We start from the raw sequence: 55,202 nt of genomic DNA on the forward strand, positions 1-55,202 counted from the left end.
TAGCTCCAATTGGCAGAGCAGCGGATTCCAAATCCGCGTGTTGGGAGTTCGAATCTCTCCACCCCTGCCATATTTAAGGCTCTAGTCGAAAGACTAGAGCCTTTTTCATATCTGGGTATTTTGCGTAATCAATAGTCGTCTAATTCCTACCATTCCCGAATTCTAATAGTCTTCAGTCCCCTTTCAATTAACAGTCCCTAAAGCTTTATCGTCATAGCTATACCCTTACTGATACAACTTTCAGTGATCGCTACTTTGTAGTTGATTGCGAAGGTATATAGGAGTGACTGCGCGTAACAATAGGTTGGTACTGTGACTATCTAGACAATCAATTGGTACCTCATCTGCGTGCGTTATAGAAAGTCACGACCAAGGTTAGAAAGATTTATCAGAGTTACTATTATCTAGATAAAGAAAAGCCGACCCTGAGGTCGGCTCTAAAGGCTTGTTTTATTTACTATGCACTTTTCACTAAAGTGAGAGCTTTTCTAGATACTTCATGCGCTGCTTTCGTTAGGTTTTGTTTTTCTAGAGCATCAGATAAATAACCATAGTCAGAGACATTTGAACGAATCTCTAGGGCTTTTTCTAAATGGTATTGCGCTTCTGACCACTTACTTTCGCGTAGGAAAAACTGGGCGAGAGCACTATGAGCCTCTGCATTGCTCTCATCCTTTTTAAGGGATGACTGGAGCATTACAATTACTGGGTGATTATCGGGCAAGTTGATTTCTGGGAGTAGAGCGTAGAGTTCAGGCGTTCCCAGTTTCTTAATGTTTTCTTTAATAACGGTATAAGCTTCAGAATCCGCTTTTCTCGCAATGAGCTGTTTGGCAAAGCAGCTAATTAAATGCGCATCTTGTTTATGTTTTTTCGGTAGCTTATCCCAATGTTTGATAACCCCTTCGCTACCTTGTTGCTGGGCTATTTCTGATAACAAACCACACTGCGCTTTTTGTGTCAGGCTAGCAAACTCTTCGCTGTCTATTTGTTTGCTTTTATGCAGTTTTGGCAAAAGATCAAGCAGAGGCTGCCAGAGTTTGAGCTGCACGTATGTGGTCTTTAGTAGGTTGAGTACAATACTGTTCGATGGGTAAGAGGACTTTAGTGAAGACAATGTATCAAATGCTGCCTCGAAATTATTTTCCCTCACTTGCTGTTTTGCTCGGGTGAGCTCTACTGCCAACGTTGAGTTGTCTAGTTTACTTGCTAGCTCTAAGTAATGATCTCGCTTCTCGCTATTACCTTGCCCTTGAGCAGCCTCGGAAGCCACTAGGTAGCATAGTAGGGGCATGTCATGATGATTCGCCCAACGAGTCACCTTTTTCTCAGCGAGTTTCCAATCACCTTCCAAAAGTTTGATGATGCCTTCATTGGTATAACGACGTGAACGTTTTAATTTACGAACACTGAACCAGTTCCAGGTTGTTGAGCTAGCTCTTAGCGCTTTCTTAATTAGAAACTCTAGACCAAATAGCGCCGCTAGTAGTGCCACAACGAAGATCACCAGCGTCGTGACACTCATTTCAATGGTTTTATTTGCTATTGATATGAGAACGTAGCCTTGTTGGCCTGCGAATTGGGTGCCTGCAAACAGTCCGGCACCAAGGACAACAAATAGAAATATCCAACGAAACATTATTTGCCCTCCATTGATGTCATGGTGGTGACTTCTCTACGTAGACGCTCACGAATCACGTCTGATAGTACCGTTTGAGTGCCAAGCTTCACTGGGTATTCGACAGAAACGTTTTGCTTACTTAGCTCTTTAAGGGCTTGGTTGAATTCTGTAACAGCATTATCGTCTTGATTAAAGAAGGTGCTAGACCATTCATTAGCCACGGTAAGGGCGGTTGAGTAGATTTCCCCTTGTTCTACGTAGACGGCTTTGATCGCGGTTTCCAATTTAGCCTTGATGTTTTCTTTTAGGTAAAAATGTTGCTGAGGCGATAAAAGCGGGATGACGTTGCCATCACGGGTTCTAAAAGTAATAAAGCTTTCCGAAAAGTCTTTCAAAGAAGTCATTAAATTGGTTTGCCAATCGTAGATATCTTGAGACACCGTCTCTTTCACTTGTTCAGGAGCATCTGGAAGGATTGCATTCGCTAGCGGCAATTGATCCACTTGCTGTTGTAAGCTCGTTAAACGTAACACTAACCCGTCTCGATCAACGATTGGAATGGTACGAAGCTTAGTTATATCGTTTGCCATTGCCTGCCTTAAAGGAACAAGGCTAGGATCATTCAACGCTGCAATTCGTTGATCGGCACTCTCCATTAACTTGGTTGCGCTTACAGCGTCATGCTCCAAAAATAGTTTTCGACCCGCCAGCTTAACTAGGTAATCCGCTTCGGCTAGCAACCAGTCATTTGGGCGACGTCCTTTTACATCGGCGACTGCCAATTGTAGGCTCTCGATACTTTTTTGCTGTTGAGATAAGACGACTTGCGTTTTTTCTACCGCCAAATTTGCTTTGTTGACTGTGTCTTGCTTAACGGCTTGCATCTCTTGGCTAAGAGTCGATTGTGATTGTTGTAACTGGTTCTGAAGGGCATCAATTTGCGCTTGTTGCTGCGCATTCTTTTGCTGCATTTGAAAAGCTAAACCACCACTGAAGATAATAGAGATGGCAATGGCAATAGCACCAAGCTTAACGCCACGCTTACCTTGCTTTTCTTCAAGCTTTTCAGCGGGAGGTTGTTGCGTTGTAGATTGCTCTTGTTTGGATTCAGTTGAGTCAGCAGGCTTTGCAGAATCGGCACTTGGCGAAATTTCAGAACTTTCTATATTTTTCTCAGGTTCATTATGCTCGTTATTGTTTTTACTTGTCATGCTTATGTCCTGTGTTAGCGATTATGGCCGGAGAGAAGCCAGTAAATCTTGGTTGTTGGCACTTACGGTGTTTTCTACAAAAGAAAACCCGAGTTGTTGTGCGCGGGCAGCAATACGTTGGCTCGGTACAAATAGTTGTTGTTGTTGTAGCCAAGGTAAAAATTCAATCGGGGTCGAAGATGTAAGGAATTCGAGTTGTCCCTGACTAGTGATGACAATTTGATTAATGCCACTTTCTTTCCAATGAAGAAAGGTGAGGCGATCTTGGATCGGAATAAACTCTCTTCGGTAGGTTTCGCAGTAAACGACATTAGCACCTAGAGAGACTAATGAGTCTCTGATTAATTCGCGTCCTCCGTTACCACGAAGGATGGTGATAGTTTTACCTGAAATACCTTTGAGTTCATCTAATTGAAGAAGATGCTCACTGTCACTAGTTTCGGGGTAGTTTACGATTTGTTGTGTCGCTTTGCTTAATTTGTGCGCGGTTTTTTGACCAACGCCAAGGTATAGCGGATCTTTAGGCCAGTTAGCTTGGCATTGATTAAGAATATTTTGTGCAGAGGATACCGCGTGCTGACTAACCGCGATAATGATGTCACTGCGCTGTAGCTGATCTTGGAGGTGAGGGGTGTGTTTATTGTCGACGATGCGTATTAACGGATGGTGGAGTGATTTTACTCCAGCATCCGAAAGTTGTTGGCATAGTGCTAGCCCTTGTTTACCGGGCCGGGTAACCAACACTGCCATCGTTAATCGTGGTCAGCGTATAGTTTGGTGAGGATTTCTCTCGCGCCATCATCTAGAAGTTGGTTTGCGAGAGTTACACCCAGTGCTTCTGCCTCTTCACGCGGGCCAGAGATCTCGCCGCGAATCATTTTAGAGCCATCCGGTTCACCAACTAATGCACGCAGCCAAATGTTGTCACCGTCTAGCAGTGAGTAACTACCGATAGGTACCTGGCAACCGCCTTCTAGCGTTAGGTTCATTGCACGTTCGCACAGAACGCGGTCAGCTGTATCTTTATCGTTTAGAGGCTCAAGAAGCTTAATTAGACGTTTATCATCAAGACGACACTCGATACCTACTGCGCCTTGACCTACAGCTGGTAAAGACTGCTCTGGCTCGATAAAGCTACGGATACGCTCATCTAGTTTTAGGCGCTTAAGGCCGGCTGCTGCTAAGACGATAGCATCGTATTGGCCGTCATCCAGTTTACCTAGACGAGTTCCCACGTTGCCGCGCAGTTCTTTGATGATTAGATCAGGGCGGTATTCCAGTAGCTGACACTGACGACGCAGGCTACATGTACCCACGACAGCACCTTGTGGCAGTTCATCAATGTTGTTGTATGTGTTTGATACGAATGCGTCACGAGGATCTTCACGTTCACAAATCGTCACTAGACCTAAGCCCTCAGGGAAGTCGACCGGTACATCTTTCATTGAGTGCACCGCTAAGTCAGCACGACCTTCAAGCATCGCTACTTCAAGTTCTTTCACGAATAAGCCTTTACCGCCGACTTTGGCTAATGGAGTATCTAGAATGATGTCTCCTTTAGTTACCATGGTAACCAATTCGACTTCTAGACCTGGGTGAGCGGCTTGTAGAGCGTCTCTGACAAAGTAAGCTTGCCAAAGGGCTAGTGGGCTTTTTCGTGTAGCAATGCGAATAGGTGCTGAGTGTGTCATGTCTGTTCCGAAACTAATTCTTTAATGGTCTAATCCTACCATTGTGTGTCGGAAATTCTTACTGTTTGATCATGTGTTAGTTTGTTCGATGAAGGAATTGCATAAGTTCACCAAAATAGTGTGATTGGTATCTCATTTGAAAGATGGGCTATTATTAGAATTGAGAAATAAGGGAGACACTAGGTTAGCGTACTCATTAATATTTACTGACTATAACTTCTATTGAGTTGAGGCGCATTTTCTTTACCCATAAGATTAAAAGTGTTAAATTGATCACGTTTTGGTGCTTCTTTCGAATAGTAACTAAACAAAAAGTGCATTTACTCTCAAACCAAGGATATACCCTTGCAGGCTTACACTCAGACTTTAATTCAGCGATTGGATAATCTAAATCAGCAGCGTGTTGAACGTGCGCTTGCTCTGATGGATTTACAAAGTCAGCGTGTATTCCACCTTATTCCAACACTATTGCATTTCAACCACCCCGCTATTCCTGGTTTTTACGACCAATCAGTTCCTTTTGGAATTCACAGCTTTTCATTGAATGAATTCCAAAAGCAATTTGTGGACGATACTCAGCTCACTTTAGGCCAACCCTTAGAAACCACTAGCGACCCAGCTATCTTAGGCTTGTATACGATGGGCAGCACCTCTTCTATTGGTCAAAGTACATCGAGTGACTTAGACATATGGGTATGTGTTGCGCCAAGTATGAGTCGAGTTGAAAGGGAAAGTCTGACGAACAAATGTTTGTTGATCACCGATTGGGCACAAACCCAAGGTGTTGAGGCTAATTTCTTCTTAATGGATGAAGAACGTTTTCGTTCAAATCATTCTGAAGAAATGACCGGGGATAATTGTGGTTCCTCGCAGCACTTGTTACTGCTTGATGAGTTTTACCGCAGTGCAGTTCGACTCGCCGGACAAAGGTTACTATGGCAAATCATTCCACCGGAAATGGAGGAATGTTATGACGAATACGTTCATGACTTATGCCGTAAAAATTACATTGATTGCTCGCAGTGGATAGATTTCGGTAAGTTAAATCGAATTCCCGCTGAAGAGTATTTTGGTTCAAACCTTTGGCAGCTCTATAAGAGTATTGATTCTCCATATAAGTCGGTTCTCAAAGCGATTTTGTTGGAAGCATATTCTTGGGAATACCCGAATACTCAACTTTTAAGTATTGATACTAAACGCCGATTCTTTGCCGATGAACCTGACCTTTACGGTATGGATGCGTACTATCTTATGCTTGAGAAAGTCACGCGTTATTTGGAGCGAATTAAAGATACCACTCGCTTGGATCTCGTTCGTCGCTGTTTCTACTTAAAAACACATGAAAAGTTGTCTCGAGAGCCGGGCATCGGTTCGGTGGCTTGGCGTCGCGAAGCATTGACTGAGATGGTCCAATCTTGGGATTGGAGCGAGGCGACTATCGCTGAGTTGGATAATCGACGTAACTGGAAAGTTGAGCTGGTGAAAGTCGTTCATCACGCTTTACTGGATGCGTTGATGTTGAGTTATCGTAACTTGATTCAATTCGCGCGTCGTAATGACATTACTTCTGCGATCAGTCCGCAAGATATCAGCATCTTAGCGCGTAAACTGTACGCTGCTTTTGAAGTGTTGCCAGGTAAAGTGACTTTACTGAACCCACAGATATCGCCTGATCTCCACGAACCAGACCTGAGCTTTATTGAAGTGCGTAAAGGACGTGCTAATCAAGCGGGATGGTACTTGTATAAACAACCTTTGATTGCACACCGAATCCTGGGTCAGCCAGCTTTGGAGCACCATGAGTATCTAAGTAAATTGGTTGCTTGGTCTTTCTTTAATGGTTTGATCACTGAATCGACGCGTCTGCACTCCGTTGTGCGCGACGCTCAGATTGATATCGATAAGTTTTACCAAATGGTGAGTGACTTACGTAATACCTTTTCGCTTCGTAAGCGCCGCCCAAGCATGCAAGCGCTTGCTAGCCCATGTGAAATCAGTCAGCTTGCGATGTTCATTAATTTTGAAAATGACCCGACATCAGATCTTAGTAGCCGAGCATTGAAAGTCGATTTGAAGAATATTGATATCTTCAGCTTTGGAGAAGAAGGAAAGAGCTTAGTCGGCAGTGTTGATTTGGTGTATCGAAACTCTTGGCATGAAGTGCGTACGTTGCATTTCCAAGGGGATACCGCAATGTTGGATGCACTCAAAACGGTGCTTGGGAAAATGCACCAAGATGCGGTTCCGCCTGAGTCTGTTGATGTTTTCTGTTACAGCAAAAACCTACGTGGCGTTATGCGTAACATGGTGTATCAATTGCTTGCTGAGTGTATCGATTTACGATTAAAACCGATTGAACAAGAAAAACGCCGTCGTTTCAAAGCGATTCGATTAGCCAATCAAATGTTTGGTTTGTTCTTTGAACGCCGTGGCGTGTCGGTTCAGAAGTTAGAAAACTCGGTCGATTTCTATCGAAGCATCTCGACGAATAAACTCAAAGGTTCGCCTTTATTGATGCTGGATAAAGAGCAGGAGTATCAACTACCTGACGTGGTTGATGGTTTTGCGAGTGAAGGTCTGATCCAATTCTTCTTTGAAGATACTGATAAGGGTTTCAATATTTATGTGTTGGATGAGTCGAATCAGGTAGAGGTTTACCATCAATACAGTGGTGAGAAAGATGAGATGATCGCGAGTGTAAATACTTTTTACACTTCAGTGAAAGATGATAAAGAAGTCGCATCTCAGCTGATTAACTTTAACTTACCGCAGTATTATCAGATTGTTCTCCCAGAAGAGGGTGACTCTTACGTGATTCCTTATCGCAACGATAGTGTGCCATGTTCTAAGGCATCGAAAGTCGTGAATATATAATTCGATAAGAAAAAGGAGTGATGTAATCACTCCTTTTTTATTTCTGACGCGATATCTGTCTATTTGAATTAAACCCAGTCTATCGCTTCACCAGCGTGCTTCACACACTCTTCTTTAACCATTTCAAACAGCTCTGTTCCTGTCTTTGAACACGTCCATTTGTCTTCAATCAGTTTAAAGTGGAAACCACCTGACTTTGAGGCTAACCAGATCTCATGCATAGGTTCTTGGCGGTTAATGATGATTTGGCTACGGTCTTCAAATTCCAGTGTCATGACGTTTCCCGTCACTTCATAATCAATATCTGCTTCAGAGTCATCGATCGCTTCTTCGATGTTTTGCATCTGTATATCGACCAGTTCGTGAAATTCAGTATCGTTCATCCTTTCTATCCTATTGCTTTTCCTGAGTGTGGTGCGATTATAGGGGGCATTGAGTTAATAATCACGATATGCAAAATGAAAAAATTAATCACTGCTCTATTTATGCTGTCTGTTATCGGTCTTTCTGGATGTGGTCAAACGGGTGCTCTGTACCTTCCAGATGAATCGCAGCAAAATGAACAATCGCAATAATCGAATAGAAACGTAGTAGCAATTGTAATTTATAAGGGATAAGAATTTTGGATTACTTCAACTATCAGGATGATGGCCAGCTTTGGGCTGAGGACGTCGCACTATCACAACTTGCAGAGCAATATGGTACGCCTTTATACGTATATTCACGTGCCACTTTAGAACGCCACTGGAATGCTTTTGACTCATCTGTGGGTGAGCATCCACATTTAGTTTGCTATGCAGTGAAAGCTAACTCAAATCTAGGGGTGCTGAATACGCTAGCGCGCTTGGGCTCGGGTTTTGACATCGTTTCTGGTGGTGAACTAGAACGAGTGATTGCAGCCGGTGGTGAGCCATCGAAAGTGGTGTTTTCAGGTGTTGGGAAAACAGAAGCTGAAATGAAACGTGCGCTTGAGCTTAAGATTAAGTGCTTTAACGTGGAATCAGAGCCAGAGCTAGAGCGTTTAAATAAAGTTGCTGGTGAGTTAGGTGTCAAAGCGCCAATCTCGCTGCGTATTAACCCTGATGTTGATGCTAAAACTCACCCTTATATTTCGACAGGTCTGCGTGACAATAAATTCGGTATTGCTTTTGACCGAGCGCCAGCGGTGTACAAGTTTGCTCAGAGCTTATCAAACCTAGATGTTCAAGGTATTGATTGCCACATTGGTTCTCAGCTAACCGATATTGAGCCTTTCATCGATGCTACTGATCGTCTATTGGCACTGATTGATCAGCTAAAAGCGGATGGTGTGAATATCTCTCACCTTGATGTGGGCGGCGGTTTAGGCGTGGTATATCGTGATGAATTACCGCCTCAGCCTTCAGATTATGCGAAAGCGTTACTTGCTCGTTTAGAAAATCACTCTGATCTAGAGCTGATTTTCGAACCAGGAAGAGCGATTGCTGCAAACGCTGGTGTACTATTAACAAAAGTTGAGTTCCTAAAACCAACCGAACATAAAAACTTTGCCATCATTGATGCTGCAATGAACGATTTAATGCGTCCGGCTCTTTACCAAGCATGGCAAGACATCGTTCCGGTGTCTCCTCGCCAAGGCGAAGCGGTTACGTACGATTTGGTTGGCCCAATCTGCGAAACTGGTGATTTCTTAGGTAAAGATCGCGACCTTGTATTAGAGCAAGGGGATTTGTTAGCGGTTCGCTCTGCAGGTGCATATGGCTTTGCAATGTCATCGAACTACAACTCGCGTTCTCGTGCTGCTGAAGTGATGGTCGATGGTGACAAGACTCATTTAGTTCGCCAACGCGAAGAGCTAAAGAGCTTGTGGGAACTAGAAAATATTCTTCCGGAGTAATTTGAAGCATTATGCATTTCCACTTTTCTAAAATGCATGGTTTGGGTAATGATTTCATGGTTGTGGATTGCATTACTCAAAACATATTTTTTTCTCCTGATTTGATCCGTCGCTTGGCGGATCGCCATACAGGAATCGGCTTTGACCAATTATTAGTGGTCGAAGCCCCTTATGATCCAGAAACCGATTTTCATTATCGTATTTTTAATGCTGATGGCAGTGAAGTAGAACAGTGTGGCAATGGCGCACGTTGCTTTGCACGCTTTGTTCGCATGAAAGGTTTGACCAATAAATACAGCATCAATGTCAGTACCAAAAAAGGCAAAATGGTGCTGAAAATTGAAGATAACGATCAAATCACGGTTAACATGGGTGTGCCGGAATTTGAGCCGAATAAGATCCCTTTCAAAGCGAAACAGACAGAAAAAACCTACATACTAAGAACCGATGAGCACACTTTGTTTTGTGGAGCGGTGAGTATGGGTAATCCTCATGTGGTCACAGTGGTCGACGATGTTGATACGGCTGATGTAGATACTCTTGGCCCGCTATTAGAATCTCATGAACGCTTTCCTGAACGCGTTAATGCCGGCTTTATGCAGGTGGTGAGTCGTGATGAGGTTCGCTTACGCGTTTACGAACGTGGCGCTGGTGAAACTCAGGCTTGTGGAAGCGGTGCGTGTGGTGCGGTGGCTGTGGGTATCGTTCAAGGGGTATTAGCGGATAATGTGAAAGTGAGTTTACCTGGTGGTGATTTACAGATCAGTTGGCAAGGCCCTGGTAAACCGTTGTTTATGACAGGTCCCGCTACCCATGTGTTTGATGGGCAACTGTCGTGTTAATTTTAATGAATAGTGTTAAGGAAGTACTGTGTCTTACGTAGAAGCAGATGCTCTGACGGCAGAGGTCGTTGCCGAATATTTACGTGATAACCCAGACTTTTTTCAAAATCGAACAGAGCTTGTGGATCGCCTTTCTATCAATAACGTTGAGCAAGGCGCTGTGTCGTTAGTTGAGGTTCAATTAAAGCGACAGCGACAACGTATTGAAGAATTAGAAGAAGAAATCACGAGCTTGATGTCTTTAGCTGCCAATAACGATAAGACTTTTTACGAGTTTATGGAGCTGCAAGACCAAGTCCTGAAATGCACGGACTTTTTACAAGTCGTAAAATCGGTAGAGGCGAAAGCGAAAGATTTAGGCTTACGCGCTTACATCAAAGTGCATTCACAATCGGAAGGGTGTTATTCGTTAAGCAAAGAAAGTCTACAGCGTTTTTCGACTAATCATCTGAACGGGAAAGATGCCTACCTAGGGCGGTTGCGTAAGGTTGATCGAGAGAGCTTATTCGGTGAAGGTACTAGCCCTGAGCTTGGTTCTTACGTGGTTATGCCTTTAGTGAAGCAATCCACCTTGGGGCTATTGGCCTTTTCAAGTGATGATGGCGGACACTTCCAGCCTTATATGGATACTTTGTTTTTACGTCATCTTGCATTAGTAGTGGCGCATCTCGCTGGTACGTTACCTTGGCAGGCTTCTAATGAATCCAACTCCCAATACTCCACTTCCTACTAGCCTTCAAAAGCCTCTCGACCGTTTCTATGAATACCTTAGAAGCGAAAAGGGGCTTAGTCTTCATACTCAACGTAATTACCGCCAACAGTTAGAAACGATGGCCAGCTACCTTGTGACCTTAGGTCTAAAAGACTGGAGGCAAGTGGATGCGGCATGGGTTCGCCAGTTAGCGAGTAAAGGGATGCGTGATGGCATGAAAGCCAGTAGCATCGCGACGCGTTTGTCCTCTTTACGGAGTTTCTTTGATTTTCTAGTGCTGCGTGGCGTGATGCAAGCTAACCCTGCGAAAGGGGTATCGGCACCACGGAAGCAACGACCACTGCCTAAAAACCTAGATGTGGATGAAGTCGGGCAGTTGTTAGAAGTGAATGAAGGTGACCCGCTTGCGATCCGTGACCGTGCAATGATGGAAGTTATGTACGGTGCTGGGCTACGCTTGGCGGAAATGGTCGGGATCAATGTCAAAGACTTGAATACTAGCCAAGGCGAGATTCGAGTCATTGGTAAGGGCGATAAAGAACGAAAAGCGCCATACTCTGGGCTAGCGGAAGAGTGGGTCAATAAGTGGCTTAAAGTTCGCAGCAGCATTGCCAATGATGGAGAGCTTGCGCTTTTTGTTTCGAAATTGGGTACTCGTATTTCTCATCGTAGCGTTCAAAAACGCATGGAAGAGTGGGGTAAGAAACAGGCGGTGGCGAGCCATATTAGCCCCCATAAGCTTCGACATTCTTTTGCTACTCATATGCTGGAGTCCAGCCAGAACTTACGTGCGGTACAGGAATTGATGGGGCATGAGAACATTTCGACAACGCAGATCTATACTCACCTCGATTTCCAACATTTGGCCCAAGCTTACGATAAGGCTCACCCGCGAGCTCGCAAAAAAAACGAGGAAGAATAAGCCCTATGCATTTCTACCGTAGCCTGCAACCGATTAAAGCGATGACCTTCGATTTGGATGACACACTTTATGATAACTGGCCTGTTATCGCTCGTGTCGAAAAAGAAATGGCGCTCTGGCTTCATCAAACTCACCCAGTGTCCGCGACTATAGGGCTGGATGAGTGGCAGAACATAAAGCGCTTGGTGGCACAGCAGCAGCCACAGTTAAAGCATGATGTCACGCTTTGGCGTCATACTCAGATTAAACAAGGTTTGATCAGGCTTGGTTATGCTGAAGATAAAGCTCATCAGGCGGCCTCTGATGGGATTGAGCACGCGCTTTGGTTGCGTAATCAAGTGGATGTGCCAGAGCTCTCCCATCAAGTGTTATCTAAGCTCAGCCAAACAATCCCACTCATTGCGATCACTAATGGTAATGTTGACCCTAATAAAATTGGCTTGGGGCAGTATTTTCAAGCCATTTTAAAAGCGGGGCCTGATGGCAGAGCGAAGCCGTATTCAGACATGTTTGTGAAAGCTCAGCAGTGCTTAAAACTACCGGCTCATCACATTCTACATGTGGGTGATCATTTGGTGACAGATGTTTATGGTGCGAAGACCAACGGCTTTCAGGCATGTTGGTTTAATGATGGGGAACATAACCTTTATCAGCACCCGAAAACACGAGTACTGCCTGATGTTGAAATTAATCAGATAACCGAGTTGTTAACTTTAGTGTAACTCCTCGCAATTCCATAGGTGTCTTGGTACAGTAAAAACAAAACGTTAGACTATAAATCTGTTCGAGTTCACCGCCAAAAATATCTATATAAATAACGAGTGTGGGCTCAGCGTCAGGCAATTGGCAAATAGGGCTTAGCATGCAAACTTATACTTATGTGGCTCACACTGAGGAGTTATTTGAATCTTTACTTATTGAGCGCGACTGGAGTGCCGATAAGTGCTATTTGGTGCAACTCTTTTCTACTCAGCCTGCGGAAATCGCGTTAGGCTTTGCGCGGATTCTTCTTGCTAACTTCCCTAATGTCACGGTGATCGGGCAGAGCGCAACTCACTTGATCTGCGATAATCATCTTGAAACGTCAGGCACGATGGCCATCGTGAGTGAGTTTAATGACAGTCATCTCTCCTCCGCTGTTCAACCTTTTACTCATCAACCTGAATTTGATAGTCACAACTTGGTCGACGGGCTGCGATTAACTCAAGACAGCAAAGCGGTCATTAGCTTCTGCGCCCAGGTTGATGGCCGAGATTACCCCATTTACTCGGCATTTAATGAATTAGCTCATGCTGTTCCCGTCGCTGGTGGACTATGCCAGGAAAACAAATTTGGTAACTGGGTGCTTTATAATGATCAAGTACACCAACAAGCATGTGTTGCTGTGGCGATACATAGCCCAAGCTTAAAGGTGTGGACGGGGGCTTATTCGGAGTGGAATCCGATAGGCATGAAACATAAGATCACGAGAGCACAAGGAAAGCGGCTTTATACGTTAAATGGTGTACCGGCCTACGATGTCTTTAAACATTACCTTGCGGATGGGCAAGACCTTCCATTTCAGCAGTTAAAAAACTTTCCACTGTATCGAGAACTCGGCTTTACCAAAGCTGTGATTAGCGCGTTAAACATTTTATCTGATGGCAGTATCGAGTTTGATCAAGAGTGGAAAAAGGGGCAAGAAGCACAGTTCTGTTACAACCACCCTTCTTTGACCGTAGAAAAGGTTCGTCATGGCGCGGAGTTATTGACGATGCACCAGCCGGAATCGGTCATGATTTATAACTGTGCCTCCAGGTTAGATTTCTTGGATGGGCTCACCGAGCTGAAACCTTTCGAAGGTATTGCTAATACAGCCGGAGCGTATTGCATGGGAGAGCTTTCTCTGCAGGGGAATACGCAAGAGATTTTGCACCATAGCCTCACTTATTTAGCTTTGCGTGAATCCCATGATCTTCCTGAATTTAACCGCTTTCAGTTGAACAGTGAGCTAACGGTTTCGCCTTTACTGAATTTGGTTCGTAACGCGATTGTTGACCTTGATACGATGAATTCGGAGATGGAGCAGAAGCTGCATCAGCAAGCCAAAAAGCTAACAGACAGCTACCGTTATGATACTCGTACCGGGTTACCCAACAGAATAGCACTCAAGGAGCGACTTAATAAAATCACTGCTCGTGAGCATCTTTTGACATTAAAGCTGACCAACTTTAATCATGTAAATGAAAAATATGGCTACCAAGTCGGCGATCAATTGCTTCTCGATTTATCTACGCATTTCCGCAGTCGATTAGAGATGCGTTTGGGAGTGCACAATTCGATTGGTTTGTTTAGCATTGGTGTGGGTGAATGGGCGATCATTTTTAAAGCAAGTAATGATAGCGAGTTTATCAAACAGCAGTTTGTCCGTTTCACTGACGCTATTGAACACATTAACTTTGAACCTTATGGCTTGTCCGATGTGGACTATTTATCTGTCTCTTTATGTGGTGGCTTAGCCAGTCGATGTGATTTTATGGATGACAATGGTGACGAGCTGTTACTCAAGGCCATTGAAGCTCGACGTTATGGCGTGAGGAACAACACTCACATCACGAATGCAAAAGATATCCAAGTTACAGAAGAAGATCGTAAAGAGCAGCTAGGTTGGCTCTCTTGCGTGAGCCGCGCGATTTTAGATCAAAACATTGTTACTTACAGCCAGCCGATTGTAGCTGCCCATACCCATGAACAGGTTGCGGAAGAATGTTTAGTTCGTATTGTTGAAGCGGATGGCGCGATTATTCCTCCAGGGCAGTTTTTACCAATTATTGAAGATACGCACTTATACACTCGTTTGAGCCGTCATATGATCAAAAATACCTTAGGGTATATGGCCGACAAGCAAGGTGCGTTTTCGATAAACTTGTCTCCTCAAGACCTCATGAGCGACAAAACGTTGGAAATACTAGAATCTTCGATTGCTTTGCTGAATGATCCGAGCCGGTTAGGGCTAGAGGTGCTGGAGTCCGAGCAAATTAAAGATTACGGACGCATGATAGAAGTGTGCAACCACTTTCGCTCATTAGGTGCCCGTATCATCGTCGATGATTTTGGTTCAGGTTATTCCAACATCGATGAAATCATTAAGCTCGAACCACAAATCATCAAACTCGATGGCAGCTTGATTCGAAACGTGGATAAAGACTTAAAGCAACGCAAGATTGCATCGCAACTGATCCGTTTATGCGGCGTGTTCAATGCCAAAACGGTCGCTGAGTTCGTTCATAACCAGCAGGTGTGCGAGATTGTAGAGGATATGGGTGTCGATTACCTACAAGGGTATTATTTAGGGGAACCTAAACGCTTATATTGGTAGTTTGATTTTATAGAGTCCAGATGCATAGCAGTGTACGAATACTAGAAAAGAGGCGTTTACCAAGCTCACATTATTCACAGGCTGAGTGAGCAAATGCGTGCAAAGTGTGCAGATTGCGAGCAGTATATCACTTCATTAGCCTTCAGCGATTAATGTCACGATGCAGTCAACGTCCATATTGGTTCAGGATCCCTCTTTATTGGCACACGAGTTAAGCCGAGTTGCGTTTCATCGCCAAGAACGCTTGCTTGTACAGCTTTTCTCCTCGTATTCAAAAGAGCAAGTATCAGACATCAGTCGAGCGATCTGCGCTCGTTTCCCTAACGCGGTATTGATTGGTAGCAGTGCCAATCATTTCATTCGCCGGGGCGAAGTTGAACAGGGCGGCCTTTTCCTCGTGATCACACAGTTCGACTCCGTAGGGTTAACAAGTGCCGTCGTTCAGTACAGTGATGAACTCACCCAAGATAGCGTCAATCTATTCACTCAACTGGATTGCACGCTCTCTACTCAAGCGATCATTTGCTTTGCTGACAGATTAACCCTTAGCCACAAAGCACTCTTTTCCGCATTTAATCAAAGTGAGCTCGATATCCCTATCGCGGGAGGAGCGTCGACCATTACCGATAATGGCCGCTGGGTCATGCTCAATGGTCAATGTTATGAGAATGCTTATGTCGCTGTGGCGCTCAATAGTGATGAATTGTCGGTATGGACGCGCTATTACACGGAGTGGAACCCTATTGGTAAGATGTTTCGTGTGACGAGTGCGGATGGCAATATCATCCATAGTTTAGACAACACACCAATCCGAAAAATATACAATCGCTACTTAGCTGACGGTAATGAGGTTCCTTTAGAACAGCTTCATAATTTTCCGTTGATGGAAGGTGAGCCCCAACAGCAAAAAATTTATCTACCTATCAAGGTGCACAACCAAGACTCGATAGAGTTCGATGGCGAAGTCGTGGTCGGTGATCAAGTGAGGTTTTGCTATGACCACCCTTCATTAACCCTGGAACAGCTTCGTTTGGGGATTCAGCAAATTGCTCCCTTGTCCCCGGATCAATTCTTTGTTTACAACTGTACGTCTCGGATCGATTTTATTGAAGGGAACCAAGAAGTATCGGTGATACAGGAGCTTGCCGATTGCTACGGTACTTACTGTATGGGAGAGCTCTTCCAAGATGAAGGGGAACAAAAAATTCTCCATCATAGCCTGACTTGCTTAGTGATGCGTGAGGGGGAGCCTCGTTCTGAAAGCATCCAACTGCCTACCCATAGCTCAAATGCCATTTCTCCCTTGTTTTCGTTGATTCGCAATGCGTTAGTCGATGTCGATGAAACGAATAAGAGCATGGCAAACAAGATTCAACGGCAAGCGAGTGACTTAACAGAGAGCTATCGAATAGACCGAAGAACGCTGCTGTCGAATCGCAGTGTGCTGCGTGAAAAACTGGTTAAGATGAATGCGGCGAGTCACCTGCTGAGTTTAAAGGTGACGAACTTTAGTCAAATCAATGAAAAGTACGGCTATCCGGTGGGCGATCAGCTGCTTAGGGATTTAAGTGACTATTTTAAATCGATTTTGCGGCGACAATTCATCGATGGCTGTCAGTTGTACAGTATTGGCGTCGGCGAGTGGGCGATAGTGTTTGAAAGCTCCGCCAGTGATGACTATATTCAACAGCGATTTTCACAGTTTGCGGATCAAATAGAGCATGTGAATTTTGAACCATTTGGCCTGCCAGATATTGAGTACCTTTCGGTGTCTGTATGTGGTGGGTTAGTCAGTCGCTGTGATTTCCCTGATGAGTCAATTGATGATTTACTTTTGAAGTCTATCGAAGCACGCCGTGCTGCGGTGAATCATAATAAACACTTGATGAATGCCCGCTCCTTGAAGCAGTTAGAACAAAATCGCCAAGAGCAATTAGGCTGGTTGTCTTGTGTGAGTCGAGCGGTGTTGCATCAAAATGTTATCGCGTTTGCTCAGCCGATTGTTGCTGCGGGGACGCACCAAACCGAAAGTTTAGAGTGTTTGGTCAGAATTGAAGAAGATGGAATTGTGATCCCGCCTGGTAAGTTCTTGCCTATTATTGAAGGGACCCATCTTTATACGCGTCTAAGTCGTCAGATGATTTCTCGTACCTTTGAACATATGAGTCAAACGACGGATTCGTTTTCCATTAACTTGTCCCCTCAAGATTTGATTAATGAAAAAACGTTATTGCACCTAGAAGATTCAATCAGAAAGATAAGCCACCCTCAGCGCATTGGGCTAGAGGTGTTGGAAACCGAACAAATTAAAGACTACGGCCGGATGATCGAAGTGTGTAATCACTTTCGTGATCTAGGGGTTAGCATTATTGTTGATGACTTTGGTTCGGGTTACTCAAATATTGATGAGATTATTAAGCTTGAACCGCAAGTGATTAAGCTTGATGGCAGTTTGATTCGCAATATCGATCATGATGTGAAGCAGCGGAAAATCGCTCAGCAGCTGGTGAGTTTATGCCAAATACTGAATGCCAAAACCGTGGCTGAGTTTGTCCATAACCGAGATATTTGTCATATCGCAGAAGACATGGGGGTCGACTACCTTCAAGGCTTCTATTTTGGACAACCACAACGTTTATTCTAACTGGTTGAAATTGATAGGTTTCACGTGAAACCAAATAAAACGACGGTATCTACCGTCGTTTTTTGTTTAGCGTTTAAGGGCGTGTCCACTTTTATCGGCTTTGAATACCGCCATATAGTGTTCAAAGTATTGTGTGAGTGCGTTTGCTTGAGCTGCTTGCCCTGTTCCTTCCAATATTTTGCTTGCGACCTCGCACGTGCACAAGTGACCGTCTTCTTGATTTCGTCTGAGTTGATATTCAGAGCGTTGTTCCACCTCTAAATGAATGCAAGGGAGCGTTTTCAGCCATTCACTCTTATTCATCATCTTTTTTGCTTCTTGCCAGGTGCCATCCAAGATGATGCACAGTGCCGGGGGAGATTCGTGACTCTCGCTAAAAGAGACTTCCGTCAGTGGAATGCTGTGTTCACTCGGATAAACCAGAAAGGGTTGAACCTGCTTATCGCGAATCTGATTGAGTAACGTTTGAGGTGGTGCTTTACGTTGCCACTCGATGATTTCGCAGTGTTCTAACGTCTGCATCATCAGCTTTCCAGTATTGGTTTCCCGAGTCAGTTCATTACTATGGGTCAGCAAAACGAAATGGACTGAGTTACTGATACTCGGTATATGCTCACATATACATTGATGAGCAAAACCACAATGAACGCAGCCTTCCATCTACAGTTTCGCTCCATTCGTTTGTGGTGATACTTGATTGCGGAACAATGTTAGACCGCCATTGGCTATCGGGTAAACCACGTTGCCTACTTTTTCTTTTTCTGCGATGAGTTGATCACCATCTCTTGTAAATATGCGTTCAGAGACAAGATATTGCTGTTGGTGGCGAGTCATCACCACTTGGATTTGATGGTTGTTGAGTTGCTGCCAGAAGCCTTGCTCTACGGTTGGCAGATCTTCGCCAGTATAACGATAAGTGGTGGTTGCACTGTGGTCGGGGTTGAGTTTCAGCTCGATGGAAAAGCCCACGTTTTTGGTTGAGCTTGCAAAATAAAGCCCAGACCATTCTGTGGTTGGATCTTGATTAGCGAGTGTCGCGCATCCAGCGTATTGGTCCGCACCCAACTCGAGTGTACTTGTCCAGCCATAGATGGAATCACTCATGTTGTCGCTGCAAGTTCTTTGCTCAAGCGTTAGTTGACCATCATTAAATTGATAATGGCGGCGAGTGTTCGTCACGTGGCTTTTTTCAATATTGATCTGTTGTTTGTCTTGTCCCAGACGAGCGAACTCCAGTTGGTCTTTCTTGAAGTTGATCGACCAAGAAGGTTCGGTGCCAAACGCACGAGTTGAACGTACAGCTTGACTGCAGCGTTCTGGGTTTTCAGCAGTGAGCATGTTCACTTGCTTGACTATAAATCGAGCTGCGTAATCAGCGTTGTAACCGGTTTGACTTGGCGCTGCTAAATATCCGATAAACTCACCATACATCGGCTGATAAGGCTGTCTTGCTAGCTGAAGCGCTTGTTGGGTTTGTTCTGGGGACATATCTAACCAGAATTGTTGTTGGCTGCCACAAGGCGTAAATGTGCGAGTCTCATGACCTACCACTGCTTGTCCTCGAACAATAAACGTTTGAGGCCGGATACTCTGAGGTACATCTAAACTTGCAGTTGGCGCTTGAGTGACTTTTTCCTGTGTGGTGGCCGTGCTACAGCCTTGTACGGCGAGAATAGCCAACCAGGTGACTGGGTTTTTGAGAGCCTTCATGCTATATGTTCCTCGGAGACAACGGTAAATTGGAATTATTATGGCATATTGGTTATTCAAAACTGAACCCGACACTTTCTCAATTAACACTCTACGGACACAAAAATCGTCGTGTTGGGAGGGTGTGCGTAACTACCAAGCAAGAAATATGATGAGAGATCAGGTCAAAGAAGGTGATTTAGTCATGATTTACCATTCATCTTGCAAAAAGGTTGGCGTGGCTGGTATTGCTAAAGTGATACGAGAGGCGTATCCCGACCACTTTCAATTCGATCCAGAAAGTGATTACTTTGACCCGAAATCCGATCCTGAGAATCCTCGTTGGATAATGGTGGATGTAGAATTTGTTCGAAAAACAGATCGAATTATTCCGCTAGCGACAATGAAAGCGATGTCTGAGCTAGAAAACATGCCATTGGTGAAACGTGGCAATCGGCTGTCGATTATGCCGGTATCTGAGCAAGAGTGGGATGCAATTCTGACTAAAGAAAAATTGTAGCCTCAGCTCAGGCGCGTATGGCTGCCTGAGCTGATCAACTAAGTTAAAGCAGGTGCTTCTGCAGGTAATGAGCGACAGCATCATCTGCATTGCTGCCGATGACTTCATTATTTGGCAGGGCTTTCATGACTTTCTCGTGAGAGGTTCCCATGACCAGTCCTTTGCCTGCCATTTCTAACATTTCAACATCATTCATGCCATCGCCGAAAGCGATAGAATTATCTAGTGTTAAGCCATTCGCTTCAGCTACTGCTTTTAATGCCTCACCTTTAGAGACTTCTGCAGCCATGACCTCTAAGCACCAAGGCGTAGAGAAGGCGACATTCAGCGTCTCTCCAAACTGCTTATTTAATTTGGTTTCAAATTGCACTAAGTGCTCATGATCCATGTCTGGGTGAGTGAAAAAGATTTTCGCAATGCCATCGGTAGGGGCTTGCTCAGCTTTAAATCGCTGGTAAGTGAATCCGGATTCTGTATGGAAATCCTTGAGAGCCTTATCTTCACGATCAAGCAGCCATGCATCGTTTTGGTATAAGTGAATGAAAATCTCAGGGTCTTCTCTGAGCACATCAATGACAGGTTGAACCAAATCCGCAGGGACATTTTTTGAATACATCAGCTGATCATTTTGGTCGTGAACGCGCGCCCCGTTCGATGTGATCATGTAAGCAGGAATGCCCGTCAGTTCACGGATACCTGATACGTCTACATGGTGGCGGCCAGTCGCAAAGATAAACGTATAATCTTGCTGGTGGAGTTCTTTCAGCATTTGCTTCGTGTAATCACTGAGCTGGTGGTTAGGTGCCAGTAGCGTGCCGTCTAGATCCGAAGCGACGATTTTGATGTTGTCTTTGTTTAGTGCTGATTTGGTCATGTAGCCCTCATTGTTTACTGCTTACGGTCCTTAATTGGACCTCTGAATTGTATTCGAATTTGGCGGTCGAAAAGAGGGTAAAGCTGCTTTAGTTCTTTTCCTCTTTAATCAAAAATTGGCAAATTGCATCCAAGCTTTGGTTTCGATATTGGTCCTGTTCAAACAGCAACTCATGTTTTGCTCCGTTAATGGTTTTGAACTCACAACTAGGGTTGGTTTTTGATAGTTTCTTGATAAAGCGAATTTGAGCTTGGTTACTGACGATTCGGTCTTGGCTTGCTTGTAACAATAACAACGGAATCTTGATTTGTCTGGTCATTAAAATACATTGTTTTGCCGCCATTAAGCCCTGCCAGACCCATTGAGTGCTTGCCCCGCCGACTTTCAGTTTCGGATTCTCTTCATACAAGTTTCGAAACCACTCATAGCGAATGTGGCTTTGGCTCAATGGGTTGTCTTCAAAAGGTTTCGCATAGTATGCCTGCTGGCCGGGTGCGTATGTCGGCTTAGGGTAAATTGCGGTCAGAACTTGGCTAAGAATGGGTGCCACAAGCTGTAAATACCACTCGACATTAACCCCATACATTGGTGCGCTCAATGCGACTTTCTTAAAAGGGTGCTCAGGGTGAGTTTGCAGGTAACGAGTGGCAATGGTGCCACCCATTGAGTGGGCTAACAGATAGCAAGGTTCAGCTTCGCCTAACTTAAAGAAGTTGACCATTTGTGCCATGTCAGAAACGTAATCATTAAACTCGCCGATGTGCCCGATATCTGAATCGTTGACCAGTCTATCCGAGAGTCCTTGCCCCTGATGATCATAGGAGTAAACGTTAAAGCCCTGTTGGTATAAATCAAAAAATAGCTCTTGGTATTTCCAACAAGACTCAATCCGGCCATTAATCACTAGAATGGACTTTTTGTGGCTAGGATGGGTGAGTTTGCACCAAAATAATCGCTTTTTCTGAGACGTTTTAAAGTAGCCTTCCTCTCTTTGTTGCCACTGCTGAGCGATCACTGATTTAATCGCTTGCTCGAAGCTTGGCTCTTGAGTATAAGTGAGATTCGTGTCGCTAGTTTTCGCCATTTGGGGATTACCTAAAAGTAAAGCTGGTTTAGAACTTAAACCCTATTAATGATCGTTAGATTAAAGAACTCATAAGGAAATGCAATGGATACTCATGTTTGGCTAGCATACGTCGTGACTGCAATAGTATTTAGTTTAGCGCCCGGTTCAGGCACTGTGAACTCAATCAGTAATGGCTTAAGTTATGGCACTCGTAAGTCGCTTGCATCTATTGCGGGCTTGCAGCTTGGCTTAATGATCCACATTGCGCTAGTAGGAGCTGGTATTGGCGCGTTGGTTGCTCAGTCAGCTTTGGCGTTTAGCATTATCAAGTGGGTTGGGGTGGTCTACCTAGTATGGCTAGGCGTTCAAAAATGGCGTGACCGTTATAGTATGGTCGCTCAGCAAAACTCGACCAACATGTCTAGCTGGACGTTAATGCGCAAAGCCGTGCTTATTAATTTGACTAACCCTAAGTCAATTGTGTTTTTAGTGGCGCTGTTCCCTCAATTTTTGAACCCGAGTGAGCCTCAAATGCCACAACTTTTGGTTCTAGGGATTACCACAGTAATCATTGATGGTATCGTTATGTTAGGCTACACCTCATTGGCCGCGCAAATGGGAAGGTTTATTCGTTCTGATCGCGTCATGGGAAGAATCAATAAAGTTTTTGGTGGTATGTTCATGGGGTGTGGTGCTCTGTTGGCGGCAGCTAAAGCTTAAACACTTTTAGCACTTTGAATTGAGTTACACGCGATGACTACAACTTACGTTGCTCGGCAACCTATCTTTAATCGGAAGAAGCATACCTTAGGTTATGAATTACTTTTCCGTGATGGAGAGAGCAACGCTTACCCTGCACACATTGATTCGAATCGCGCGACCTATCGTCTTATCGTGGAGAACTTTCTATCGGTGGGGACTAACCCTTCGATCCCATCTTCGCGTTGCTTTATCAATTTCCCTTACCAAAGCTTGCTCCGAAAGCTGCCTTTGAGCTTGCCTAAAGACAAAGTCGTTGTCGAAGTGCTGGAAACTTGCAAACCAACCGATGAGTTGCTTGAAGCAATACGAGAGCTTTATCAACAAGGTTATATGATCGCATTGGATGATTTCACACTCACTGAAGAGTGGAAACGTTTTTTGCAGTATGTCCACATTGTGAAGCTCGATATTATGCAGATGGGCTTAGAGCCAGCCTGTGAATTAGTGAAAGCGCATCAGGGAAAGAAATACCAGTTCTTGGCGGAGAGAGTTGAAACCGAAGCTGAGTTTGAACAAGCGAAAGAAGCCGGGTTTAAATTCTTCCAAGGGTATTTCTTTAGCAAACCCGAAATTGTTAAGACGAAATACATCAGCCCTGAGCAAGTGATCGCGATGGAGCTCTTCCAAGAGGTTTGCCAACCCGAAGTAAACTTCAAGCGAGTGGAAGAAATAGTTGCGAAAGACGTGGCACTTTCATACAAGCTATTGCGTTTTGTAAACAGTAAATCGCCACGCTTGGAAGTGACGATCTCTTCATTTAGGCAAGCGTTGGTTTACCTTGGTCAAGATAAGCTGAAAATGTTTGTGTCATTGGCGGTGGCATCGTATGTGTCTGATAAGAAGCCACAAGAGCTGTATAATTTATCTTTGCAACGCGCGCAGTTTTGTCAATTGATGTCGCGCTACCATCCGTTTAAGGATTATTCTGAGCAAGCGTTTATGATCGGGCTTTTTTCCATTCTGGATGCTTTGCTGGATTTATCACTGGAAACGTTAGTGGAGCAATTACCACTCAGTAAAATGATAAAAGTTGCCTTGCTTCGTCGTGAGGGGCCTTATGGTGTGCTTCTCGCGTTGGAAGAGCGTTTTGAGATAGCTGATTGGCAAGGGATTGAAAGCTGCTGTGCGCAACTAGGGTTACGAGTGGAAGACGTTCGTTGCGAGTTGATTGAAGCGCAGCGTTGGAGCCAAACTATGGCGAGCTACTAATCCAATATTTTTCAATATGAAGCTTTTGTGACAATTTAAGCACGCTTATTGACGCGTGCTTTTTTATATCTCAATATATACGCATATCCATATATGAGTATGTTAGATGCTACCACATCAATTCTTTAAATTACTTTCTGACGAAACACGCGTGCGATGCGTGATGTTAATTGTCCGTCAGGAATGCTTATCCGTTGGCGAGCTCACACAAGCTCTACAAGAGAGCCAACCTAAGGTCTCCCGTCATTTAGCTCAATTGCGTTCAGCAGGAATCATGACAGACGTTCGCCAAGGGCAGTGGGTATTTTATCGGCTCGCTGATGACCTGCCGGGCTGGATGAATAAGCTCATTGAGGATCTTGTAGCATCCAATTGTTTAAAAACCGAATACCAAGCAGATATCACTAGGCTACAAAACATGACGAATCGTCCTGTGTGTTGCCAATAACGAAAGAGATTAAATTATGACAGTTAAAGTAGGCATTAATGGGTTTGGCCGTATCGGCCGTCTAGCACTTCGTGCAGCTTTCGATTGGGAAGAGCTAGAGTTCGTACAAATTAATGATGTTGCTGGTGACACAGCGACACTGGCTCATCTTCTTGAGTTCGATTCAGTGCAAGGTCGCTTCCACCATGAAGTAACCGCAGAAGGCGAAGAGATGATCATCAAGGGCCAGCGTATCAAGACGACGCAAGAGCGTGACATCGATGCGATCGATTGGTCTGGTTGTGATGTGGTGATTGAAGCGACCGGTGTTCACCGTAAAACCTCTTTCCTAAACAAATACCTAGAGCAGGGCGTGAAGCGTGTTGTAGTATCGGCACCAGTGAAAGAAGAAGGTATCGCAAACATCGTTGTTGGTGTAAACGACAACATCTTCGACCCAGCAGTACACAAAATCGTAACGGCAGCGTCTTGTACAACAAACTGTATTGCCCCTGTGGTTAAAGTGATCAACGAGAAGCTTGGCATCGAGAACGCGTCATTCACGACGATTCACGATCTAACCAACACGCAGACTATTCTAGATGCACCGCATAAAGACCTACGTCGTGCACGTGCATGTGGCATGAGCTTAATCCCAACAACGACTGGCTCAGCTAAGGCGATTGTTGAGATCTTCCCTGAGCTTGAGAACCGCATTAATGGCCACGCAGTGCGTGTACCGCTAGCGAACGCTTCTCTGACAGACATCATCTTCGAAGTGAAGCAAGACACGACAGCGGAAGAGGTTAACGCGCTGCTGAAAGAAGCATCGGAGAATGAACTGAAAGGCATCCTTGGCTTTGAAGAGCGCCCATTGGTATCTATTGATTATAAAGGCGACCAACGTTCAACCATCGTAGATGCACTATCAACCATGTTAGTGGGTAAGCGCATGGTTAAGATCTACGCTTGGTACGACAACGAGATGGGTTACGCGACACGTACCGCTGAATTAGTTCGTACCGTTGGCCTTGCTAAATAAGAATCTGGAGAATACACAATGACACATCCGACGTGGCAACTAGACCTTGAGCAAGGCGCGCTGATTCTGACTCCATGCCCAGGTACTAAAGACGCTGATCTTGATGCATCTCTGGCACAACTGAAAGAGCAGGGCGTTGAAGCGATCGTAACGGCGCTTGATGATGCAGAGCTTGCAAGCAAAGACGTGGCAGCACTTGGCGAGAAAACCCGTGCACTAGGCATCCAGTGGTTCCAAATCGAAATCGAAGACGACTGTGCACCGGGTGCTGAGTTTGCAGCGAAATGGTCTGCGACAAGCCCAGAGCTACACAAAATCGTTGATAGCGGTGCGAAAGTCGCTATGCACTGCATGGGCGGTTCAGGTCGTACAGGTTTGTTCGCGGCTCACCTGCTTTTAGAAAAAGGCTGGGACCTCGACAAGATCGTTCAAGAAGTTCAAGCACTGCGTCCAGGTGCTTTCACTAAACCGATCCAGGTTGAGTATATCAATGGCGTAGCGAATAGCTAACCGTCATCGGTGCTAGACAAGGAGCTTTTGGTATCTGGAGTGTTAAGCTTATCGTGATCCAAAAGCTCTTTTTGTTTTGATTGCAGAGATAGCATTATGTTTTCAAATCTAAGTAAGAGTGTTCGCCAATACATGTTGGTGACATTCAACTACTGGAACTTCACCATTACTGATGGTGCACTTCGTATGCTGGTGGTTCTGTATTTTTACGACCTCGGCTACAGCTCGTTAGAGATCGCTTCACTGTTCCTTTTCTATGAATTTTTTGGTGTGGTGACGAATCTAATCGGTGGTTGGTTGGGGGCGCGTCTTGGCCTCAATAAGACCATGAACATTGGTTTGGGGATGCAAGTCTTCGCCTTGGGCATGCTGGCGTTGCCATCGACCATGTTGACCATCCCTTGGGTGATGGCGGCGCAGGCGCTGTCGGGTATCGCCAAAGACCTCAATAAGATGAGTGCCAAGAGCTCAATCAAGACCTTGGTACCGGATGAACAGCAAGGTGCTTTGTATAAGTGGATTGCGATTCTGACCGGATCTAAGAATGCGCTGAAAGGTGCGGGGTTCTTTATTGGTGGTTTGCTGCTTTCAATGATTGGCTTCCAATACGCTGTGCTTGCGATGGCTTCAGTGCTGACCTTGGTCTTTATTGGCAGTGTAGTGAGCTTAGAGGCAGACATGGGTAAGGCGAAAACCAAGCCTAAGTTCAAACAAATCTTCTCTAAGTCTGAATCCATCAATATCTTGTCGGCGGCACGCCTGTTCTTGTTTGGCGCTCGTGACGTGTGGTTCGTGATTGCTCTACCCATTTATCTCGGCAGCGTATTTGGTTGGGATCACTCTTGGGTTGGTGGCTTTTTAGCAGCTTGGACTATCGCTTACGGCTTTGTACAAGGCATCGCGCCTAAGATTACCGGTAAAACGCAAGGCAAGGTGCCAGATGGACACGCCGCTCTATTATGGGCGGGCGCACTGGCTATGGTGACGGCGGGTATTGCTTATGCTGTGCAGATCGCTTGGCAACCAGAACTGGTGATCATTGGTGGCTTGATGGTGTTTGGTGCCATCTTCGCGGTCAACTCATCGCTTCACTCATACCTGATTGTCAGCTACGCGAAAGGCGATGGTGTGTCGCTTGATGTGGGTTTCTACTACATGGCTAATGCAATGGGTCGCTTGATTGGCACAATCTTATCTGGTTTGGTATTCCAAATGGGCGGCTTATCAGCTTGTTTATGGGTCTCTTTTGCATTTTTGGCAATAACGACCCTGATTTCTCTTCGTTTACCTAAAGTGCCACAATCTTCTATGGCGTAATAACCGGAAGTCGACGAGGCTTTTACATTAAGCTGACTTGGTCTGTATACCGGTCAGCTTTTTTGTTGCTATAGTGTGAAGATTAGAAATTAATCAGAGGTTTACATGAAGCAACGAGTATTATTTTTCGACTTGGCGAGATGTGTTGCTGCTGTCGCGGTTATCGCGATTCATGTATTGGCCCCTTATCGTCACGAACTCAACTCTATCCCTTTCGACCAATGGTTCACTGCCGTTGGAGTGAATAGCATTAGCCGCTGGGCGGTTCCTGTCTTTATCTTGATAACTGGCGCTTTGATGCTAAGTGATCAGCGCCCATTTGACGCTAAGTACTACGTAAAGCGGCGTTTAGGCAAGGTACTGATCCCATTTATAGTGTGGTCCCTGTTTTATACGTACTTATCTGGGTGGTCTCTGTCTGGGTTTGATGGGGAAACCAGTTGGAACGTTTTACTGGAGAGCTATCATCAGTACACCTATTACCATTTAGGCTTCTTCTATTATTTTATCCCTCTCTATTTTGTGATTCCTTTTTTGCAAATCATGGTCAGAAAGACAGGTGACGGAGGGGTTTACGCATTTACAACGGTTTGGTTATTCACAACATTGCTTTACCTATTAGGTATCGATGGCCCATGGAGTCATGAATTGTGGCTGTATACCGGGTACCTACCTTTGGGGTATATCCTTTATAAGAAAGTACCACTCAATACATTGGCGTTAGTGGTAAGTGTATTACTTGGTGTGGGAGCATTAGTGACCACCGTTTATATGGTGGTTGAGACGAGTCTATCGGTCGATAAATATACAGTAGGGCGGTGGCTGTCTTACAAAACGTTGAATACCGTTTTAGCGGCCAGCATGATCTTTATGGTGTGTCGTTACTACGGAGAGAACTTATCTAAGCAATCTAATAAAGTCGTTGGGCTCATCAGCCAGCACAGTTTAGGCATTTACCTACTCCACCCGATATTTTTGTGGCCGATGAAAGAATTTGGATGGCACCAAGGGCATCCGGCTTGGGTGATTCCACTTTGGATCATTATTAGTGGTGGTGGTGCGCTATGGATGAGTTGGGTTCTCTCTAAATCTCAGAAAACCCGTTGGTTGTTACCTTAACGTTTTAAAGCAAAGTGTAGGAACTTGTCACCTTGGTAGGTGAGGGTTCCTTTATCACCCGGGTTTAAAGCATGGAAGTAGTGAATACCTACTTGGAATTCACGTTTTGGTCCAATTCGACCACGCTGAACGTAGATCCAGTATTCTTGATCATCTTGGCCGGGTAGAGCATCGGGTAACTCGATAGATTGTTTATCAAGAATGGTCACATCTACTTTTTGCTCTGGCGCATTTTCACCTTGCATGTGCTTACGATAGAAGCCAATGAAGACCCAGCCGCCAAGTAAAGCGAGCATTAGAATTGCGAAAAATAGTGAGCTGGGCATACAACCTCCAAAGATGAATTGTGTGTATTCTAATGTGACATTGAGCCAAGCATTGTGTTTAAAGCCATTATTCGTGAACTTTGTAATTAAGGTTTATTTTTTTTCGACTTACTTCACGTTTATCAAAGGGTTAGATTAGAGTAGTGAAACAAAATCTCACTGGTATACTCAAATTAGGTAACCAGTATAGAAGAATAGGGTAAAGCTCTACTAAAATAATTAGGCATAGTAGGAGGGCTGCGATGTCAGATATTGAAAAAGTCGTCACACGAACACGACGAATCGAAAAGCTTCTGAGGCTACAATATCATGCTGAAGGGAAAGGCTTACATCAGTTGATTACGAGCTGTGAAGAACGCTTGCCACACGATGTCATCAGTAAACTTCGTTATATAGCGACAATACGAAATAAAATTGTTCACGAAGAAGATTATGAGCTCGAAAATCAAAAAGAGTTTTTATTGGTATGTGACGATTGTGAAAAGGAACTGACGCCTAGAAGTGGCCGCTTTATTTGGCGTGCTGCGATTTTGCTAATGACGGCGATAACGTTGGCTGCCGTTGGGTTTTATTATGCCAATTGGGATATTTTAACCAAACACCTTCCTATTCAGTAACCACTTGCCGAACAGTACAAAAGAAAAAGGGACGCGAAAGCGTCCCTTTTTCTTTTTAAATTTAAACTTGCTTAGTACATCATCGGCAGTGTCATTAGGCCAACAACTACTGCGATCATTACAAGTCCTTGTTTTTGCGAAGAGGAAATCATAACACTGCTCCTTAATTTGATTGATGTTCTCTATGTGCTTAAGAATAGCACTACTTCTGGCGTTAGATCAATAATTACTTTCGAAAGCCTTAAAAGTAAAGGTTAAGTTCCATAATATTTTGTTTTTGTCAGGGGTTTTCTATTGTTTTTGGGGTGTTCTAATAGTGTGCGTTGTGTTTTATTTTTGTTCTGTGATCCTTTTAAGTTTATGATTTTGTTTTGTTTTTTGATGTAAATGTGTTTGTTAATAGTTGTTAAAGTGTATTAATGAAAGTTAGCTTGAGCATGGTTGTTCTGGGGTTGATTTATATGTGTTTGTCTTGTTTTTAGTGCGGAACTTGAAATTGGTTCTCATTTATTTTGGTGGTTATTGTGATGGGATGAGTGAGATTGGTTGTTAATGCCAGTAACCGAATGTCTGTGGTTATTGAGTCGATAAATACAAGAAATTTCAACGCATATTATTGAATTTAAATGATTTTATTGTTTTGTTTGTACTTGTTTGCTGTTGTTTTTAATCTGGAATGTTGAATTTGAGATTGTCTAAATCCTTAGTTATTGGTCATTAAGCTTGGCAAACGTTTGCTTTTGGGGTTGTGTCGCAGTCTTCCTTATCAGCATTGAGTGCAGATTTACGCGAGATTGAATATTGGTTTTAAATGGTCAGATCACACGTTTTTGGTGGAATCGTAATCAAGATCGAAGTTTCCATTATTGCTGCTTTACATCACTCAGACTCAGCCTAGACTGGCGGCGATTTGTCGTAATAAGGTAAGTGTATGTGGAGTTGGTTGGCTGTTTCATTATCTGGGATCGGAGCGGTGTCAGGGACGAAGCATGGACATAAAACACAATCCTTGTTTTACAAGGTGTTTACCTTTGTTCTTTTGGCAACTATTGTCCTAACTCAACACCCCATTCAAGAGTATTCTTATTGGATTGCTGGTGGCCTATTTGTTTCGGCCATTGCAGACGCGTTCCATACCTTAACTAAAAAGCGTGCGCTCTATTTCTTTTGTTTCTTACTGGCACAACTTTGTTATAGCAAGGCCTTTTGGGTTCAGTTGTCAGGCGAACTTGTATGGTGGCTATTGGCTCTGCTCTTAGCTGCAAGCATTGTCGCTTTCTTTTTACTTCTCCCACAGCTCGATAAAGTCGTTTTTCCCGTCGTGATTATGGGAATTATGCTGATCCAATTAACTTGGGCTGCCGCTGAAGTGTGGCTCATTGAATCAACAATGAATCATGCGATTGGGTTGATAGGTTGTATCATCTTGTCGCTTTCAGCCTTAGCGAGTGCACTCAATCGATACCGAAAACCCCTAACTCGCGCTTATATGTGGGTGACTGGGAGCTACTTCTTTGCTCATGGATTGATCGTCGCATCAGTTGTACTTTGATTTAACAAAGCCTGCTCCATATCAATACTTAATGTTGCTTTTCTCATTACTCTTTCGATTCAAAATTGAAAAGAGGTGTTTATGACAACTGAAATTCACGCGCATGCCGTCTTGAACTTACTCAAAGAGCAACCCATGACTCGTGCTGAACTAGAAGATGTGTTGGCGGCTGAGTATGGTGTTGATGCGCGCTTCCATACATGCAAACTCGATGGCCTAGACCTAGATTCGTTACTGGCATTTTTCTTTAAAAGAGAAAAAGTGATTCAAGATGGCGATAAGATTATGACGAACGTAGCGCGTGTCTGTAGCCACTAGTTAAGAAACGCGAGTCATAATTCGAAAAGCTAGATTGAGGCTGCTATACTCCGCGCATTCTAGCTTTTCGAGTATTCCCTATGGAAATCCTATCCGCAGCGACCATGCTGTTTCTTATTATGGATCCACTTGGTAATTTGCCAATTGTCCTATCGATTCTTAAACATATTGATCCTAAGCGTCGCCGAATCGTTTTAATCCGAGAGCTGATTTTCGCACTGATTATCTTGATGCTGTTCCTGTTTGCGGGTCAAAGTATCTTGAACTTCCTACACGTTCAGCCCGAAACATTGAGTATATCTGGCGGTATTATCCTCTTTATTATTGCCATTAAGATGATTTTTCCAAGCGCTGGGAGTATCACAGGGTTAGCGGCCGGTGAAGAGCCGTTTATTGTACCAATGGCCATTCCAATGATTGCAGGTCCTTCTGTGATTGCTGCGTTGATTCTATTGTCGACTCAAAACCCAGATAATATGTTGGAGCTCTCGCTGTCTGTGCTACTGGCATGGGGGGTCACGTTCTTTATTTTAATGTTTAATGGATTCTTCTTAAGAGTCTTAGGAGAACGAGGCTTGAAGGCGATTGAGCGTCTGATGGGTTTACTGCTTGTGATGCTGTCGACTCAGATGTTCTTGGACGGCGTGAAGAGTTACATGTCTTAAGTTTCGAGATGAAAAAGGCCGCTCACTGAGCGGCCTTTTTTTACATCATGTATTTACGACGAATATCGAGCAGAGCAAAGATACCAAAGATTAGAATGGACCACTTCTCCCACTTCGTCATATTGATCTTGTCACCAAACGCGCCAATAAAAATCAGCATCTGGATACCGTGCATAAAAAACAGGAAGGCGGTCATGATATAAAGAGCAATCGCCGCGTTACCCGGAAATGGGTGAAAGATGTTAACAATCAATACAAACCACACAAAAGCAATCGAAGCTTTCGCTAGCATAAGCAGTATTTTCATTCGGTGTTCCTTTCAAATAATCGGTAGCTTGATTGCCCCGTTGTTTTATCTCGGTAAAGTGCCCAGTTTTCTGGCATGCCCTCGAGCTGCAGTTCTTTCTCGGTTTCGACGTAGATAATCGCGTTTTCCGTTAACCAGCCATTATTCTCAAGCAGTTGAACAGTCTCTGCAAGTAAGCCTTTACGAAATGGAGGATCCAGAAACACCAGATCAAACGGGGTTCCAGGTTGGCGCAAATAGGTCAGCGCGTCCGTGTTAACCACTTTGATGTTATCGGCTTTGACTTCTTTCGCATTCATTTCAAGCTGCTTGGCAGCTTTTTGGTTCATTTCTAACAGCGTCACCAACTTCGCTTGGCGAGAAGCTGCTTCAAAACCTAACCCTCCCGACCCAGCAAATACATCCAAACAGGTAGAGTTTGGGATATCTTGAGCTAACCAGTTAAATAATGTTTCTTTAACTCGGTCAATGGTTGGTCGAAGACCTTCTAAATCGTGAACAGGCAGTTTTCTTCCTCTCCAAGAACCACTAATAATTCGAACAAAGCCTCCTGATGGCTTTTTTTGTGATGTGTTTTGCTGGCGACGTCTTACCATAGATTTTTTGACCGCTAATAAAGTGATACTATACCGAGCCCAATTTAATTTGGTTCGAGTATTAAATAAATTTGCAATGACAAAGTGTAGCAAGCTAAACGTAAAGTTTTCACTGCTTTGTCATATTTCTTTGCTATTCGCTTATGCTACCAGTAAAGAGCGGAATTGCATTGAGCCAATACAGTTAATAAGTAGATTTAGGAAACCCCTCTGATGGCGGAAAAAAAGAAGCGCGGATTATTATCGTGGCTTGGCTTTGGTGAAGAAGAACAAAGCACACAAACTCAGAATGAAGCAAAACAAGAATCAGTAGAGATCGAACAGGAATCTGTCGAGTCAGACGCGAAAGCTGAATCAGAAGTGGTTGAACAGGTTGAAGAAAGCGTACAGCCTGAACTAGCAGAAGCAGAAGCAGAAGCAGAAGCAGAAGCAGAAGCAGAAGCAGAAGCAGAAGCAGAAGCAGAAGCAGCGCCTGTTGCAGCTCCACAGGTTGAAGAAGTTCAAGAAAAGCCAACCGAAAGCTTTTTTGCACGTTTAAAGCGCAGCTTAAGCAGAACTAAAGCCAATATTGGTGCTGGTTTCTTTGGCCTGTTTAAAGGTAAAAAAATCGATGATGAGTTGTTTGAAGAACTAGAAGAACAACTACTGATTGCCGATGTGGGGATGAATACCACCGTAAAAATCATCGAAAATTTAACGGATAAAGCATCGCGCCAAGATTTAAAAGACGGTGAAGCGTTATACGGGCTGTTAAAAGAAGAAATGGCAGAGATTTTAAGCCAGGTCGAACAGCCACTAGAGGTGGATACCAGTAAAACACCTTACGTAATTTTAATGGTGGGTGTAAATGGTGTCGGTAAAACCACAACCATTGGTAAGTTAGCGAAACAGTTCCAAGGGCAAGGTAAGAAAGTCATGCTTGCGGCTGGCGATACTTTCCGTGCTGCTGCGGTTGAACAACTGCAAGTGTGGGGGCAACGTAATGAAGTACCTGTTATTGCTCAGCATACTGGCGCTGATAGTGCCTCTGTTATTTATGATGCAATTGAAGCTGCGAAAGCACGTGGCGTCGATGTGGTGATTGCAGATACCGCCGGGCGCTTACAGAACAAGAGCAACTTGATGGAAGAGTTGCGTAAGATTGTGCGTGTGATGAAAAAAATCGATGATTCTGCACCGCATGAAATTATGCTGACCTTAGACGCGGGCACAGGCCAAAATGCGATCAGCCAAGCGAAGCTATTTAGCGAAGTGGCTCCCGTTACAGGTATCACTTTAACGAAGTTAGATGGTACGGCGAAAGGTGGTGTGATCTTCTCTATTGCTGATCAGTTCCAAATCCCAATTCGTTTTATTGGTGTAGGTGAAGGCATTGATGATTTACGCCCATTTGAATCTCAAGATTTCATTGAAGCCCTGTTTAGCCGTGAAGAATAACGATACCCATCGTAGAGAAATGTAAGTTAGCGTGATTAGAGTGATCGGTAAGAGGATTTTTCGGTGATCAAATTTCAGCAAGTCAGTAAAGCCTACCGAGGTGGTCGTCAGGCGTTACAAAAAGTGGATTTTCATCTTCGTCGAGGAGAAATGGCTTTTTTAGGCGGACATTCAGGTGCAGGTAAAAGTACCTTGTTGAAATTGATCTGCGCGATTGAACGCCCAACCGACGGCAAAATTCGTTTTAACGATCACGACATCACGCGAATTCCAGCCAAAGATATTCCTTTTTTACGCCGCAACATCGGTATTGTCTTTCAAGATCACCGCTTGTTAATGGATCGCTCTATCTTCGACAACGTTGCACTACCGATGCGAATCGAGTCGATTTCGGAAAATGAAATCAAGCGCCGTGTTAGCGCTGCATTGGATAAAACGGGGTTATTGGATAAAGCACGCTGCCTGCCTAGCCAGTTGTCTGGTGGTGAACAACAACGAGTTGGCATTGCGCGCGCCGTTGTTAATCGCCCAACATTACTGCTGGCGGATGAGCCTACTGGTAATCTTGACCCTGAATTGTCCAACCGAGTATTACGCCTCTTTGAAGAATTCAATCGTGCAGGTGTCACCATATTACTCGCGACACACGATTTGGGGTTAGTGAATACTCGCCCTCAATATAGACATCTTGAATTAAACCAAGGCTTTCTAAGTGAGGTAGAAGGTTATGGCCGTTAATAAGCGTAATAAAAAGGTCAAGCAAAGCCGAGAGAGTAAACGTCCGAATACGGATGGCTTTTTTACCATACATTTTAAGCAAGCTAAGGCATCATTCTCTGAGTTATGGGCACGCCCATTGGGGAGCATTCTCACATTAGCCGTAATTTCCATGGCCTTAGCGATGCCGGCAAGTTTGTATTTGCTTGGAAAGAATATTGGCGAAGTGGCACAAGACGTCGCGAGCCCATCGCAGATTAGTGCCTATATTGAAGAGGGAATTCCTGACGCTCGCGTTATGGTGCTCAAAGACCAAATTGAAAGTTGGGAGCAAGTCGCGGTTGTTGAATATATTTCACCGCAGCAAGGTTTAGCCGATCTCAGCCAATATTCTGGGTTTGATCAGGCGTTGTCTCTACTTGATGATTATGCGCTTCCAGGTGTGCTTATTGTGACGCCTAATGCTGAAAGTAACTCTCTTATTAAAGAAGTGGCAAGCAAGATAAAACAAGAAGATGAAATTACTGATGTACGCCTAGACGAAGATTGGTTAGCGCGCCTAGATGCCATTAAGGCATTAGCCAGTGTCATCGTGATTACATTAACGATTTTGATGTTAGGGGCGGTTTTCTTAATTATCGGAAACACTTTGCGATTTAATGTGTTGGCTCGTAAAGATGAGATTCAAACGATGAAGCTTATCGGCGCAACGGATGGCTTTATTCTTCGTCCATATTTGTACTCAGGAATGTGGTTTGGTTTATTAGGTGGAACCAGTGCATGGGTACTTACGGCTTTAATAACCGTTTTGCTGAATAGCGCAGTAGAAGATCTAGCGCAACTATATGATAGTCATTTCCGTTTGATTGGCTTGAGCTGGGATGAATCCTTGCTACTGCTGATTTTAGGTACTTTACTCGGCAGCATTGCGGCGAGACTGTCTGCTCAACGTCATTTAAAAGAAATTGAACCTGTTTAGTTGAATGCGGTCATAATTACGGAATAAATAGAGAGATGTTATACGGTCTGTGACTTGTATAGACGAAATGATTATGCATAATTACTTCCCCCTTCTTGAATCTTGTTCATTTTAGGTTCAGTATTGACGGGTTTTAATACAAGTATTACTCCAGATCAGAGATTGATGAGGAAATGAATGGCAAACCAAGCGTATCAAATGGCTTTAGTCACACAAGATAGCCTAGACAGCTATATCCGCTCAGCGAACAGCTACCCAATGCTGACGCCTGACGAAGAACGTGAACTGGCAGAGCGATTACATTACAAAGGTGAAATCGATGCCGCGAAAGGTTTGATCCTTTCTCACCTTCGATTCGTTGTTCATGTAGCAAGAGGTTACTCTGGCTACGGCCTTCCAATGGCAGACTTAGTTCAAGAAGGCAATATTGGCCTGATGAAAGCAGTGAAGCGCTTTAACCCGGAAGTAGGGGTTCGATTGGTGTCTTTTGCTGTTCACTGGATTAAGGCTGAAATCCATGAGTACGTACTGCGTAACTGGCGCATCGTAAAAATTGCGACGACAAAAGCTCAGCGCAAATTATTCTTCAACCTACGTAAGTCTAAAAAACGCTTAGGCTGGTTTAACAATGGTGAAGTCGAAACCGTTGCTCGTGAGTTAGGTGTAGAGCCGTCAGAAGTTCGTGAAATGGAGTCTCGCCTTGCAGCGCAAGATGCTACTTTTGAAGCTCCGATGGACGATGATGAATCTGGCTCAGCGTATACCGCACCAGTTTACTATTTAGAAGATAAAGCATCTGATGTAGCTGAAACGGTTGAAGCGTCTAACTGGGAATCTCATACCAATAATCGCCTAGGTTTAGCTTTGAAGAGCCTAGATGAGCGTAGCCAACATATTGTTCGCTCGCGTTGGTTAGACGATCAGAAAGCAACCCTTCAAGAATTAGCCGAAACGTACGGAATTTCTGCTGAGCGTGTTCGTCAGTTAGAAAAGAACGCAATGAAGAAGCTGAAATCGGCAGTTGGTGAGTTTTAACCTCTAGCCGTTACTCAATTTAGAGAAAGCCGAGATCGAGAGATCTCGGCTTTTTTATTTGGATCGAAAAGTCAGTTCCAGCGATCGCAATAATGCCCTTTCCCCTGTGGGTAACTCTGTGAGGTAATTATTCAACAATTGTCCAAAAGCAGGGTGTAGCAAGGCTATCAGAGTGTTTGTCCTATGGGGATACTTTCCAAGCAACCCACAGATAGATCAAGATCATCACTACATATAGTGGATCAATTTATCTCAAACCACTTTATTCACGCAATCCACAAACTTATCCACAAATGGTGTAAAAGTGATCACTGGTGGATAACCTTAATAACTGGATGTGATTGTTGGTCTTGGGATAGGTTACAATGGCAGCAAATAAAAACATCGTAAAAATGAGAAAGTAATGGACCAATTCAAACATATAGATGTTCAGGGAGCTCAAGCCCTAATTGAACAGAAATCTGCCAAGTTAGTGGATATACGTGACCCACAATCATTTGCAGTGGCGCATGCAGAATCTGCATATCATTTGACGAATGACACCATGGTGCCATTCATGGATGAAGTAGAATTTGACGACCCCATTTTGGTGATGTGTTACCACGGCATAAGTAGCCAAGGCGCAGCACAGTATTTAGTGAATCAAGGCTTTGAAGAGGTATACAGTGTTGATGGTGGCTTTGAAGCTTGGCACCGTGCGGCATTACCTGTTATCGCTGGATAGGAGAAACTATGATTAGGTTGATTTCGTTAGACAATCCGAGGTTAGGTCAAGCTTTTATTGATTTTATGGCCTCACGGCAGATCAATGTTCAAATGATGCCTGAAGGAGCAGGGCAGTTTTCGCTCTGGCTAACGGATGGACAATATCAAGTTGATGTCGAAGCGGAACTCAAACGCTTTCTGTCCGAGCCTAATCATTCTCGCTACCAAGCGGCGTCCTGGGATATGGCGGAAAGCCGAAAAAGTAATTTTACTTACCATACTCCTAGCTTTTTGAGCATGCTAAAAGCGAAAGCTGGGCCTGTGACATTGAGCTTAATGCTGATTTGTGTGGTGGTGTTTCTCTTACAGCAAGTCGGCTTTGGCAAAGCCATATTTTCTGCGTTGCATTTCCCGGCTATTGATGGGCAGCAATGGCAACTTTGGCGTTGGTTAAGCCATGCCGTGCTTCATTTCTCAGCCATGCATATAGCGTTCAATATTTTATGGTGGTGGCAGCTCGGTGGTGATATTGAGCAACGATTGGGTGGTGTAAAACTACTGCAAATATTTGTTGTTTCTTCTGCACTTTCAGGTGCAGGCCAATACTGGATTGAAGGGGCGAACTTTGGCGGCTTGTCTGGCGTAGTATATGCGCTCGTCGGTTACCTGTGGGTAATAGGAAGCAAAGCGCCACAAGTTGGTTTATCTATTCAAAAGCCCATTGTCGGCTTTATGTTAATCTGGCTAATCTTGGGATATGTTCAACCCTTTATGGCGATCGCAAATACAGCTCATTTAGCAGGCTTGGTCTCTGGTATCGGGTTAGCATGGCTTGATGCGACGAAGTTTAAATCGAGACACTAATTCTCGCGTAATAAAAAAGCGGCCATCAGGGCCGCTTTTTTAATACTATCATCACGTCTATTGGTAGAGATACTTGGTAAACAGCAAATCTGCAATAATGGTTTTCCCAGTTTCAGGTAGCAGGATTTGGTTAAGGTGATCCACTAAGGTTTTTCTTAGGTCTTCACGCCCTGCTAATGATTTAATCGTATCTTCGCCCTGTTTACCGAGTAATTCGATGACGGCATCGCGAATGAGTGGCTGATGCAATTCAATAATGGCTAAGTCTGTGCTGTTTGCCACCATGATGTCGATTCTGACTTGAATGTACCCTAGCTTCTTCCCTTTGGTGAAAAAGTTAGTCGTTAAGTCTGGTTCTAGAGTGAAATAAGCAAGTTTAGGGACAGCGTTTTCTTCTTCAGCAAAACTTGGTAGTGAAAAAATAAGGCTAATCGCTAGAAATATTTGGGCTACATAACGTTTGTGCATATTTTTGACTTTTCTTTAGTTTAATCGCGATATTCGAAACGCGTTTGTCTTGATACAATGAACGGTCTAAATCTAAAAACAGATATAACATGACTTCCGGTTAAGTAGGACCGAAAGTTGAAGCTTTATTGTACGTGTAAAGCCACTTATTGAATACTAGTATGAATCAGTCAATACCGCTTTATCTAAATTCGTTAATGAATGTAGATTGGCAAAACACAGAAAACTTTAACTTCCCGAGTGAATCTGCAAAACAGTGGCTTATGGAGCAAGGTTCATTGTCTCGCCGTTTGGGGGCGTGCTGCCAACATTTATCTGTTGAGTTGCTTCATAACCAAACTGTAGAACAAGAAAACCTCAAAGACGATGAAAAACAGTTACTTTCATCGTTGGATTGTTTATTACGTGAAGTTGTCCTTCAAGGGGATGGTTCACCGTGGGTGCTTGGGCGCACTTTGATCCCAAGGGAAACATTACAAGACCAGCCTTACGATTTGTCTAGGCAAGGCGAGATCCCTCTAGGGCTCACCGTGTTTAGTGCTGACAATGTTAAGCGCGATGCTTTACAAGTCGGTTGGGTGGAAAGTGAACAAGGGCTGTTACTCGCGCGCCGCTCTCGCTTATGGATGAACCATAAGCCGATGTTGGTGGCTGAATTGTTTCTGCCTACGTCCCCAATTTACTCTAAGGAGAGAGTGTAGATGTCTGCCACTAAAGCCAAGGCGTATTGGCAGTTGATGAGAATGGATCGCCCAATTGGTACGCTACTATTGTTGTGGCCGACGCTATGGGCATTAGTGGTCGCGGCAGAAGGCATGCCAAACCTAAATGTGCTACTTGTCTTTACGCTCGGGGTTGTCTTGATGCGGGCGGCAGGTTGTGTGATTAATGATTTTGCTGATAGAAAAGTCGATGGGCACGTAAAGAGAACGAAGCAGCGTCCGCTACCGTCAGGCGCGGTCTCGAGTAAAGAAGCGGTCGTACTTTTTCTGATTTTAGGAATCGTGTCATTTCTTCTGGTTTTGACGATGAATCCTCTGACGATCAAACTCTCGTTCGCGGGTATTGCGTTGGCATTTGTTTACCCATTCATGAAACGTTTTACCCACTTGCCGCAACTCTTTTTGGGTTTGGCGTTCAGTTGGGCTATTCCTATGGCGTGGGCTGCACAAACGAACGAATTGCCTAGTATTGTTTGGTTTATTTTTACGATTAATGCGTTGTGGACCATCGCCTACGATACACAATACGCGATGGTTGATAGAGATGATGATTTAAAAATAGGGATAAAGTCGACGGCGATTTTGTTTGGACGCTTCGATAAGTTGATCATTGGAGTGTTGCAGTTAATTACGCTTGCGATGCTTATTGTGCTTGGTATGGAATACCAGTTAGGCGATACCTTTTATTGGAGTCTATTGGTTGTCGGTGGCTTGTTTGTATATCAACAACACTTGATACGCCATCGTGCACGAGATTTGTGTTTTCAAGCTTTCCTTAACAATAACTATGTAGGGATGGCAATCACCGCTGGGCTATTGATCGCTTTTTGGTAATGAATCTTCGATAAGAAAAAGGCATCCAGTTGGATGCCTTTTTTGTTTCATGCCGTTTTAATTAGCTTGATGGATGCTTTCTTGAATGGTCAATCGAACTTCTGGGTAGAGCATTGAATAAAGCATGCTCGCAAACTGTTGTGTTTTCTCTAGATTGCAGTTGCCATCATTATCCAAATACGCCTGCTGTTTCAATGTTGAAAACAACGCCGCAAATACCCCTTTATCGAAAAACTCTGGTGCATTGATACCATGTAAGCGTCCTAAACGTTGAGCGATATCCTGACTCTTCTTCTCTAAATCCGACTTATCCAGTTCTGGATTTTCGGCTAGCAGGTTAAGCGCAATTGAGTAGCGCTGAAGCGTTTCTGAAATGGTACGGCCGAGTAGCATCAAAGCTTGGCTGTTTGATTGGTTCATCGTAATGATGTCATCTTCCGCGACAACCATTTCCTGACGGATCAGTTCAGCAATGATTCGTTCAACCACCTCATTTAACGCTTCTTCTTGATAGCTTAGGAATAGCTCTTTCTTCAAGAACGGGTAGATAGTCGTGACGTTTTGCTGGATCTGTTCTACCGTCAGGCGACGATTACGAACCAACATTTGGGCAACCAAAGAAGGCAAAGCAAACAGATGAATGATGTTATTTCGGTAGTAGGTCATCAGGATCGACTGATGGCGGTCAAGGGAAATAATGTCACCCATGGTATCGGATTCAATGATGAACTTGTCTAACGCTTCCGCATGTTTCACCAAATCTTCAGCACTGTCTTTAGGGATAGTGTAAGTGTCGGAGTAAGGAACGTTTTTGAGGATAGACAGGTAACTCTCTATTTGAGAGACCAGTGAATCACGAGATAACGCACGCTGGCGAGAAGCAAGTAATGCGGTCGCACACAACGTTAGCGCGTTGGTTGCCGCTGCATCGTTGATGTGAGTCATCATTTTGGTTGCAAGATCGTTGACTACAGGTGTCATCCATTGCGGTTTACTGGTTCCCATCGGGTCGATATCTTGCGTCCATTCCGGAGCTTGCTCATTCAAATATTGATTAAGCGGGATCGGCTCACCAAAGTTCACGTAGCCTTGACCGAAATTACGCAGTTTACGAATGGTACGAATAACCAATCCGGCATTTTCTTTTTCCTTCCGAGCGCCGCGTAATTCTTTAGCGTAAGTACTTACTTCCATTACATGCTCATAGCCAATATAGACAGGGACTAACGTCACGGGACGGTTCAGGCCTCTTAGCATGGCTTGGATAGTCATCGCTAACATACCGGTTTTTGCTTGTAATAAGCGGCCTGTACGTGAGCGACCACCTTCACTGAAGTACTCCACTGAGTAGCCTTTAGCAAATAGCTCTGCGAGGTACTCACGGAAAATCGTAGAGTAAAGCTTGTTGCCCTTGAAGCTGCGGCGAATGAAGAAAGCGCCACCACGACGGAAAATCGGCCCTGCAGGGAAGAAGTTTAAGTTAATACCTGCGGCGATATGTGGTGGAACCATGCCTTCGTTATAAAGCACATAAGATAACAGTAGGTAATCCATATGGCTGCGATGACAAGGTACATAGACAATCTCATGACCGTCTTGCGCAAGTTTACGAACCGTCGAGGCATTATTAATATGCAAGCCTTGATAAAGCTTATTCCACAACCAGCCTAAAATTTTGGAACCACGCTTAATCAGCGAGTAAGAGAAATCAGCGGCAATCTCATCCATGATGGCTTGCGCTTCTTTGTTCGCTTTCTCGATAGAAATATTCTTAGATTTCGCTTCGTCTTCTATCGCCTTTTTAATAGCTTCAGATTTGAGTAAACGGTCAAACAGTGCTTGACGACTTGGTAAGCTAGGGCCAGAAGCCGCTAACTTTTGACGAGAGAAGTGAATGCGAGCGACGCGTGCAAGTTTATGTGCAATCGAGCTGTCTGTCCCATGAGAGTCAGCCATATAACGCAACGACACGACAGGGCTAAAGCGAACTAAGCAATCTCGGCCAGAAAGGAAAACCGCTTGAGCTTTCTGGATACCATTCATGGCTTGAAGGTAAGGCTTTTGGTTCGCTTCTTTACCCGGTTGGCGCCCCCAAAGTACGGTGGCAGGAATGACCTGAACATCGAGCTCTGAATCTTGATTGTGCAATTGCAGCAAATCGGTAAACGCGGCAATGGACGAGCTTGGGACGTGTTGGTCGTCTTGTACTAATGTCGGACGCGATGAAATGAAGACATAACGTTGATACTGGCTACCGTTGATTTCGAGAGGGCTAAGCGGATCGGGCAGGCCTAATTCTAAAGCATGCTTTTGTAATGTGAGTAGATCAACGCTTGAGCGGAATGGTAGTGCATAGACAATCGGTTTGTTGACATCAATACTATGATCTTCAATAGGATTAGAAGGAATCGATGTTCCTTTCACTAATACCGATAAAGGAAGTTTCAGTAATGAACGTGAAAAAGCTTGTCCAGAAGACATAAAGGTTCACAGCCTCAATAGTTATTTCAATGGGCTTAGCGCATCTCTATTTCTTTGGTGAATGGGTGATCCCACGGATAAAATAGAGATAGGCCTAGGCGTAAATTTAATCGATGCAAGAATAACAGAAACTGGTCTAACCTTTTAATGGAAATAGTCATATTAGGGTTAAGTTTGTAGAAAATCATTCATCGACTGATTGAGTATAGAGTGAAAAATGGTCAAAAAACCAAACACAGGATTTAAACGTCTATATAAGGCAGTAGGCTTTTCCTGGAAGGGCTTAACGGCTGCGTTTAAAAATGAAGCGGCATTTCGTCAGGAGCTTTTGTTGGCTTTAATACTCGTCCCAACCGCTTTTTATTTGGACGTAACTCAGTTAGAGCGCATTCTGATGGTGGCTGTGATTGTACTCATTCTGGTGGTTGAGCTGATTAATACCGCGATAGAGGCCGTTGTTGATCGAATCGGCAGTGAGCATCATGAACTGGCGGGAGTTGCAAAAGACACAGGCTCAGCGGCGGTCTTTGTCTGCATGCTGCTAGCGTTCTACGTTTGGATAGAAATACTTTTTCTATAGTTTTGGCAAAATGAATTAAAAAACAACCAATTGCTTTGCTTTTGTCCACTTACTGGATATACTCACAGTTAACTGTATAAAAAGACAGGTGACTCATGAAGCCGTTAACGCCCCGCCAGCAACAGGTTTTCGATCTTATCAAGCGTAAGATTGAAGAATCAGGAATGCCTCCAACACGTGCTGAAATTGCTCGTGAATTAGGTTTCCGCTCTGCAAATGCTGCAGAAGAACATTTAAAAGCGCTTGCTCGTAAAGAAGCGATTGAAATTATACCGGGTGCATCTCGCGGTATTCGTATCTTGCTAGAAGATGCGGCAAACGATGAAGAAGAAGGTTTACCGTTAATTGGTCAGGTTGCGGCAGGTGAGCCAATCCTTGCTCAAGAACATGTGGAAGCACACTACCAAGTGGATCCTGGTATGTTCAAGCCTCAAGCGGATTTCTTACTGCGCGTAAATGGCGAGAGTATGAAAGACATTGGTATTATGGACGGTGACTTACTGGCTGTGCATAAAACACAAGATGTGCGAGACGGACAAGTAGTTGTGGCACGTGTCGATGATGATGTCACGGTAAAAAGACTTGAGCGTAAAGGTGCGACCGTTTTGCTGCACGCTGAGAACGAAGAGTTTTCACCCATTCAAGTTGATTTAACTTCACAGCACCTTGCGATTGAAGGTATTGCAGTAGGTATTATCCGCAATACCGATTGGATGTAATACCCACATTAAAATAGAGATTGATATTCATTCTCATTAGCTTGAAGTTGTAATTGATATTCATTATCATCTTCTTTATGGTGACATAAGGAAGATGATGATGCCCCGCCAAACGAAATCCTCTCAAAACAAGCTGACTTCTAGCCAGCGAGATCAACAAGCGTATCAGGTGCCAGCCAGTTTGGTACAACCTTTATGGTTCCGCAGCCGTGAAAGCTTAGTTGATAATGGTTTGGTGTATGACCCTATTGCTGCACAAGCCTGTACTCGGTGTAAACTTGCACCTGAGTGTTTGTCTGGTGATGTTGATCAGCAGCAACTTCTTCATGCGACCTTAACTCAGTTATGCGACTCTCAAATTCGTTTGTTCCTTTCTCTTCATCCTGATGCTTGGATCATTAATGTGGGTGCCGGTTTAGATACGCGTTTTTATCGTATTGATAATGGGCGTTGTCATTGGGTTGAGTTAGATGTCACCGAAAACTTGCTGTGGCGTCAGCGTTTGTTCCATAAAAACGAACGTTATCAACTGAAATGTGGCTCGGTGGAAGATATCGATTGGTTGGATTCACTTCATATACCTGAGCAAGCACCAGTTATGATTGTGTGTGAACATGCATTATTGGATTGTTCGGAGCAGCAAGTTGCGCACTTTGTTCAAAACTTAAGTCGCCACTTTGTCCATGCACAAGCTTGTTTAGTGTTAGCCGGTGATAAAAGCTCGACTTATGTAGGGCAAAAACTTGGCTCAGCCCAATATCAGCATGGTTTGGCTTCTCCTGCGGATAGTGTACTAAATTGGTTGCCCTGGGCTCAGTGGGTGAAGTCGTTTTCTCCGTTAGAGCAGCAGTGCAGCAGATGGAAACTATGGCAGCGCTGGCTCTGTAAACTGTCCCAATTTAAAAAACGTTTAACACCACAGCTTGTTCAAGTTAAATGGTAGTGCCGCTATTTAGGCTAAGTTAAACTGTCGCCTCTACTAAAGAGGTGCCTGTGAACCAGTCAATTTTCCAAACCTTATCTAATCGAGCAATGCACAAGCGCGTGTTATTGCTCGCTATCCCCATGGTCCTTTCAAATATTACGGTTCCGCTTCTTGGCCTAGTGGACGCTGCTGTGATCGGACATTTAGATCACGCTTGGTATTTAGGCGGCGTGGCACTAGGTAGCACTATGATTAGTGTGACGTTCTGGTTGCTGGGCTTCCTTCGTATGTCGACAACAGGCTTAGCGGCACAATCGTTTGGGGCGAGTAATCATCAACAGTTGGGGCTTGTCTTCGTCCAAGGTATGACAATGGCGATGAGCTTTGCCGCTGTCTTCTTATTGTTGCATGGTGTGGTTGCCGAAAGTATCTTCAGTCTTAGCGACGCCAGTGAACAAGTAAAAAAGTATGCTGATCAATACTTCTCGATACGAGCCTGGAGCGCTCCTGCGGCGTTGGCGAACTTTGTCATCCTTGGTTGGCTTTTAGGTGCTCAAAATGCAAAAGCACCGATGTGGATGGTGATCGTAACCAATACCATGAATATCGCGTTAGATCTTTTATTTGTTATCGGTCTAGGTTGGCAGGTTGAAGGAGCAGCCCTAGCATCGGTAATAGCAGATTACTCTGGAATGGCTTTTGGCCTGTATTGTGTGTGGCGCATTTGGCATAAGAAACAGCTGCCGTCTCCGATATCGTTATTCAGCAAAACAACTCAAGGGCTCATGCGATTCGTTAAGCTGAATAGGGACATCTTTCTGCGTTCTCTATGCTTGCAAGCGACTTTTACTTTCATGACTTTCCAAGGAGCAAGCTTTGGGGATGATGTTGTGGCTGCCAATGCAGTGTTGATGAGCTTCTTGATGATCATTTCCTACGGTATGGATGGTTTCGCTTACGCGATGGAAGCCATGGTAGGAAAAGCAATAGGTGCGAAAGACAGGCAAGAGCTGAATCAATCATTGATAGGTACGTTTTTCTGGAGTTTGATTATCTGCCTTTTACTCACCGTCATTTTCTATGTCTTTGGATCGACTTTGATCCAGATGATCACTTCTATTGCTTCTGTTCAGCAGCAAGCGGAGCTGTACATGCCTTGGCTGGTGGCGATGCCAATGGTATCAATGTGGTGTTTTCTACTGGATGGTATTTTCGTTGGAGCAACCAAAGGCAAAGATATGCGTAATAGTATGTTTATTGCGACATGTTGTTTTTTCGGGGTTTTCTATTTAGCTCTCAGTTGGCAAAACCATGCGTTGTGGCTCGCGATGTTGAGTTTTATGGGGATGCGAGGTGTTGGATTAGGAGTGGTGTTTATCTCTCAATGGCGAAAAGGAGAGTTTTTGGCTTAGTCTTTCTGATAGCCAAACGAACAACAGCAAGCTCGAGGCTTGCTGTTGTTATACCTAACGACGCATTACGTTGGGTTAGAACAATCGATTCAAACCGTTTAGTGCCGCAACGCGGTAGGCTTCTGCCATTGTCGGGTAGTTAAACGTGGTATTGACGAAATATTCAATCGTGTTGGCTTCGCCTTTCTGCTCCATAATGGCTTGCCCAATGTGAATGATCTCAGCGGCACGCTCACCAAACACATGGATACCTAAGATCTCTTTGGTTTCACGGTGGAACAGGATTTTAAGGCTGCCGATGTCTTTGCCTGCAATTTGTGCACGCGCTAAGTGTTTAAACGAGGCTCTGCCGACTTCGTAAGGCACTTTTGCTGCAGTCAGTTCTTGCTCTGTTTTACCAACCGAACTGATCTCTGGGATGGTGTAGATACCGGTTGGAATATCTTCAATTAAGTAACCTTCCGCTTTCCCGTGAACGATGGCTTGAGCAACAAATCGACCTTGGTCATACGCCGCACTTGCAAGGCTTGGGTAGCCAATCACATCACCAACCGCGTAGACATGGTCGATAGACGTTTGGTAGTTGCTATTTACAGCCACTTGGCCACGTGAATCCGCAGTCAATCCAACCGCATCTAGATTTAGCTTATCAGTATTACCCGTCCGTCCGTTAGCATACAAAATACAGTCCGCTTTCATTTTCTTGCCTGATTCTAAGTGAATCACCACACCATCATCAGTGCCTTCAATCTTTTCAAAGGTTTCATCATTACGGATAACGACACCGCTGTTCCAGAAGTGGTAGGAAAGTGCATCAGAGGTTTCGTTATCAAGGAAAGAAAGTAAGCGATCTCGAGTGTTAATAAGGTCGGTTTTCACTCCTAAACCACGGAAGATAGAAGCGTACTCACAACCAATAACGCCAGCACCATAAATAATGATGTGCTGAGGATCGTGCTTGAGAGAAAGAATCGAGTCACTGTCGTAGATACGCTCATGCAAAAAGTCGACATTGTCTGGCTGGTAAGGACGAGAGCCTGTCGCAATAACGAACTTGTCGGCGCTGTATAGTTCCTCAGTCCCATCACTTTGCATAACTGAAACGGTATTTGAGTCTGTGAACTTGGCAGTACCAAAGATTAAGGTACATGAGTTTCTGTCATAGAAACCTTGGCGAAGTCGAGTCTGTTTGTCGATAACAGATTTAGCGTGGCCAAGGATGTTCGAGAAAGTAGAGTGTAGGCTGGTATTGTTGTTACAGAAGAGAGGGTTGTTATTGAATTCGATAATACGGCTAACAGCATGACGGAGTGCTTTTGAAGGGATGGTTCCCCAGTGCGTACAACCACCACCCACGCTGGCTTCTTTTTCAATAATCGCGACATTCAATCCGGCTTTGGTTAATCCCATCGCTGCCCCTTCACCGCCAGGGCCACTACCAATTACGATCACATCAAAGTGATTAGAATGCGGCATAGTCTTCTTCCTTGTTATATTTGTTTAACATTGCTTTAGCGAGATTTTAACTCATTCTGTAGGGGGATAAACGAAAAGCGAACGATAAGAGTGGATGTGATCACGCAGAATTGATGAAAAGTTCTATTTGGTATGTTGTATGTCTCCAAATTGCAGTCGGAAGATTGAAATTAAGTCAGTGAACGTATTTACTGCGTGGCGTGAACCAAGAGGGCGCGGCAATGTCTTATATCTCGAGAATGCCTTATAAAAGAAAGGGATTCGCGTTATATTTAAAAGAGACTAAAACGCACCTTTTTAGGCTGTAACAAAAGAAGACTGAACTAAGTATGAAACCGATGGGAATTCGCGCACAGCAAAAAGAAAAAACACGCCGAAGCTTAATTGATGCAGCATTTAGCCAACTTAGCGCCGATCGCAGCTTTTCGAATCTAAGTTTACGAGAAGTTGCTCGAGAAGCTGGCATTGCGCCTACATCTTTCTATCGACACTTTAAAGATATGGATGAACTGGGTTTGACCATGGTGGATGAAGGAGGCTTATTGCTTCGTCAACTCATGCGTCAAGCAAGGCAGCGCATTGTAAAAGAAGGCAGTGTGATTCGTACCTCGGTCGAAACGTTTATGGAGTTCATTGAAAGTAGCCCAAACGTATTTCGATTATTATTGAGGGAACGTTCGGGTACATCATTCGAGTTTCGTACAGCAGTTGTTCGTGAAATACAGCACTTTTCTGCGGAGTTGGCAGAATACTTAATTACGACAGGGATGACGCGAGAAGAAGCTTTTACTCAAGCAGAAGCATCCGTTACTTTAGTATTCAACTCAGGCGCAGAAGCTCTAGATTTAGATCGACGCGAACGCGATGAACTCGCCGAGCGATTGATCATGCAATTGCGAATGATGGCCAAAGGGGCTTATTGGTATCGCAAAGAACGTGAACGTAACCGATTAAAAGGCGGGATTGAATAATGTCGAATGAAAATAATACATTGAACCGTGGCTCAGAAAGAAAAACATTAGTGTTGGCACTGATTGCAGGTATGTGTGGTGACGCATTGTTGTCTTGGGTAACAATGAGTGAAGTCTCTTTCTCTATTTTCCCATTGATTGCACTGGTTCTATCTGTACAAGCACTTTACCAAGAATACTTAAATAACCCAGTGTCAGAAGACATTCCATTGGTTGGTTTGGCGTGTTTCTTCGTGGGCGCATTTGGGCATTCTGCTTTCGTAAAAGCGCAACACCCAGAAGCAGGGTCTAACTTCTTTGCGATTATGGTCTCAATGCTATTACTGGCTTGGGTGGGCAAGAAACTCGGGTTCATCGCTAAAGCTGCCTAAACGGTACCAGAATAAAAAAAACGAGCCAATTGGCTCGTTTTTTTATACGCCTCTAAAATAGTAGGCTGGTAATTAAGCTTTTCTCTCTAAGAAAACGCCAGCTTCCATATGGTGGGTATATGGGAATTGGTCAAATAAGGCAAAACGCGTGACATGGTGGGTTTCGCTCAGGATATCTAAGTTTTCTTTTAGAGTGTCTGGATTACAAGAGATATACATAATACGTTCATAGCCTTGCACCATTTTACATGTGTCTTCATCCATTCCTGAACGAGGTGGATCGACAAAAATGGTATTGCAGTTGTAACTCTTCAAATCGATGTTTGCTTGCTTTAAGCGGCGGAACTCACGCTTACCTTCCATTGCTTCGGTAAAATCTTCCGCCGACATGCGGATGATTTGAACATTATCAATGTTGTTTGCAGCAATATTGTATTGTGCTGATTCAACGGATGGCTTCGCTAACTCAGTTGCGAGGACTCGTTCGAAGTTTTGAGCCAATGCTAAAGAGAAGTTTCCGTTACCACAGTAAAGTTCTAATAAGTCACCTTGGCTTTCTTGAGTACAGTCTACCGCCCACTCCAGCATTTTCTCTGCGACTTTACCGTTTGGTTGGGTAAAGCTGTTTTCCACTTGTTGGTAGATATATGTGTTGCCGTTTACGTTGAGTTTTTCGATTACGTAATCTTGGTCTAACACAATTTTCATTTTACGAGCACGGCCAATCAGGTTTAAGTTGAATCCTTCATCGTTCAACTGCTGCTTTAGTGCTTTTGCATGCTCGATCCACTCATCATCCAGTTGGCGATGATAAAGCAGAGACACCAAAATCTCGCCGCTAAGCGTGGATAGGAAATCTACTTGGAACAACTTATGACGCAGTGATGGGTTATCCTTCATCGAGTCGACTAGTAGCGGCATTAAATCATTAATAAGACGGCTTGCAGCAGGGAACTGATCCACTCTGTATTTTTCTTTAGTCTCTTGATTGAACATCACATAGTACATGTCGTCGCCTTCGTGCCAAACACGGAACTCAGCACGCATGCGGTAGTGTTGCTCCGGGGATTCGTACACTTCCAGTTCAGGCACATTGTATTGTGCAAACATCTCCGTTAGACGCGCTGTCTTTTCAGAAAGTTGCTCTTGGTAGCGTTGTGGGTTTACATCTAAAGTCGCCATTGGGTTGCCTTTTGCTGTCGTGCATTCAAATCAAGAGCGCAGATTTTATTCAATCCTAAGCACTTGTCCAGTGCTGTTATGTAATCCGATTAAATCGCGTACTAAAAACTATAGCTTATACCAATCTTTAACTAGACAAAGTATCAATAGCTTAATACTATCCCCGCCAAGCTGGTGCCATTTTAGATGTATAGATGGCTGAAGAGGGAATCTGGTGCAAATCCAGAACTGACGCGCAGCGGTAAAAGAGAACGAATATTCAATAGACACTGTTTATAGAGTTAAGCGGGAAGTCGAATATAAGGTAACCATTGGGTTGTGCTCTTGAGTCCGAATACCTGCCAGCAACTAAGTCATATCTAATGACTTGGTAAGGAATTTACGCGACTTAGGATAACAACATGAACAAATCCCTTTTAGCGATTGCCGTTGCATCGCTGCTTACCCCTATCTCTTATTTACACGCCCAAGAAGCATCCGCTGATGAAACCATGGTGGTCACAGCTAACCGTTTTGAGCAGCCATTAAGTGACGTTATTGCATCCACAACTATTATCTCAAGACAAGAGATTGAAGAAACACAAGCTAAGTCATTAGTTGATATTCTAAAAAGAGTACCAGGTGTTGAAGTTGCTCAAAATGGAGGTAGAGGGCAGAACGCATCTATTTTTATGCGTGGATATAACAGTGACCATGTTCTGGTATTAATCGATGGTGTTCGAATTGAAACTTCAGCTGGAGGAATTAGCTTCAACCATATTCCGGTAGGGTTGATCGAAAGAGTTGAAGTTATACGTGGGGCTGGTGGTGCACTGTACGGCTCAGATGCAATGGCTGGTGTTATTAATATCATTACTAACTCTTCTCAAGCTGAGGAAGTCACAACATTAACCATCGGCGCAGGTAGTGATAGTCAAAAAGAAGCAAGTTTTGCAACGGCTCAAAAATTGTCTAATGGAGCTATGTTGAAACTAGCTGGTGGTTTTGAAACAACAGATGGCTTTGATATTAGAGATCCGGCCACGAATCTAAATTATGGTTACGAAAGCCAAAATCTGTTCGCGGGATATTCACAAAATATTACAGACTCAATAACTGGTTCTTTGTCTTTGCGTTGGTTTGATAGCCTTGCAGAGTATGATAGTGGCGGTAAGAATTATGGATATACCGAAAATCTTAGTTTGACAGGTGATCTTAGCTATCAAGGCGAACAGCTGAACTCAGTTTTCCGTGTTAATCAGCAAGCCATTGATGACTTGGATTACGATGAGTCAGAAGGGAAGGATAACGCTGGGACGAAAAAAAATATCGACCAGACAAGTGTTCAGTTCCTTAACTTATATTCTGTCAATGATGTTATAGCATTAGGTGCAGGCGCCGATTGGAGAAAAGAAGAATTAAGTGATGACTCGGTCGGCTATGGATTGGAACCTTTAGCTGGTGAATCTCAAAGTACTACAGGGGTGTACGTTTCCGGTAATATTTCATACGAGTCTCTGATACTTAATGCGAGTGTGAGAGGAGATAAGCATGACAAGTATGATGAATACACAACCTGGTCGGTTGGTGCGGCATATCAATTAGTCGATAGACATCAAATTAGGGCGAATGTAGGTACAGCATTTAAAGCGCCAAGCTATTCAGATTTATCAAGTAACCCTGAGTTGGAGCCTGAAGAAGCGAAGAACCGTGAGATTGGTTACGTGGGCCAATTCGATTTGTTTAAGCTGGAAGTAACAGCTTATGATAATGATGTAGATAACTTAATCATTTGGTATGAAGGCTCACCTTGGTGGTATGCGGAAAACGTGGATGCTGAGCTTAAAGGTTTAGAGCTTATCGGTGAATTTGAAACTGGCCTGGTTAACCATACCGTAGTAGCTGAGTTTAAGGATCATAAAGACTCGAAAGGGGTTCAATTAGCAAAGCGTGCTGAAGAAAACTATAAATGGTTGATCGATGCCTCGATAGAGGACTTCGATTTTAACCTTACTTACACTTATACAGGTGAGAGATTAGGTAACCCAAACGAAGAGTACAAAGCTGATAATATTTTGCCTTCTGTAAGCCTTTGGGATACTTCAGTTGGCTATTGGGTTAGTTCTGAATTGGTTGTGAGAGTTAGAGTTGATAACCTGACGAACCAAAAGTATCAAACTGCATTAGGATACAATGCACCTGAGCGTCGCTATTTCGCAAATCTAGCTTATCAATTCTAATTATTCAAAACCGCCTCCGGGCGGTTTTTTGTTATCAGGTTCGTCTATGAAAAAAAACGTTGTCATTAGTTGGTCTTCAGGCAAGGACTCGACCCTTACATTAGAGCGACTTTTAGAGCATCCCGAATATCAAGTGATAGGGCTGTATACCACGTACGTAGGAAACGAAGTGCCGTTTCAAGTTACTCCTTTAGAAGTGGTGGGAATGCAAGCCCAGCTCATTCGATTACCCTTAATCACGATTGAGTTGCCAGAGGTATTCCCATCAAATGAGGTATACCAGTCGACCATAGTGAATGCATTGAAAGATTCGAAGTTGCCGATTGATGCCGTCGCGTTCGGAGATATGTTTTGTAATGGCATTGCAGATTATAGGAGAAGTTACATTGAGCCTGCCGGGTGGGAGTGTGTGTTTCCCTTATTGGGAGAATGCAGCACAGATCTAGCGCTAGAGATCATAGATAGAGGAATACATACTTACTTAGTGACGATAGATAGTAATGTTCTCGATGGGGCTTTATGCGGCAAACGCTTCAATCGTGAATTACTAGACGTGTTACCTAACAATGTTGACCCTTGTGGGGAAGATGGCGAATTCCACACACTTGTGACATCTGCACCTTGTTTTAAAGGAAAGCTTGAGATTGAACTGACAGAAAGAGAAATCGGAGAGCGATTTATCCACCAACGTTACCAAGCACGTCTTATCGAACACATCGATTGATTGCGAATTGTTCTTTTCAGAGTATTATTGCGATGTTCTAAATGATGGGTAATCACTGTGGTAAGCAATCGCATAAAAAATGTATTGGTATTTGATTCAGGCGTTGGTGGTCTTTCTGTTTATCAGGAAATCAAACAGCAGATGCCACACTTCAACTATACCTATGTGTTTGATAATGAGGCTTACCCATATGGTGAATTAGCACCAGAAACATTGATCAAGAGAGTGTCAAAAGTCGTTTTGGACTTTGTGGAGCTTCATAGCATTGATGTGGTCGTGATTGCCTGTAATACCGCGAGTACAATCGTATTGCCGACATTAAGAGAACAACATTCAATTCCTATTGTCGGAGTGGTTCCCGCCATCAAGCCGGCTTCTTTATTAGCCAATAAAGCGGTCGGGCTAATTGCAACCCCAGCGACAGTTACCCGCCAGTATACTCACGATCTAATCAAGAGTTTTTCTAGCGAAACAAATGTTGAACTCCTTGGCTCAACTCGGCTGGTGGATATGGCAGAAGATAAACTGCGAGGCATCGAAGTCAGTAAAGAGGAGCTCGTTGGTATTCTAGAGCCGCTGGTTAACCAAATCGACGTGGCTGTTTTAGGCTGCACCCACTTTCCGCTGATTCGGGATGAGATTCAGGGCGTTTTGGGGAATGAAGTCATATTGGTTGATTCAGGGAAAGCAATTGCGAATCGAGTGAAAGATCTGATGCAAGTAAAAGGGACAGGTGAAAAAGAGGGGAGTAGTCAGATTTTTTGTAGTGCGCCTCCTATAGAAGAAAGCGCACTAAATTACAGTTTGAAGCAGCTAGGCTTTACGCCTGTCCAGATTCATCCGCTTCAGGGTGTTTAGGATCATTAGCAACCCGGACTTTAAGAGTGCGTTGCATATAGTCTTTATCATTCAGTGCTGAAATTGCATTTTGAACATCATCGCTTGCCATAACAACAAAGCCAAATCCTCTTCTTTTACCAGTACGTTTGTCTTTCATTAAACGTACTGCAAATACTTCACCGTGCTCTGAGAATAATTCGCGAACATGTGACTCATTTGCTTTATAAGGTAAGTTGCCAACATAAAGCGTTTTAGTGGATGCTTTAGGTTCTGAATCTGTCTTTGTATTAGTGCTTGAAAGGTTTGCGATAAAAGCGGAAGCCAAGACACCGATAATAAAGGTGATAGCAGGTGATATTGCCACCTGTGAGAATACTATGCCGCCCAGTACAGCTACTGTGACGATTAGTAACATCGATTTTTTAGAGTTCATATTTGAATACTACATATTAATAAACGAAATAGACGCATCTACCATTAACAAAATAGACACATGAATCTTACGTTTATGGTTTGCAATTTTCCAACATATTGCTGTGATATGTTTCAAATGTTTAGTTTTTATTCGAAAAATGCCGATTTGGTGGCATTTTAAGCGAACAAAAACTTATTTTAAAAAAGCCCTTGCGCTTAGGTTCGATCTCTCTATAATGCCGCCTCACCGACACGGAGTGAGACGAAAGTCACACAGCGAAATCGGTAGAGAGAAAAGAAGTTGAAAACAACGCTTGACTCTCAAAACGGTGCGAGTATAGTACGCACCCCTAGCGAGTGAGAAGTGAATCACAAAACGCTAGAAGCTCTTTAACAATTTAAACCTATCAATCTGTGTGGGCACTCGTTGATGACTATCAAAATTGATTCTTAGGAATCA

General features: G+C 43.9%; 54 protein-coding genes, 1 pseudogene and 1 riboswitch. Of the genes and pseudogenes, 38 read left to right on the plus strand and 17 right to left on the minus strand.

Annotated elements, in window-relative coordinates; all coding sequences use genetic code 11:
• Positions 1 to 457 precede the first annotated feature (457 nt).
• Genes ACHUFI_RS20940 through hemC form a run of 4 tightly spaced genes read right to left on the minus strand, consistent with a single transcriptional unit; the run spans position 458 to position 4,523 of the window.
• The gene (locus ACHUFI_RS20940) at positions 458 to 1,639 is read right to left on the minus strand and encodes a heme biosynthesis protein HemY (protein ID WP_394252715.1); all 1,182 of its coding nucleotides are present in this window, start codon (positions 1,637 to 1,639) and stop codon (positions 458 to 460) included.
• Positions 1,639 to 2,832 carry a uroporphyrinogen-III C-methyltransferase gene (locus tag ACHUFI_RS20945; protein WP_394252717.1) on the minus strand — a complete coding sequence of 398 codons (1,194 nt, stop codon included), beginning with the start codon at positions 2,830 to 2,832 and terminating at the stop codon, positions 1,639 to 1,641. Before ACHUFI_RS20945 ends, ACHUFI_RS20940 begins: the two co-directional genes overlap by 1 nt.
• Positions 2,833 to 2,853: 21 nt before the next feature.
• Complete coding sequence (locus ACHUFI_RS20950) at positions 2,854 to 3,582, minus strand: uroporphyrinogen-III synthase (protein ID WP_394252719.1); 729 nt, start codon at positions 3,580 to 3,582, stop codon at positions 2,854 to 2,856.
• A gap of 2 nt (positions 3,583 to 3,584) precedes the next feature.
• The gene (hemC, locus tag ACHUFI_RS20955; protein WP_394252721.1) at positions 3,585 to 4,523 is read right to left on the minus strand and encodes a hydroxymethylbilane synthase; all 939 of its coding nucleotides are present in this window, start codon (positions 4,521 to 4,523) and stop codon (positions 3,585 to 3,587) included.
• 345 nt (positions 4,524 to 4,868) lie between these two features.
• On the opposite strand from hemC, the gene ACHUFI_RS20960 reads away from it, so the two are divergent.
• On the plus strand, positions 4,869 to 7,397 hold the full coding sequence (locus ACHUFI_RS20960) for a class I adenylate cyclase (protein ID WP_394252725.1): 2,529 nt from the start codon (positions 4,869 to 4,871) through the stop codon (positions 7,395 to 7,397).
• A gap of 68 nt (positions 7,398 to 7,465) precedes the next feature.
• On the opposite strand, the gene cyaY is transcribed toward ACHUFI_RS20960, so the two are convergent.
• Positions 7,466 to 7,780, minus strand: coding sequence for an iron donor protein CyaY (cyaY, locus tag ACHUFI_RS20965; RefSeq protein WP_394252727.1), 315 nt, complete (start codon positions 7,778 to 7,780; stop codon positions 7,466 to 7,468).
• Positions 7,781 to 7,855: 75 nt separating this feature from the next.
• On the opposite strand from cyaY, the gene lptM reads away from it, so the two are divergent.
• The 8 genes from lptM to ACHUFI_RS21005 all read left to right on the plus strand — a co-directional run bounded on the left by lptM (position 7,856) and on the right by ACHUFI_RS21005 (position 17,751).
• Positions 7,856 to 7,972, plus strand: a complete 117-nt coding sequence (gene lptM / locus ACHUFI_RS22490; RefSeq protein ID WP_463596590.1) for an LPS translocon maturation chaperone LptM — start codon at positions 7,856 to 7,858, stop codon at positions 7,970 to 7,972.
• Between the two features lie 47 nt (positions 7,973 to 8,019).
• Positions 8,020 to 9,273, plus strand: a complete 1,254-nt coding sequence (lysA, locus tag ACHUFI_RS20975) for a diaminopimelate decarboxylase (RefSeq protein ID WP_394252731.1) — start codon at positions 8,020 to 8,022, stop codon at positions 9,271 to 9,273.
• 11 nt (positions 9,274 to 9,284) lie between these two features.
• Positions 9,285 to 10,115 (plus strand): diaminopimelate epimerase, encoded by an 831-nt coding sequence (gene dapF, locus ACHUFI_RS20980; protein WP_394252733.1) that lies wholly within the window; start codon positions 9,285 to 9,287, stop codon positions 10,113 to 10,115.
• Between the two features lie 28 nt (positions 10,116 to 10,143).
• On the plus strand, positions 10,144 to 10,848 hold the full coding sequence (locus ACHUFI_RS20985; RefSeq protein ID WP_394252735.1) for a DUF484 family protein: 705 nt from the start codon (positions 10,144 to 10,146) through the stop codon (positions 10,846 to 10,848).
• Positions 10,814 to 11,749: a tyrosine recombinase XerC gene (xerC, locus tag ACHUFI_RS20990; RefSeq protein WP_394252737.1), complete on the plus strand. Its 936-nt coding sequence runs from the start codon at positions 10,814 to 10,816 to the stop codon at positions 11,747 to 11,749. Before ACHUFI_RS20985 ends, xerC begins: the two co-directional genes overlap by 35 nt.
• Before the next feature lie 5 nt (positions 11,750 to 11,754).
• Entirely contained in the window at positions 11,755 to 12,471 is a 717-nt protein-coding gene (gene yigB, locus ACHUFI_RS20995) for a 5-amino-6-(5-phospho-D-ribitylamino)uracil phosphatase YigB (RefSeq protein ID WP_394252739.1), read from the plus strand.
• Positions 12,472 to 12,611: 140 nt separating this feature from the next.
• Positions 12,612 to 15,107, plus strand: a complete 2,496-nt coding sequence (locus tag ACHUFI_RS21000; RefSeq protein WP_394252740.1) for a bifunctional diguanylate cyclase/phosphodiesterase — start codon at positions 12,612 to 12,614, stop codon at positions 15,105 to 15,107.
• A 160-nt stretch (positions 15,108 to 15,267) separates the two neighbouring features.
• A complete protein-coding gene (locus ACHUFI_RS21005; RefSeq protein ID WP_394252742.1) occupies positions 15,268 to 17,751 on the plus strand; it encodes a bifunctional diguanylate cyclase/phosphodiesterase in 2,484 nt (827 codons plus the stop codon).
• 66 nt (positions 17,752 to 17,817) lie between these two features.
• On the opposite strand, the gene ACHUFI_RS21010 is transcribed toward ACHUFI_RS21005, so the two are convergent.
• Positions 17,818 to 18,411 carry a tRNA-uridine aminocarboxypropyltransferase gene (locus tag ACHUFI_RS21010; protein WP_394252744.1) on the minus strand — a complete coding sequence of 198 codons (594 nt, stop codon included), beginning with the start codon at positions 18,409 to 18,411 and terminating at the stop codon, positions 17,818 to 17,820.
• A 15-nt stretch (positions 18,412 to 18,426) separates the two neighbouring features.
• Positions 18,427 to 19,461: pseudogene (locus tag ACHUFI_RS21015) on the minus strand (COG3650 family protein); the annotation flags it as partial.
• A 40-nt stretch (positions 19,462 to 19,501) separates the two neighbouring features.
• On the opposite strand from ACHUFI_RS21015, the gene ACHUFI_RS21020 reads away from it, so the two are divergent.
• Positions 19,502 to 19,960 (plus strand): EVE domain-containing protein, encoded by a 459-nt coding sequence (locus ACHUFI_RS21020; RefSeq protein WP_394252746.1) that lies wholly within the window; start codon positions 19,502 to 19,504, stop codon positions 19,958 to 19,960.
• Positions 19,961 to 20,003: 43 nt separating this feature from the next.
• On the opposite strand, the gene ACHUFI_RS21025 is transcribed toward ACHUFI_RS21020, so the two are convergent.
• Together ACHUFI_RS21025 and ACHUFI_RS21030 are read right to left on the minus strand one after the other, a co-directional pair.
• Positions 20,004 to 20,834: a Cof-type HAD-IIB family hydrolase gene (locus tag ACHUFI_RS21025; RefSeq protein ID WP_394252748.1), complete on the minus strand. Its 831-nt coding sequence runs from the start codon at positions 20,832 to 20,834 to the stop codon at positions 20,004 to 20,006.
• A gap of 88 nt (positions 20,835 to 20,922) precedes the next feature.
• Positions 20,923 to 21,918, minus strand: a complete 996-nt coding sequence (locus tag ACHUFI_RS21030) for an alpha/beta fold hydrolase (protein WP_394252750.1) — start codon at positions 21,916 to 21,918, stop codon at positions 20,923 to 20,925.
• Positions 21,919 to 22,002: 84 nt separating this feature from the next.
• Here ACHUFI_RS21030 and rhtB point away from each other — a divergent pair, with 84 nt between their 5' ends.
• The 7 genes from rhtB (at position 22,003) to ACHUFI_RS21065 (ending at position 28,286) form a co-directional block, all read left to right on the plus strand.
• The gene (gene rhtB, locus ACHUFI_RS21035) at positions 22,003 to 22,620 is read left to right on the plus strand and encodes a homoserine/homoserine lactone efflux protein (protein ID WP_394252752.1); all 618 of its coding nucleotides are present in this window, start codon (positions 22,003 to 22,005) and stop codon (positions 22,618 to 22,620) included.
• A gap of 33 nt (positions 22,621 to 22,653) precedes the next feature.
• Positions 22,654 to 23,871 carry an EAL and HDOD domain-containing protein gene (locus ACHUFI_RS21040; RefSeq protein ID WP_394252754.1) on the plus strand — a complete coding sequence of 406 codons (1,218 nt, stop codon included), beginning with the start codon at positions 22,654 to 22,656 and terminating at the stop codon, positions 23,869 to 23,871.
• Between the two features lie 106 nt (positions 23,872 to 23,977).
• Positions 23,978 to 24,319 (plus strand): metalloregulator ArsR/SmtB family transcription factor, encoded by a 342-nt coding sequence (locus ACHUFI_RS21045; protein ID WP_394252756.1) that lies wholly within the window; start codon positions 23,978 to 23,980, stop codon positions 24,317 to 24,319.
• Positions 24,320 to 24,335: 16 nt separating this feature from the next.
• Entirely contained in the window at positions 24,336 to 25,340 is a 1,005-nt protein-coding gene (locus ACHUFI_RS21050) for an ArsJ-associated glyceraldehyde-3-phosphate dehydrogenase (RefSeq protein ID WP_394252758.1), read from the plus strand.
• An 18-nt stretch (positions 25,341 to 25,358) separates the two neighbouring features.
• On the plus strand, positions 25,359 to 25,850 hold the full coding sequence (locus ACHUFI_RS21055; protein WP_394252760.1) for a cyclin-dependent kinase inhibitor 3 family protein: 492 nt from the start codon (positions 25,359 to 25,361) through the stop codon (positions 25,848 to 25,850).
• Between the two features lie 96 nt (positions 25,851 to 25,946).
• A complete protein-coding gene (gene arsJ, locus ACHUFI_RS21060) occupies positions 25,947 to 27,167 on the plus strand; it encodes an organoarsenical effux MFS transporter ArsJ (protein ID WP_394252762.1) in 1,221 nt (406 codons plus the stop codon).
• Between the two features lie 105 nt (positions 27,168 to 27,272).
• Positions 27,273 to 28,286 (plus strand): acyltransferase, encoded by a 1,014-nt coding sequence (locus tag ACHUFI_RS21065; protein WP_394252764.1) that lies wholly within the window; start codon positions 27,273 to 27,275, stop codon positions 28,284 to 28,286.
• Here ACHUFI_RS21065 and ACHUFI_RS21070 read toward each other — a convergent pair.
• Entirely contained in the window at positions 28,283 to 28,612 is a 330-nt protein-coding gene (locus tag ACHUFI_RS21070; RefSeq protein WP_394252766.1) for a DUF2500 domain-containing protein, read from the minus strand. The two genes, ACHUFI_RS21065 and ACHUFI_RS21070, sit on opposite strands and share 4 nt — an antisense overlap.
• Before the next feature lie 242 nt (positions 28,613 to 28,854).
• Between ACHUFI_RS21070 and ACHUFI_RS21075 the strand changes: the two genes are divergently transcribed.
• The 4 genes from ACHUFI_RS21075 (at position 28,855) to ACHUFI_RS21090 (ending at position 31,764) form a co-directional block, all read left to right on the plus strand.
• Positions 28,855 to 29,229, plus strand: a complete 375-nt coding sequence (locus ACHUFI_RS21075; protein WP_394252768.1) for a DUF4145 domain-containing protein — start codon at positions 28,855 to 28,857, stop codon at positions 29,227 to 29,229.
• A 931-nt stretch (positions 29,230 to 30,160) separates the two neighbouring features.
• Entirely contained in the window at positions 30,161 to 30,781 is a 621-nt protein-coding gene (locus tag ACHUFI_RS21080) for a lysoplasmalogenase (protein WP_394252770.1), read from the plus strand.
• Positions 30,782 to 30,862: 81 nt separating this feature from the next.
• Complete coding sequence (locus ACHUFI_RS21085; RefSeq protein WP_394252772.1) at positions 30,863 to 31,099, plus strand: YecH family metal-binding protein; 237 nt, start codon at positions 30,863 to 30,865, stop codon at positions 31,097 to 31,099.
• 80 nt (positions 31,100 to 31,179) lie between these two features.
• Entirely contained in the window at positions 31,180 to 31,764 is a 585-nt protein-coding gene (locus ACHUFI_RS21090; protein ID WP_394252774.1) for a YhgN family NAAT transporter, read from the plus strand.
• Between the two features lie 40 nt (positions 31,765 to 31,804).
• Here the strand turns inward: ACHUFI_RS21090 and ACHUFI_RS21095 are convergent, their stop codons facing one another.
• A complete protein-coding gene (locus tag ACHUFI_RS21095) occupies positions 31,805 to 32,071 on the minus strand; it encodes a DUF1145 domain-containing protein (protein WP_394252776.1) in 267 nt (88 codons plus the stop codon).
• Positions 32,068 to 32,667, minus strand: a complete 600-nt coding sequence (gene rsmD, locus ACHUFI_RS21100) for a 16S rRNA (guanine(966)-N(2))-methyltransferase RsmD (protein WP_394252778.1) — start codon at positions 32,665 to 32,667, stop codon at positions 32,068 to 32,070. Before rsmD ends, ACHUFI_RS21095 begins: the two co-directional genes overlap by 4 nt.
• A 213-nt stretch (positions 32,668 to 32,880) precedes the next feature.
• Between rsmD and ftsY the strand changes: the two genes are divergently transcribed.
• From ftsY to glpG, 6 genes are all read left to right on the plus strand, one after another.
• Complete coding sequence (gene ftsY / locus ACHUFI_RS21105; RefSeq protein ID WP_394252780.1) at positions 32,881 to 34,104, plus strand: signal recognition particle-docking protein FtsY; 1,224 nt, start codon at positions 32,881 to 32,883, stop codon at positions 34,102 to 34,104.
• 63 nt (positions 34,105 to 34,167) lie between these two features.
• Complete coding sequence (ftsE, locus tag ACHUFI_RS21110) at positions 34,168 to 34,842, plus strand: cell division ATP-binding protein FtsE (RefSeq protein ID WP_394252782.1); 675 nt, start codon at positions 34,168 to 34,170, stop codon at positions 34,840 to 34,842.
• On the plus strand, positions 34,832 to 35,800 hold the full coding sequence (ftsX, locus tag ACHUFI_RS21115) for a permease-like cell division protein FtsX (RefSeq protein WP_394252784.1): 969 nt from the start codon (positions 34,832 to 34,834) through the stop codon (positions 35,798 to 35,800). Before ftsE ends, ftsX begins: the two co-directional genes overlap by 11 nt.
• Before the next feature lie 177 nt (positions 35,801 to 35,977).
• Positions 35,978 to 36,835, plus strand: a complete 858-nt coding sequence (rpoH, locus tag ACHUFI_RS21120) for an RNA polymerase sigma factor RpoH (protein WP_394252786.1) — start codon at positions 35,978 to 35,980, stop codon at positions 36,833 to 36,835.
• A gap of 403 nt (positions 36,836 to 37,238) precedes the next feature.
• Positions 37,239 to 37,559, plus strand: coding sequence for a thiosulfate sulfurtransferase GlpE (gene glpE, locus ACHUFI_RS21125; protein ID WP_394252788.1), 321 nt, complete (start codon positions 37,239 to 37,241; stop codon positions 37,557 to 37,559).
• Between the two features lie 8 nt (positions 37,560 to 37,567).
• Positions 37,568 to 38,404, plus strand: coding sequence for a rhomboid family intramembrane serine protease GlpG (gene glpG, locus ACHUFI_RS21130; RefSeq protein WP_394252790.1), 837 nt, complete (start codon positions 37,568 to 37,570; stop codon positions 38,402 to 38,404).
• 57 nt (positions 38,405 to 38,461) lie between these two features.
• Here the strand turns inward: glpG and ACHUFI_RS21135 are convergent, their stop codons facing one another.
• Positions 38,462 to 38,872 carry a flagellar basal body-associated protein FliL gene (locus tag ACHUFI_RS21135; RefSeq protein ID WP_394252792.1) on the minus strand — a complete coding sequence of 137 codons (411 nt, stop codon included), beginning with the start codon at positions 38,870 to 38,872 and terminating at the stop codon, positions 38,462 to 38,464.
• A gap of 161 nt (positions 38,873 to 39,033) precedes the next feature.
• Between ACHUFI_RS21135 and ACHUFI_RS21140 the strand changes: the two genes are divergently transcribed.
• Positions 39,034 to 39,573, plus strand: a complete 540-nt coding sequence (locus tag ACHUFI_RS21140) for a chorismate lyase (protein ID WP_394252794.1) — start codon at positions 39,034 to 39,036, stop codon at positions 39,571 to 39,573.
• A complete protein-coding gene (ubiA, locus tag ACHUFI_RS21145; RefSeq protein ID WP_394252796.1) occupies positions 39,574 to 40,428 on the plus strand; it encodes a 4-hydroxybenzoate octaprenyltransferase in 855 nt (284 codons plus the stop codon).
• A gap of 57 nt (positions 40,429 to 40,485) precedes the next feature.
• Here ubiA and plsB read toward each other — a convergent pair whose 3' ends face one another.
• Complete coding sequence (plsB, locus tag ACHUFI_RS21150) at positions 40,486 to 42,909, minus strand: glycerol-3-phosphate 1-O-acyltransferase PlsB (protein WP_394252798.1); 2,424 nt, start codon at positions 42,907 to 42,909, stop codon at positions 40,486 to 40,488.
• 217 nt (positions 42,910 to 43,126) lie between these two features.
• Here plsB and ACHUFI_RS21155 point away from each other — a divergent pair, with 217 nt between their 5' ends.
• The 4 genes from ACHUFI_RS21155 (at position 43,127) to dinF (ending at position 46,545) form a co-directional block, all read left to right on the plus strand.
• Positions 43,127 to 43,489, plus strand: coding sequence for a diacylglycerol kinase (locus ACHUFI_RS21155; protein ID WP_394252800.1), 363 nt, complete (start codon positions 43,127 to 43,129; stop codon positions 43,487 to 43,489).
• 95 nt (positions 43,490 to 43,584) lie between these two features.
• Positions 43,585 to 44,208, plus strand: coding sequence for a transcriptional repressor LexA (gene lexA / locus ACHUFI_RS21160; RefSeq protein WP_394252802.1), 624 nt, complete (start codon positions 43,585 to 43,587; stop codon positions 44,206 to 44,208).
• A 100-nt stretch (positions 44,209 to 44,308) separates the two neighbouring features.
• Complete coding sequence (locus tag ACHUFI_RS21165) at positions 44,309 to 45,151, plus strand: class I SAM-dependent methyltransferase (protein ID WP_394252816.1); 843 nt, start codon at positions 44,309 to 44,311, stop codon at positions 45,149 to 45,151.
• 89 nt (positions 45,152 to 45,240) lie between these two features.
• Positions 45,241 to 46,545, plus strand: a complete 1,305-nt coding sequence (gene dinF / locus ACHUFI_RS21170; protein ID WP_394252817.1) for an MATE family efflux transporter DinF — start codon at positions 45,241 to 45,243, stop codon at positions 46,543 to 46,545.
• A 75-nt stretch (positions 46,546 to 46,620) separates the two neighbouring features.
• On the opposite strand, the gene sthA is transcribed toward dinF, so the two are convergent.
• Positions 46,621 to 48,021 carry a Si-specific NAD(P)(+) transhydrogenase gene (sthA, locus tag ACHUFI_RS21175; RefSeq protein WP_394252803.1) on the minus strand — a complete coding sequence of 467 codons (1,401 nt, stop codon included), beginning with the start codon at positions 48,019 to 48,021 and terminating at the stop codon, positions 46,621 to 46,623.
• 329 nt (positions 48,022 to 48,350) lie between these two features.
• Between sthA and fabR the strand changes: the two genes are divergently transcribed.
• Entirely contained in the window at positions 48,351 to 48,992 is a 642-nt protein-coding gene (gene fabR / locus ACHUFI_RS21180; protein WP_137359756.1) for an HTH-type transcriptional repressor FabR, read from the plus strand.
• Positions 48,992 to 49,363 (plus strand): YijD family membrane protein, encoded by a 372-nt coding sequence (locus ACHUFI_RS21185; RefSeq protein ID WP_394252805.1) that lies wholly within the window; start codon positions 48,992 to 48,994, stop codon positions 49,361 to 49,363. Before fabR ends, ACHUFI_RS21185 begins: the two co-directional genes overlap by 1 nt.
• A gap of 72 nt (positions 49,364 to 49,435) precedes the next feature.
• On the opposite strand, the gene trmA is transcribed toward ACHUFI_RS21185, so the two are convergent.
• Positions 49,436 to 50,545, minus strand: a complete 1,110-nt coding sequence (gene trmA / locus ACHUFI_RS21190; RefSeq protein WP_394252807.1) for a tRNA (uridine(54)-C5)-methyltransferase TrmA — start codon at positions 50,543 to 50,545, stop codon at positions 49,436 to 49,438.
• Between the two features lie 155 nt (positions 50,546 to 50,700).
• Positions 50,701 to 50,905: riboswitch (cobalamin riboswitch) on the plus strand.
• Between the two features lie 41 nt (positions 50,906 to 50,946).
• On the opposite strand from trmA, the gene ACHUFI_RS21195 reads away from it, so the two are divergent.
• Genes ACHUFI_RS21195 through murI form a run of 3 tightly spaced genes read left to right on the plus strand, consistent with a single transcriptional unit; the run spans position 50,947 to position 54,346 of the window.
• Positions 50,947 to 52,764 (plus strand): TonB-dependent receptor domain-containing protein, encoded by a 1,818-nt coding sequence (locus ACHUFI_RS21195; RefSeq protein WP_394252809.1) that lies wholly within the window; start codon positions 50,947 to 50,949, stop codon positions 52,762 to 52,764.
• A 46-nt stretch (positions 52,765 to 52,810) separates the two neighbouring features.
• Positions 52,811 to 53,488, plus strand: a complete 678-nt coding sequence (locus ACHUFI_RS21200; protein WP_394252811.1) for a Dph6-related ATP pyrophosphatase — start codon at positions 52,811 to 52,813, stop codon at positions 53,486 to 53,488.
• Between the two features lie 57 nt (positions 53,489 to 53,545).
• On the plus strand, positions 53,546 to 54,346 hold the full coding sequence (murI, locus tag ACHUFI_RS21205) for a glutamate racemase (protein WP_394252812.1): 801 nt from the start codon (positions 53,546 to 53,548) through the stop codon (positions 54,344 to 54,346).
• On the opposite strand, the gene ACHUFI_RS21210 is transcribed toward murI, so the two are convergent.
• A complete protein-coding gene (locus tag ACHUFI_RS21210; RefSeq protein WP_394252814.1) occupies positions 54,309 to 54,761 on the minus strand; it encodes an RNA recognition motif domain-containing protein in 453 nt (150 codons plus the stop codon). The genes murI and ACHUFI_RS21210 overlap by 38 nt on opposite strands.
• Between the last annotated feature and the right edge of the window lie 441 nt (positions 54,762 to 55,202).

Source organism: Vibrio profundi (assembly GCF_043642225.1).
Taxonomy (GTDB): Bacteria; Pseudomonadota; Gammaproteobacteria; order Enterobacterales; family Vibrionaceae; genus Vibrio; species Vibrio profundi_A.

Bases quoted from the DNA above. Each gene is read 5' to 3' on its own strand.
- ACHUFI_RS20940 (WP_394252715.1), bottom strand. From the start codon at position 1,639: ATGTTTCGTTGGATATTTCTATTTGTTGTCCTTGGTGCCGGACTGTTT.
- ACHUFI_RS20945 (WP_394252717.1), bottom strand. From the start codon at position 2,832: ATGACAAGTAAAAACAATAACGAGCATAATGAACCTGAGAAAAATATA.
- ACHUFI_RS20950 (WP_394252719.1), bottom strand. From the start codon at position 3,582: ATGGCAGTGTTGGTTACCCGGCCCGGTAAACAAGGGCTAGCACTATGC.
- hemC (WP_394252721.1), bottom strand. From the start codon at position 4,523: ATGACACACTCAGCACCTATTCGCATTGCTACACGAAAAAGCCCACTA.
- cyaY (WP_394252727.1), bottom strand. From the start codon at position 7,780: ATGAACGATACTGAATTTCACGAACTGGTCGATATACAGATGCAAAAC.
- lptM (WP_463596590.1), top strand. From the start codon at position 7,856: ATGAAAAAATTAATCACTGCTCTATTTATGCTGTCTGTTATCGGTCTT.
- dapF (WP_394252733.1), top strand. From the start codon at position 9,285: ATGCATTTCCACTTTTCTAAAATGCATGGTTTGGGTAATGATTTCATG.
- xerC (WP_394252737.1), top strand. From the start codon at position 10,814: ATGAATCCAACTCCCAATACTCCACTTCCTACTAGCCTTCAAAAGCCT.
- yigB (WP_394252739.1), top strand. From the start codon at position 11,755: ATGCATTTCTACCGTAGCCTGCAACCGATTAAAGCGATGACCTTCGAT.
- ACHUFI_RS21000 (WP_394252740.1), top strand. From the start codon at position 12,612: ATGCAAACTTATACTTATGTGGCTCACACTGAGGAGTTATTTGAATCT.
- ACHUFI_RS21005 (WP_394252742.1), top strand. From the start codon at position 15,268: ATGCAGTCAACGTCCATATTGGTTCAGGATCCCTCTTTATTGGCACAC.
- ACHUFI_RS21010 (WP_394252744.1), bottom strand. From the start codon at position 18,411: ATGGAAGGCTGCGTTCATTGTGGTTTTGCTCATCAATGTATATGTGAG.
- ACHUFI_RS21020 (WP_394252746.1), top strand. From the start codon at position 19,502: ATGGCATATTGGTTATTCAAAACTGAACCCGACACTTTCTCAATTAAC.
- ACHUFI_RS21025 (WP_394252748.1), bottom strand. From the start codon at position 20,834: ATGACCAAATCAGCACTAAACAAAGACAACATCAAAATCGTCGCTTCG.
- ACHUFI_RS21030 (WP_394252750.1), bottom strand. From the start codon at position 21,918: ATGGCGAAAACTAGCGACACGAATCTCACTTATACTCAAGAGCCAAGC.
- rhtB (WP_394252752.1), top strand. From the start codon at position 22,003: ATGGATACTCATGTTTGGCTAGCATACGTCGTGACTGCAATAGTATTT.
- ACHUFI_RS21040 (WP_394252754.1), top strand. From the start codon at position 22,654: ATGACTACAACTTACGTTGCTCGGCAACCTATCTTTAATCGGAAGAAG.
- ACHUFI_RS21045 (WP_394252756.1), top strand. From the start codon at position 23,978: ATGCTACCACATCAATTCTTTAAATTACTTTCTGACGAAACACGCGTG.
- ACHUFI_RS21050 (WP_394252758.1), top strand. From the start codon at position 24,336: ATGACAGTTAAAGTAGGCATTAATGGGTTTGGCCGTATCGGCCGTCTA.
- ACHUFI_RS21055 (WP_394252760.1), top strand. From the start codon at position 25,359: ATGACACATCCGACGTGGCAACTAGACCTTGAGCAAGGCGCGCTGATT.
- arsJ (WP_394252762.1), top strand. From the start codon at position 25,947: ATGTTTTCAAATCTAAGTAAGAGTGTTCGCCAATACATGTTGGTGACA.
- ACHUFI_RS21065 (WP_394252764.1), top strand. From the start codon at position 27,273: ATGAAGCAACGAGTATTATTTTTCGACTTGGCGAGATGTGTTGCTGCT.
- ACHUFI_RS21070 (WP_394252766.1), bottom strand. From the start codon at position 28,612: ATGCCCAGCTCACTATTTTTCGCAATTCTAATGCTCGCTTTACTTGGC.
- ACHUFI_RS21075 (WP_394252768.1), top strand. From the start codon at position 28,855: ATGTCAGATATTGAAAAAGTCGTCACACGAACACGACGAATCGAAAAG.
- ACHUFI_RS21080 (WP_394252770.1), top strand. From the start codon at position 30,161: ATGTGGAGTTGGTTGGCTGTTTCATTATCTGGGATCGGAGCGGTGTCA.
- ACHUFI_RS21085 (WP_394252772.1), top strand. From the start codon at position 30,863: ATGACAACTGAAATTCACGCGCATGCCGTCTTGAACTTACTCAAAGAG.
- ACHUFI_RS21090 (WP_394252774.1), top strand. From the start codon at position 31,180: ATGGAAATCCTATCCGCAGCGACCATGCTGTTTCTTATTATGGATCCA.
- ACHUFI_RS21095 (WP_394252776.1), bottom strand. From the start codon at position 32,071: ATGAAAATACTGCTTATGCTAGCGAAAGCTTCGATTGCTTTTGTGTGG.
- rsmD (WP_394252778.1), bottom strand. From the start codon at position 32,667: ATGGTAAGACGTCGCCAGCAAAACACATCACAAAAAAAGCCATCAGGA.
- ftsY (WP_394252780.1), top strand. From the start codon at position 32,881: ATGGCGGAAAAAAAGAAGCGCGGATTATTATCGTGGCTTGGCTTTGGT.
- ftsX (WP_394252784.1), top strand. From the start codon at position 34,832: ATGGCCGTTAATAAGCGTAATAAAAAGGTCAAGCAAAGCCGAGAGAGT.
- rpoH (WP_394252786.1), top strand. From the start codon at position 35,978: ATGGCAAACCAAGCGTATCAAATGGCTTTAGTCACACAAGATAGCCTA.
- glpE (WP_394252788.1), top strand. From the start codon at position 37,239: ATGGACCAATTCAAACATATAGATGTTCAGGGAGCTCAAGCCCTAATT.
- glpG (WP_394252790.1), top strand. From the start codon at position 37,568: ATGATTAGGTTGATTTCGTTAGACAATCCGAGGTTAGGTCAAGCTTTT.
- ACHUFI_RS21135 (WP_394252792.1), bottom strand. From the start codon at position 38,872: ATGCACAAACGTTATGTAGCCCAAATATTTCTAGCGATTAGCCTTATT.
- ACHUFI_RS21140 (WP_394252794.1), top strand. From the start codon at position 39,034: ATGAATCAGTCAATACCGCTTTATCTAAATTCGTTAATGAATGTAGAT.
- ubiA (WP_394252796.1), top strand. From the start codon at position 39,574: ATGTCTGCCACTAAAGCCAAGGCGTATTGGCAGTTGATGAGAATGGAT.
- plsB (WP_394252798.1), bottom strand. From the start codon at position 42,909: ATGTCTTCTGGACAAGCTTTTTCACGTTCATTACTGAAACTTCCTTTA.
- ACHUFI_RS21155 (WP_394252800.1), top strand. From the start codon at position 43,127: ATGGTCAAAAAACCAAACACAGGATTTAAACGTCTATATAAGGCAGTA.
- lexA (WP_394252802.1), top strand. From the start codon at position 43,585: ATGAAGCCGTTAACGCCCCGCCAGCAACAGGTTTTCGATCTTATCAAG.
- ACHUFI_RS21165 (WP_394252816.1), top strand. From the start codon at position 44,309: ATGCCCCGCCAAACGAAATCCTCTCAAAACAAGCTGACTTCTAGCCAG.
- dinF (WP_394252817.1), top strand. From the start codon at position 45,241: ATGCACAAGCGCGTGTTATTGCTCGCTATCCCCATGGTCCTTTCAAAT.
- sthA (WP_394252803.1), bottom strand. From the start codon at position 48,021: ATGCCGCATTCTAATCACTTTGATGTGATCGTAATTGGTAGTGGCCCT.
- fabR (WP_137359756.1), top strand. From the start codon at position 48,351: ATGAAACCGATGGGAATTCGCGCACAGCAAAAAGAAAAAACACGCCGA.
- ACHUFI_RS21185 (WP_394252805.1), top strand. From the start codon at position 48,992: ATGTCGAATGAAAATAATACATTGAACCGTGGCTCAGAAAGAAAAACA.
- trmA (WP_394252807.1), bottom strand. From the start codon at position 50,545: ATGGCGACTTTAGATGTAAACCCACAACGCTACCAAGAGCAACTTTCT.
- ACHUFI_RS21195 (WP_394252809.1), top strand. From the start codon at position 50,947: ATGAACAAATCCCTTTTAGCGATTGCCGTTGCATCGCTGCTTACCCCT.
- ACHUFI_RS21200 (WP_394252811.1), top strand. From the start codon at position 52,811: ATGAAAAAAAACGTTGTCATTAGTTGGTCTTCAGGCAAGGACTCGACC.
- ACHUFI_RS21210 (WP_394252814.1), bottom strand. From the start codon at position 54,761: ATGAACTCTAAAAAATCGATGTTACTAATCGTCACAGTAGCTGTACTG.